Source organism: Sinorhizobium sp. B11 (assembly GCA_039725955.1).
GTDB lineage: Bacteria > Pseudomonadota > Alphaproteobacteria > Rhizobiales > Rhizobiaceae > Rhizobium.
This window is the reverse complement of sequence record CP091034.1, coordinates 624,557-682,227: the sequence shown is the minus strand read 5'-3', so window position 1 is coordinate 682,227 and position 57,671 is coordinate 624,557. Positions and strand designations below refer to the sequence as shown.

At 59.7% G+C, this 57,671-nt stretch carries 50 protein-coding genes and 1 pseudogene (2 of these 51 running past the window's edge); 12 read left to right on the top strand and 39 right to left on the bottom strand.

The features are described 5' to 3' along the window. On the top strand, positions 1–1,518 hold the end of the coding sequence (locus tag LVY75_13110; GenBank protein XAZ24156.1) for a PAS domain S-box protein. The gene continues 2,205 nt to the left of window position 1, outside the view; only the last 1,518 of its 3,723 coding nucleotides appear in the window; its start codon lies beyond the left edge, outside the window; it ends in the stop codon at positions 1,516–1,518. A 277-nt stretch (positions 1,519–1,795) separates the two neighbouring features. Here LVY75_13110 and LVY75_13105 read toward each other — a convergent pair whose 3' ends face one another. Continuing rightward, positions 1,796–3,748 (bottom strand): acetoacetate--CoA ligase, encoded by a 1,953-nt coding sequence (locus LVY75_13105; protein ID XAZ24155.1) that lies wholly within the window; start codon positions 3,746–3,748, stop codon positions 1,796–1,798. 162 nt (positions 3,749–3,910) lie between these two features. On the opposite strand from LVY75_13105, the gene LVY75_13100 reads away from it, so the two are divergent. Further along, positions 3,911–5,809 carry an AsmA family protein gene (locus tag LVY75_13100; GenBank protein ID XAZ24154.1) on the top strand — a complete coding sequence of 633 codons (1,899 nt, stop codon included), beginning with the start codon at positions 3,911–3,913 and terminating at the stop codon, positions 5,807–5,809. 12 nt (positions 5,810–5,821) lie between these two features. On the opposite strand, the gene LVY75_13095 is transcribed toward LVY75_13100, so the two are convergent. From LVY75_13095 to LVY75_13075, 5 genes are all read right to left on the bottom strand, one after another. Then, the gene (locus tag LVY75_13095; GenBank protein ID XAZ24153.1) at positions 5,822–6,640 is read right to left on the bottom strand and encodes an ABC transporter permease; all 819 of its coding nucleotides are present in this window, start codon (positions 6,638–6,640) and stop codon (positions 5,822–5,824) included. Between the two features lie 3 nt (positions 6,641–6,643). After that, the gene (locus LVY75_13090) at positions 6,644–7,555 is read right to left on the bottom strand and encodes an ABC transporter permease subunit (GenBank protein ID XAZ24152.1); all 912 of its coding nucleotides are present in this window, start codon (positions 7,553–7,555) and stop codon (positions 6,644–6,646) included. Between the two features lie 4 nt (positions 7,556–7,559). Then, a complete protein-coding gene (locus LVY75_13085; GenBank protein ID XAZ24151.1) occupies positions 7,560–8,702 on the bottom strand; it encodes an ABC transporter ATP-binding protein in 1,143 nt (380 codons plus the stop codon). A 91-nt stretch (positions 8,703–8,793) separates the two neighbouring features. Continuing rightward, positions 8,794–9,891 carry a polyamine ABC transporter substrate-binding protein gene (locus tag LVY75_13080; GenBank protein ID XAZ24150.1) on the bottom strand — a complete coding sequence of 366 codons (1,098 nt, stop codon included), beginning with the start codon at positions 9,889–9,891 and terminating at the stop codon, positions 8,794–8,796. A gap of 128 nt (positions 9,892–10,019) precedes the next feature. Then, positions 10,020–11,414, bottom strand: coding sequence for a short-chain fatty acyl-CoA regulator family protein (locus LVY75_13075; protein XAZ24149.1), 1,395 nt, complete (start codon positions 11,412–11,414; stop codon positions 10,020–10,022). 180 nt (positions 11,415–11,594) lie between these two features. On the opposite strand from LVY75_13075, the gene aceA reads away from it, so the two are divergent. The 3 genes from aceA (at position 11,595) to LVY75_13060 (ending at position 14,340) form a co-directional block, all read left to right on the top strand. Then, the gene (gene aceA, locus LVY75_13070) at positions 11,595–12,884 is read left to right on the top strand and encodes an isocitrate lyase (protein ID XAZ24148.1); all 1,290 of its coding nucleotides are present in this window, start codon (positions 11,595–11,597) and stop codon (positions 12,882–12,884) included. A gap of 13 nt (positions 12,885–12,897) precedes the next feature. Next, positions 12,898–13,134: a hypothetical protein gene (locus LVY75_13065; protein XAZ24147.1), complete on the top strand. Its 237-nt coding sequence runs from the start codon at positions 12,898–12,900 to the stop codon at positions 13,132–13,134. 105 nt (positions 13,135–13,239) lie between these two features. Beyond that, entirely contained in the window at positions 13,240–14,340 is a 1,101-nt protein-coding gene (locus LVY75_13060) for a helix-turn-helix transcriptional regulator (GenBank protein XAZ24146.1), read from the top strand. An 11-nt stretch (positions 14,341–14,351) separates the two neighbouring features. On the opposite strand, the gene LVY75_13055 is transcribed toward LVY75_13060, so the two are convergent. Beyond that, positions 14,352–15,221, bottom strand: coding sequence for a LysR family transcriptional regulator (locus LVY75_13055; GenBank protein ID XAZ24145.1), 870 nt, complete (start codon positions 15,219–15,221; stop codon positions 14,352–14,354). A gap of 14 nt (positions 15,222–15,235) precedes the next feature. Here LVY75_13055 and LVY75_13050 point away from each other — a divergent pair, with 14 nt between their 5' ends. Beyond that, positions 15,236–15,550: a hypothetical protein gene (locus LVY75_13050; GenBank protein XAZ24144.1), complete on the top strand. Its 315-nt coding sequence runs from the start codon at positions 15,236–15,238 to the stop codon at positions 15,548–15,550. Here the strand turns inward: LVY75_13050 and LVY75_13045 are convergent. The 4 genes from LVY75_13045 to LVY75_13030 all read right to left on the bottom strand — a co-directional run bounded on the left by LVY75_13045 (position 15,523) and on the right by LVY75_13030 (position 21,952). Next, on the bottom strand, positions 15,523–17,367 hold the full coding sequence (locus LVY75_13045; protein XAZ24143.1) for a methyl-accepting chemotaxis protein: 1,845 nt from the start codon (positions 17,365–17,367) through the stop codon (positions 15,523–15,525). The two genes, LVY75_13050 and LVY75_13045, sit on opposite strands and share 28 nt — an antisense overlap. Positions 17,368–17,623: 256 nt before the next feature. Next, a complete protein-coding gene (locus LVY75_13040) occupies positions 17,624–20,152 on the bottom strand; it encodes a methyl-accepting chemotaxis protein (GenBank protein XAZ24142.1) in 2,529 nt (842 codons plus the stop codon). A gap of 308 nt (positions 20,153–20,460) precedes the next feature. Then, positions 20,461–20,604 carry a hypothetical protein gene (locus LVY75_13035; GenBank protein ID XAZ24141.1) on the bottom strand — a complete coding sequence of 48 codons (144 nt, stop codon included), beginning with the start codon at positions 20,602–20,604 and terminating at the stop codon, positions 20,461–20,463. Between the two features lie 166 nt (positions 20,605–20,770). Further along, on the bottom strand, positions 20,771–21,952 hold the full coding sequence (locus tag LVY75_13030; protein ID XAZ24140.1) for an NAD(P)/FAD-dependent oxidoreductase: 1,182 nt from the start codon (positions 21,950–21,952) through the stop codon (positions 20,771–20,773). A 129-nt stretch (positions 21,953–22,081) separates the two neighbouring features. Between LVY75_13030 and LVY75_13025 the strand changes: the two genes are divergently transcribed. The 5 genes from LVY75_13025 to edd all read left to right on the top strand — a co-directional run bounded on the left by LVY75_13025 (position 22,082) and on the right by edd (position 29,046). Next, positions 22,082–23,518 carry a glutamine synthetase family protein gene (locus LVY75_13025; GenBank protein ID XAZ24139.1) on the top strand — a complete coding sequence of 479 codons (1,437 nt, stop codon included), beginning with the start codon at positions 22,082–22,084 and terminating at the stop codon, positions 23,516–23,518. Positions 23,519–23,527: 9 nt separating this feature from the next. Continuing rightward, positions 23,528–24,823, top strand: a complete 1,296-nt coding sequence (locus LVY75_13020) for an FAD-binding oxidoreductase (protein ID XAZ24138.1) — start codon at positions 23,528–23,530, stop codon at positions 24,821–24,823. 135 nt (positions 24,824–24,958) lie between these two features. Then, the gene (zwf, locus tag LVY75_13015; protein ID XAZ24137.1) at positions 24,959–26,434 is read left to right on the top strand and encodes a glucose-6-phosphate dehydrogenase; all 1,476 of its coding nucleotides are present in this window, start codon (positions 24,959–24,961) and stop codon (positions 26,432–26,434) included. A gap of 18 nt (positions 26,435–26,452) precedes the next feature. Next, complete coding sequence (gene pgl / locus LVY75_13010; protein XAZ24136.1) at positions 26,453–27,151, top strand: 6-phosphogluconolactonase; 699 nt, start codon at positions 26,453–26,455, stop codon at positions 27,149–27,151. A 68-nt stretch (positions 27,152–27,219) separates the two neighbouring features. Further along, positions 27,220–29,046, top strand: coding sequence for a phosphogluconate dehydratase (edd, locus tag LVY75_13005; protein ID XAZ24135.1), 1,827 nt, complete (start codon positions 27,220–27,222; stop codon positions 29,044–29,046). A gap of 76 nt (positions 29,047–29,122) precedes the next feature. Here the strand turns inward: edd and LVY75_13000 are convergent, their stop codons facing one another. The 6 genes from LVY75_13000 to LVY75_12975 form a co-directional block, all read right to left on the bottom strand. Then, positions 29,123–29,536, bottom strand: coding sequence for a hypothetical protein (locus LVY75_13000; GenBank protein XAZ24134.1), 414 nt, complete (start codon positions 29,534–29,536; stop codon positions 29,123–29,125). A 115-nt stretch (positions 29,537–29,651) separates the two neighbouring features. Next, positions 29,652–30,743, bottom strand: a complete 1,092-nt coding sequence (ugpC, locus tag LVY75_12995) for a sn-glycerol-3-phosphate ABC transporter ATP-binding protein UgpC (GenBank protein ID XAZ24133.1) — start codon at positions 30,741–30,743, stop codon at positions 29,652–29,654. Between the two features lie 21 nt (positions 30,744–30,764). Then, the gene (locus LVY75_12990; protein XAZ24132.1) at positions 30,765–32,417 is read right to left on the bottom strand and encodes an alpha-glucosidase family protein; all 1,653 of its coding nucleotides are present in this window, start codon (positions 32,415–32,417) and stop codon (positions 30,765–30,767) included. A 35-nt stretch (positions 32,418–32,452) separates the two neighbouring features. Beyond that, positions 32,453–33,616 (bottom strand): carbohydrate ABC transporter permease, encoded by a 1,164-nt coding sequence (locus LVY75_12985; protein ID XAZ24131.1) that lies wholly within the window; start codon positions 33,614–33,616, stop codon positions 32,453–32,455. A gap of 1 nt (position 33,617) precedes the next feature. Next, a complete protein-coding gene (locus LVY75_12980; protein XAZ24130.1) occupies positions 33,618–34,631 on the bottom strand; it encodes a sugar ABC transporter permease in 1,014 nt (337 codons plus the stop codon). A 171-nt stretch (positions 34,632–34,802) separates the two neighbouring features. Next, positions 34,803–36,164: an ABC transporter substrate-binding protein gene (locus tag LVY75_12975; protein XAZ24129.1), complete on the bottom strand. Its 1,362-nt coding sequence runs from the start codon at positions 36,162–36,164 to the stop codon at positions 34,803–34,805. A gap of 295 nt (positions 36,165–36,459) precedes the next feature. Here LVY75_12975 and LVY75_12970 point away from each other — a divergent pair, with 295 nt between their 5' ends. Then, positions 36,460–37,485: a substrate-binding domain-containing protein gene (locus LVY75_12970; GenBank protein XAZ24128.1), complete on the top strand. Its 1,026-nt coding sequence runs from the start codon at positions 36,460–36,462 to the stop codon at positions 37,483–37,485. Positions 37,486–37,499: 14 nt separating this feature from the next. Here LVY75_12970 and folD read toward each other — a convergent pair whose 3' ends face one another. The 22 genes and pseudogenes from folD to LVY75_12860 form a co-directional block, all read right to left on the bottom strand. Next, positions 37,500–38,399: a bifunctional methylenetetrahydrofolate dehydrogenase/methenyltetrahydrofolate cyclohydrolase FolD gene (gene folD, locus LVY75_12965; GenBank protein XAZ24127.1), complete on the bottom strand. Its 900-nt coding sequence runs from the start codon at positions 38,397–38,399 to the stop codon at positions 37,500–37,502. Between the two features lie 120 nt (positions 38,400–38,519). Then, positions 38,520–40,295 carry a succinoglycan biosynthesis protein exop gene (locus LVY75_12960; GenBank protein XAZ24126.1) on the bottom strand — a complete coding sequence of 592 codons (1,776 nt, stop codon included), beginning with the start codon at positions 40,293–40,295 and terminating at the stop codon, positions 38,520–38,522. Positions 40,296–40,416: 121 nt separating this feature from the next. After that, entirely contained in the window at positions 40,417–41,265 is an 849-nt protein-coding gene (locus LVY75_12955) for a WecB/TagA/CpsF family glycosyltransferase (GenBank protein XAZ24125.1), read from the bottom strand. Positions 41,266–41,554: 289 nt separating this feature from the next. Then, complete coding sequence (locus LVY75_12950) at positions 41,555–42,097, bottom strand: hypothetical protein (GenBank protein ID XAZ24124.1); 543 nt, start codon at positions 42,095–42,097, stop codon at positions 41,555–41,557. Beyond that, a complete protein-coding gene (locus LVY75_12945) occupies positions 42,097–42,462 on the bottom strand; it encodes a hypothetical protein (GenBank protein XAZ24123.1) in 366 nt (121 codons plus the stop codon). Before LVY75_12945 ends, LVY75_12950 begins: the two co-directional genes overlap by 1 nt. An 11-nt stretch (positions 42,463–42,473) precedes the next feature. Continuing rightward, positions 42,474–43,040 (bottom strand): rod-binding protein, encoded by a 567-nt coding sequence (locus LVY75_12940; GenBank protein ID XAZ24122.1) that lies wholly within the window; start codon positions 43,038–43,040, stop codon positions 42,474–42,476. A gap of 34 nt (positions 43,041–43,074) precedes the next feature. Next, the gene (locus LVY75_12935; GenBank protein XAZ24121.1) at positions 43,075–43,485 is read right to left on the bottom strand and encodes a hypothetical protein; all 411 of its coding nucleotides are present in this window, start codon (positions 43,483–43,485) and stop codon (positions 43,075–43,077) included. A 6-nt stretch (positions 43,486–43,491) separates the two neighbouring features. Further along, positions 43,492–44,244 carry a flagellar type III secretion system protein FliR gene (fliR, locus tag LVY75_12930; protein XAZ24120.1) on the bottom strand — a complete coding sequence of 251 codons (753 nt, stop codon included), beginning with the start codon at positions 44,242–44,244 and terminating at the stop codon, positions 43,492–43,494. After that, positions 44,241–46,328 carry a flagellar biosynthesis protein FlhA gene (gene flhA / locus LVY75_12925; protein XAZ24119.1) on the bottom strand — a complete coding sequence of 696 codons (2,088 nt, stop codon included), beginning with the start codon at positions 46,326–46,328 and terminating at the stop codon, positions 44,241–44,243. Before flhA ends, fliR begins: the two co-directional genes overlap by 4 nt. A 91-nt stretch (positions 46,329–46,419) precedes the next feature. After that, positions 46,420–46,686, bottom strand: coding sequence for a flagellar biosynthetic protein FliQ (gene fliQ, locus LVY75_12920; GenBank protein XAZ24118.1), 267 nt, complete (start codon positions 46,684–46,686; stop codon positions 46,420–46,422). A 116-nt stretch (positions 46,687–46,802) separates the two neighbouring features. Next, complete coding sequence (gene flgD, locus LVY75_12915) at positions 46,803–47,261, bottom strand: flagellar hook assembly protein FlgD (GenBank protein ID XAZ24117.1); 459 nt, start codon at positions 47,259–47,261, stop codon at positions 46,803–46,805. After that, positions 47,252–47,701: a flagellar biosynthesis repressor FlbT gene (gene flbT, locus LVY75_12910; protein ID XAZ24116.1), complete on the bottom strand. Its 450-nt coding sequence runs from the start codon at positions 47,699–47,701 to the stop codon at positions 47,252–47,254. Before flbT ends, flgD begins: the two co-directional genes overlap by 10 nt. Continuing rightward, positions 47,698–48,045, bottom strand: coding sequence for a flagellar biosynthesis regulator FlaF (gene flaF / locus LVY75_12905; protein ID XAZ24115.1), 348 nt, complete (start codon positions 48,043–48,045; stop codon positions 47,698–47,700). Before flaF ends, flbT begins: the two co-directional genes overlap by 4 nt. Before the next feature lie 36 nt (positions 48,046–48,081). Beyond that, positions 48,082–49,135: pseudogene (locus tag LVY75_12900) on the bottom strand (flagellar hook-associated family protein). A 3-nt stretch (positions 49,136–49,138) separates the two neighbouring features. Beyond that, complete coding sequence (gene flgK / locus LVY75_12895) at positions 49,139–50,593, bottom strand: flagellar hook-associated protein FlgK (GenBank protein ID XAZ24114.1); 1,455 nt, start codon at positions 50,591–50,593, stop codon at positions 49,139–49,141. 20 nt (positions 50,594–50,613) lie between these two features. After that, a complete protein-coding gene (locus tag LVY75_12890) occupies positions 50,614–51,915 on the bottom strand; it encodes a flagellar hook protein FlgE (protein XAZ24113.1) in 1,302 nt (433 codons plus the stop codon). Positions 51,916–52,042: 127 nt separating this feature from the next. Further along, on the bottom strand, positions 52,043–52,714 hold the full coding sequence (locus LVY75_12885) for a winged helix-turn-helix domain-containing protein (protein XAZ24112.1): 672 nt from the start codon (positions 52,712–52,714) through the stop codon (positions 52,043–52,045). A 280-nt stretch (positions 52,715–52,994) separates the two neighbouring features. Further along, positions 52,995–53,558: a lytic transglycosylase domain-containing protein gene (locus LVY75_12880; protein ID XAZ25711.1), complete on the bottom strand. Its 564-nt coding sequence runs from the start codon at positions 53,556–53,558 to the stop codon at positions 52,995–52,997. Beyond that, positions 53,500–54,942 (bottom strand): flagellar hook-length control protein FliK, encoded by a 1,443-nt coding sequence (locus tag LVY75_12875; GenBank protein ID XAZ25710.1) that lies wholly within the window; start codon positions 54,940–54,942, stop codon positions 53,500–53,502. Before LVY75_12875 ends, LVY75_12880 begins: the two co-directional genes overlap by 59 nt. Before the next feature lie 4 nt (positions 54,943–54,946). Continuing rightward, entirely contained in the window at positions 54,947–56,245 is a 1,299-nt protein-coding gene (locus tag LVY75_12870) for a chemotaxis protein (GenBank protein XAZ24111.1), read from the bottom strand. A 4-nt stretch (positions 56,246–56,249) separates the two neighbouring features. Beyond that, entirely contained in the window at positions 56,250–57,530 is a 1,281-nt protein-coding gene (locus LVY75_12865) for a MotB family protein (protein XAZ24110.1), read from the bottom strand. Then, positions 57,527–57,671: the 3' portion of a hypothetical protein gene (locus tag LVY75_12860; protein XAZ24109.1), read on the bottom strand. 494 nt of this gene lie beyond the right edge of the window; the window shows 145 of its 639 coding nt (coding positions 495–639); its start codon lies beyond the right edge, outside the window — the gene reads right to left on this strand; its stop codon occupies positions 57,527–57,529. Before LVY75_12860 ends, LVY75_12865 begins: the two co-directional genes overlap by 4 nt.

The following is a 57,671-nucleotide window of genomic DNA, read 5'->3' as shown; positions in this document are numbered from 1 at the left end:
ATTCCGCCGCGCGTGAAGATGACGGACGGGCTTTCGGCTGCGACCGTCGATCTGCTGCCTGTTGCGGTGCTGATCCATGCCGGCGACCAGCTGATCCATGGCAATCCGGAGTTCATGCGGCTGACGGGCTATAATTCCGTCGAAGCCCTCTCCGAAGTGGGTGGCATCGATGCCTTGCTGCAGCGCCACGACCTCGAAAACGGTGCGGGCACGATGATGCTCGTCAAAGCCGATGACAGGCTGGTACCGGTCACGGCCCGCCTGCAATCGGTTCGCTGGGAAGATTCCAACGCCCTGATGCTGGCGCTGATGCCGGTCGAAAGCCGCGAGGAAGGCAAAGGCGAGGTTATCCGCCTCGACCAGCGCACCGACCGGATGGTGGAGAAGGTCGCCAAACTGCAGGTCGAGGTGGAGGAATTGCGCTCGATCCTGGAGACGGCGACCGATGGCGTCGTGGTCATCGGCACGGAAGGCGATATCCGCTCGATGAACCGTTCGGCAAGCGCCCTCTTCAACTACGACGAACAGGAAACGCGCGGCAAACCCTTCGTCATGCTGTTTGCCCATGAGAGCCAGAAAGCGGTGCTCGACTATCTGCACGGGCTTTCCGGCCATGGTGTCGCAAGCGTGCTGAATGATGGGCGCGAGGTGATCGGTCGCGAGGCTGCAGGCGGCTTCGTGCCGCTGTTCATGACCATGGGGCAATTGACCTCTTCCAACGGTTATTGCGCCGTCATCCGCGATATCACCCAGTGGAAGCGCACCGAGGACGAGCTGCGCAATGCCAAGGGCGCAGCCGAAACCGCCAATGCCCACAAGACGGATTTCCTTGCCCGCGTCAGCCATGAGATCCGCACGCCGCTCAACGCCATCATCGGCTTTTCCGACATGATGGCGAGCGAGCGCTTCGGGCCGATCGGCCATCCGCGCTACATCGAATATGCAAACGACATCGGCCGTTCCGGCAGGCATGTTCTCGATATCGTCAACGACCTGCTCGATATTTCCAAGATCGAGGCGGGTGAGATGGATCTCGACTTCGCCTCCGTCGGCCTCAACGAAGCGATCTCGGAAGCAGTGGCACTGGTGCAGCCGCAGGCAAACAGCCAGCGGGTCATCATTCGCACAGCCCTGTCGCAGTCGGTTCCCGACGTCGTCGCCGACCTGCGCTCCATCAAGCAGATCGCACTGAACATCCTGTCGAACGCCATCCGCTTCACGCCATCAGGCGGGCAGATCGTCGTTTCCACATCCTATGAGACGAACGGCAGCGTGGCGGTGCGGGTGCGCGATACGGGCATCGGCATGACGCGCAGCGAACTCGACCAGGCAATGAAGCCATTCCGGCAGGTGTCCTCCACGCAGTCGCGTCATCGCGGCGACGGCACCGGTCTCGGCCTGCCGCTCACGAAGGCAATGGTCGATGCCAACAGGGCGATTTTCTCGATCAATTCTGCGCCGAATGAGGGTACGCTGGTGGAGATCACTTTTCCGTCACAACGTGTGCTGGCGGGTTAAAGCCTCGTTCTCCGCGCAATATCAAACGCAGACCCGCTTTGCGTTTCTTCTGGAAACGCTCGCCAAAGAAAAGGCAGCCGATGGCTGCCTTTTGGAGTTAGTGCTGGTAAAACAAGAGCTTAGTCTGAGAACGTCATGTTTCGGGAACCGCGGTTCCAGACCATCTCTTCATGTATGGTCTCCAAGTTGGCTTCACCTTTGACAAACCTTTCTTAATGAAAGGTTTCCAATAAGCGGAATTGATCAACGGCAAAAGCTTGTAGTTTAGCTGCCGCTATCAGACCTTCAGTTCGTCCAGTCCAGCAAAAAGCTTGAGTGCCTCGGGGTTGGCGAGTGCCTCCTGATTTTTCACCGGCCGGCCGTGGACAACCTCGCGCACCGCAAGTTCGACGATCTTGCCGGACTTGGTGCGCGGGATATCTGCGACCGCAATGATCTTGGCCGGCACATGGCGGGGAGAAGCGCCGACACGGATGCGGGTCTTGATCGCTTTGATCAGATCTTCGCCCAAGGCGACGCCGGAGGCGAGGCGGACGAAGAGGATGACGCGCACATCGTCATCCCAGTCCTGGCCGATGCAGAGTGCTTCGGCCACTTCTTCCATCTGCTCGACCTGATTGTAGATTTCCGCCGTGCCGATGCGCACGCCGCCGGGATTGAGCGTTGCATCCGAACGGCCATGGATGATGAGGCCGCCATGTTCGGTCCATTCGGCGAAATCGCCGTGGCACCAGACATTGTCGAAGCGCTCGAAGTAGGCGGCGCGGTACTTGGCGCCATCTGGGTCGTTCCAGAACATGACCGGCATTGACGGAAAGGCCTTGGTGCAGACCAGTTCGCCCTTCTCCCGGCGAACCGGCTTGCCTTCGTCATTCCAGACGTCGACGGCAAGGCCGAGGCCCGCCCCCTGGATCTCACCGCGCCAGACGGGCTGGAGCGGATTGCCGAGCACGAAGCAGGACACGATGTCCGTGCCACCGGAAATCGAGGCAAGCTGGACGTCTTCCTTGATCCCTTCATAGACAAAGGTGAAACCTTCAGGCGACAGTGGCGAACCTGTTGAAGTAATCAACCGCAGGCTCGACAGATCATGGCTCACACGCGGCGTCAGTCCGCTCTTGCGTACTGCGTCGATATATTTGGCCGAGGTCCCGAAGATCGCGAATTTCTCTTTGGCGGCATAGTCGAAGAGCACGTTGCCATCAGGCGCAAAAGGCGACCCGTCGAAGAGGCAGAGCGTGGCGCCGGAGGCTAGCCCGCTCGCCAGCCAGTTCCACATCATCCAGCCGCAGGTGGTGAAATAGAAAAGCTTGTCCCCGGGCTGCAATCCGCAATGCAGGCGATGCTCTTTCAGATGCTGGAGCAGTGTGCCGCCGGCCGAGTGCACGATGCATTTCGGTACGCCTGTCGTGCCCGAAGAGAACAGAATATAGGCCGGATGATCGAAGGGGAGTTGCACGAAGTCGATCGGCTTCGGTTCGTAGGGAGCGATGAACTCCGAAAGCGTCACGCCGCCGGCGGTTTCGCGCGCAACGTCCTGCGCGTTACCAGCATAGTGGACGACCAGCGTCGGCACGTCGAGGCTCTTTGCGACACTTGCCACCTTCGACTTCACGTCCTGCAGCTTGCCATTATACCAATAGGCGTCGCAGGCGATGAACAGCTTCGGCTCGATCTGACCGAAACGGTCCAGCACACCCTGCTCGCCGAAATCCGGAGAACAGGACGACCAGATGGCGCCGATCGAGGTTGCCGCCAGCATGGCAGCTATCGTTTCCGGCATATTCGGCATCATGGCGGCAACACGGTCGCCCTCGCCGATGCCGAGCACGCGAAAGCCCTGCTGGAGCTGTGATACAAGCGCGCGCAACCGATCCCATGACCAGCGGTCTTCGACCTTGTCCTCGCCGCGGAAAATGATGGCATTGCCCTGCCCGCTTCCGCTCAGCAGGTTTTCGGCGAAGTTCAGGCGCGCCCCAGGAAAGAAGCGCGCTTCCAGCATGCGGTCGCCGTGAACGAGAATATCCGCGCCGCGCTCTCCCTTCACGCCGCAGAAATCCCACAATGCCGACCAGAAATTTTCCCGATCGGCAATCGACCAGGCATGCAGATCCTCAAAGCCTTTCAGGCCGACACCGAAGTCTGCGTCACAGCGCTGCATGAAGGCATGGATCGGGCTATTTTCGATCCCATCTTCCGTGGGTTGCCAAAGTGGCTGATTCTCCTGCATTCAATCCTCCTCCCCAATGCAGAACTTATATCATGCTGCATTGCATTATAAAGTGTGCAACGGCGCGATCCGCTGCGCGTTGGATTTGCATATGCCCGGTATTTCATATATCCGGCAAAATCAGAAAATAACCGGTAACCGACTGAAATTCCGGCGGAGCTCATGGGTACGTCAAGAGAAGGCAGATGGCGAAAAAGGATTGGCCCCGCCTCGCGCTGGCTGCCGGCCTTTGCCCGTGTCTCCACGATCGTATTGCTAGCCGGCCTTGCCTTCTTCCTCGCGCTCAGGATCGCCGCGCCCTATCTTATTTCCACCGGCTTCGTGCGCTCCGGCATCGAGGACGCCCTGTCGAAATGGACGGGCTATCACGCCGAGATCAAGGGCAATCCGGTTCTCGAATTCTGGCCGACGCCGCGCATCACGCTAAATGACGTCACCATCCGGCAACCGCGTGAAAGCGGCGACAAGCTGCTCGGCCGCATCGAAAGCCTTTCGGCCGATTTCAGCCTTATCGATGCGCTGCGCGGCCGAACACGCTTCCACCAATTTCACCTGCTGCGGCCCAGCCTCGCGCTGACGCGTGATGAGAATGGTCTGATCGACTGGAGCTACGCCGGCCTTCTGGCGCGGGCCATCGGTGGAGTGCGGGACGACAGCGGCACCGAGGTTCTCGATCCGAAGCTCGACGCCGATATCGGCGCCGTGACGGTCGAGGACGGCATGCTGACATTGACCGACACACAGACGGGCAATGTCTACCGCTTCGACGACGTCGCAGCCGATATCGCCTGGCCGAAGCTGTCGAGAGCGATTTCGGCCGTCCTCATTGCACGGCTCAACGGTCAGGACCTGAAGGTCGATTTTTCCTCGGCTGCGCCACTGCTCGTCTTTGCCGGCAAGAATGCAGAGATGAAGGCCTCGATCGCTTCGAACCTGATGACCGCGCGCTTCCAGGGCGTCGGCAGCATGGTGAGCCTCTCGTCGGTCTCAGGCAATATCAACGCCAGCTTTCCGGACGTGCCGGCCCTCTTGCAATGGTCGGGCCGGTCGATCCCCGGCATCGAGTCGCTCAAGAGCGCATCGGTGACCTCGGACGTGGCGTCGGTATCCAACGGTTTCCGCTTCAACAATGTCAGCATGACGCTGAACGATGCGAGCGCCACCGGAGTGATGGATCTGACCGTTGCACCTGGTAAGCGGCCGAAGATTGGTGGGACGCTTGCCTTCGATCAGATGAACCTCAAGCCGTTCCTCGATGCCTTCGCACTCAGACTTGCGGCCGGCGGCCTGGGCGACATGCTGCTACCGAGCCCTCTCGGACCGCTGCAACTTCTCGATCTGGACGTCCGGCTTTCCGCGCGACAGGCGCAGATGGGGATCTTTTCGCTCGCGGATGTCGGGGCCAGCGTGATCGTCGCCGGCGAGGAAGCGAAATTCGATATCGGCGACAGCCAGTTCGAGGGCGGCGAAATGACTGCCCATCTGGAGGCGACCCGCCGCGATTTCGACGGTGGCGGCAAATTGCAGCTTTCGATCCGCAATGCGGATTTCAATGCTCTTGCCGAAAAATTGCAGCTCAAGGGGCCGCTACCGCATGCGACCGGCTCTCTCGACCTTTCACTGCAGACCCCGAAAGCGATCTGGACGACGGGACTTGCCGATGTCACCGGCAAGCTGAAATTCTCGGCGGGAGCAGGATCCATTCCCGGCGTGGACATTACCGCATTTCGTACTCAGGCTGCGCAGAAGCCTTTCTTCGCCCTGAGCTCTGCCGCAAACGGGTCTTTTGCCTTCAACAAGCTCGATCTCCAGGCCGACTTCACCAACGGCACAGCAGAAATCCACGACGCGCGTTTTGCCGGTTTGGATCAATCGCTGACGCTGTCGGGTCTCATCACTTATGAGTCCAACGGACTTGCGCTCTCCGGCTCACTGGAAGCGACCGACCCGGCCAAAGTGGCCGATCTGCCGCTGCTGCCCTTCTTCATCGGCGGCTCGTGGCCAAACCCGGTCATTTCGCCGGTGCCGCTGTTCAACACACCGACGAAAACCCAGCCCTAACGCCCTTCAGCTTTAAGCAGTCGCCGCCGCAGCCCTCTCATCGCGCTCGCGCTGAACCTCGCGACGCTTGGTAACGACGGATGCGCAGATGACGCCGACCGCCACGATGGCAATCAGGATGGTGCAGACCGCGTTGATCTCCGGCGTCACTCCGAGGCGTACCTGGCTGTAAATCTTCATCGGCAGCGTGGTCGCGCCCGGCCCGGACGTGAAGCTTGCAATCACGAGATCGTCCAGCGACAGGGTGAAAGCCAGGATCCAGCCTGAAAAAACTGCCGGCGATATGATCGGCAGCGTGATTTCGAAAAAGGTGCGCACCGGCGGTGCGCCGAGATCCTGGGCCGCTTCCTCGATCGACTGGTCGAAGCTCAGAAGCCGTGACTGCACGACGACGGCGACGAAGCACATGGTCAGTGTCGTATGCGCCAGCGTAATGGTCCAGAAGCCGCGGTCAAAGCCGATCGCCACGAAGAGCAGCAGCAGCGACAGGCCGGTGATGACTTCCGGCATGACGAGGGGCGCGTAGACCAGCCCTGAAAAAAGGATGCGGCCGCGGAAGCGCGTGAAACGAACCAGGGTGATCGCCGCCATCGTGCCGAGGATCGTCGCGAATGTGGCCGACAGCAGGCCGACACGGATCGTCACCCAGGCAGCATCGAGCAGGGCCTGGTTGGAGAGTAACGAGACATACCACTTGGTCGAGAAGCCGCCCCAGACGGTGACGAGCTTCGATTCATTGAAGGAGAAGATCACCAGAAGCGCGATCGGCAGGTAGAGAAAGGCAAAGCCGAGCACGACGGAGATGATGTTGAAACGGGTCCATCTGAGCACGGCTTATCTCCCTGCCTCATCGGCTTTCGCCTGCACATTCTGGAAGAAGACGATCGGGATCACGAGAATGAGAAGCAGGATCGTCGCCACGGCCGAGGAAACGGGCCAGTCGCGATTGGAATTGAACTCGTTCCAGATCGTCTTGCCGATCATCAGCGTCTGCGAGCCGCCAAGCAGATCCGGGATAACGAATTCGCCGACGGCCGGAATGAAGACCAGCATGCAGCCGGCAATGACGCCGGGGATCGACAGCGGAAAGGTGACGCGCCAGAAGGCCCGGATCGGCGTGCAGCCGAGATCCTGCGCCGCCTCGATCAGCGTGCCGTCCATCTTTTCCAGCGCCGAATAGAGCGGCAGCACCATGAAGGGCAGATAGGAATAGACGATGCCGATATAGACGGCGGTATTGGTGTTGAGGACGATCAGCGGGTTGTCGATGAGATGCAGCGACAACAGAAGCTGGTTCAGCAGCCCCTCCGGCTTCAGGATGGCAATCCAGGCATAGACGCGGATCAGGAAGCTCGTCCAGAAGGGAAGGATCACCAGCATCAAGAGCGTCGGGCGCACGTTGCGAGGCGCCTGCGCCATGCCATAGGCGATCGGATAGGCGATCAGAAGCGTCAGCAAGGTGGAGATGCCGGCGATGACGACGCTCGAGATATAGGCGTTGAAATAGAGCGGATCGTCCGTCAGGTAGCCGTAATTGTCGAGCGAGAAGGTCGAAATCTTGTCCCAGAAACCGGCCCAGCCATCAGCGAGCGTGAAGACCGGCTCATAGGGCGGCATCGCGATCGCCGTCGCCGACAGCGAAATGCGGAACACGATGAAGAACGGCGCCAGAAAGAAGAGCAGCAGCCAGGCATAGGGAATGATGATGACGAGGCGGTTGTAGAAGCGTGCGGCAAGCGTTCCCATGGTCTCAATCCTTCAGCAGGACGCCGCCGTCCTCATCGAAGGAGACCCAGACTTCCTGATCGTAGGTGAAGGGGTCATCGACAGAGCGCTGTGCGTTGAGAGAGGAGGCCTTGACGACATTGCCGTTCGACAATCTGACGTGGAAGACCGTCATGTCGCCGAGATAACCGATGTCCCAGAGTTCGCCCTTGGCGGCATTGATCGAGGCATTGGCGGGCGCCGTGCGCGTGACGCGGAGCTTTTCCGGGCGGATCGCGAAGCCGAGCGCGGCACCGATGGCAGGCGAATCGGTCGAGGCAGTGCGGACCGTGAAGCCGCTGTCGACGGCAATCTCGACAGCACCGTTTGCGGTCGTGGTCACCTTGCCGTCGAAAATGTTTACGTCGCCGATGAAATCCGCAACGAAGCGGCAGTTCGGCGCTTCGTAGATTTCCGCCGGCGTGGCAACCTGCACGACCTTGCCATGGCTCATGACGGCAATGCGGTCGGCCATTGTCATGGCTTCTTCCTGGTCGTGGGTGACGACGACGAAGGTCAGACCGAGGCTCTGCTGCAGGTCCATCAGTTCGAACTGGGTTTCCTCGCGCAGCTTCTTGTCGAGCGCGCCAAGCGGTTCATCGAGCAGCAACACCTTCGGGCGCTTGGCAAGAGAACGGGCAAGGGCGACGCGCTGGCGCTGGCCGCCGGAAAGCTGGTTGGGCTTGCGGGAAGCGAACTGCTCAAGCTTCACGAGCTTCAGCATCTGCGAGACACGCTCGGCCATTTCGTCCTTCGGCATGCCGTCCTGCTTGAGCCCGAAGGCGATGTTCTTCTCGACCGTCATGTGCGGGAAAAGAGCGTAGGACTGGAACATCATATTGACCGGCCGCTTGTAGGGCGGCGTACCTGAAAGATCGGTGCCATCGAGAATGATCTCGCCCGATGTCGGCTGTTCGAAACCGGCCAGCATGCGCAGAAGTGTAGACTTGCCGCAGCCGGAGGCGCCGAGCAGCGCGAAGAACTCGCGGTGATAGATATTCAGCGACAGATCGTTGACGGCGGTAAAATCGCCGAAGCGCTTGGTGACATTCTTGAAGGCAATGAACGGTTTTGCTGATGGATCGGACCAGGGTGCGAATGCGCGGCGAATATTGCCAAGAGACTTCATATTATTCCCCGAAAATACAAGGTTTCAGCCGGCCTCGACCCGGACCGTGAATGGAAAGGCCCGGACGTTTCCGTCCGGGCCGAAATCTCGATTACTGGCCGGTGACGACCTTGGTCCAGATTCGTGTCACCAGTCGCTGCGTTTTCGGATCGAGCGGCGGCACCGTGAAGAGCTTGGCCATGATCTCCGGCGTCGGATAGATCGCCGTATCGTCGATCACTTCCTTGTCGAGGAATTGCTGCGAGGCCTTGTTGCCGTTTGCGTAGAAGACGAAGTTGGATGCCTTGGCGGCGACTTCGGGCTTCATCATGTAGTTGATGAATTCATGCGCCTCTTCGACATGCGGCGCATCCTTCGGAATGCCGAAGACATCGAAGAAAATCTGCGCACCCTGGTTCGGAACCGAATAGTCGACATTCACGCCGGCCTTTGCCTCGGCTGCGCGATCCCGCGCCTGGAAGACGTCGCCCGAAAAGCCGAGCGCAATGCAAATATCGCCGTTAGCGAGCGCGCTGATATATTCAGAGGAGTGGAACTTACGAACGAAGGGACGAACGGCGAGCAGGGCCTCCTGCGCCTTGTTCAGGTCCTCCTGCTTCTTGCTGTTCGGATCGAGGCCGAGATAGGCCAGAACGGACGGAATGACGTCCGTCGGCGAGTCCAGCATGTAGATGCCGCAATCCTTGAGCTTGGCGGCCTTTGCCGGATCGAACAGCGCATCCCAGTTCGGCTTTTCGTCCGTGCCGAGTGCGGCCTTCACCTTGTCGACGTTATAGCCGATGCCGGTCGTGCCCCACATATAGTCGACGGAATATTCGTTGCCCGGATCGAAGGTGGCGACGCCCTTCGTCACGACGTCCCACATGTTCGACAGGTTCGGCAGTTTCGACTTGTCGAGTTTCTGGTAAACGCCGGCAGCGATCTGGCGCTGCATGAAGGAAACTGTGGGAACGACGACATCATAACCGGTGCCGCCGGCCAGGAGCTTGGTTTCCAGCGTCTCGTTGGAATCGAAGGTGTCGTAGACGACCTTGATACCGGTTTCCTTGGTGAAGTCTTCGAGGATCGAGCTGTCGATATAATCGGACCAGTTGTAGACGTTGACGACACGCTCCTGGGCGAAGGCCGGCGCAGCGGCAAGAAGAGCGACAACGGCAACTGCCGTCAGGTTGGTTATTCTTGACCTCATGATATCTCCTGTTTTTTTAAAGGTATCGCGCCCCCGGACACCTCTTATTCCCTCTGGTTTGGCTGCAGACTAGAAAGGAATTTCTACGCCTACAAGCTCAAAATCCTGCGGCGTCAATGATTTCACAATCACTGGAAATCGAAGCTTCCGAGACCGGCAGAGGTCTCGTCCAGAGCGAGTGGACGTGTCAGTGGCGGCTCGGCCCGGAAAAGGCATCCGCGCCTTTCACAAAGACGGCAGGCGGGCCCGACCGCAATTGGTAGAGCATCGCTTCTGCCATAGACCAGACTGTCGCGCAGGGCGGCATCGCAGCCGATCAGCAGAGCCGTGCGCCGCGCCCGTTCGCCGTACTCCACAACCGGCCCTTCGAGCGTGCGCGCGATCGTCAGGAAAGCCGACCCGTCAGGCATGGTGACCGTCTCGGACAACACCCTGCCCGGCTCAAGAAAGGCGGTGTGGACATTGAGCTTCGGACAGTTGCCGCCAAAGCGGGCCTGCGGAAAACCCTGGGCGCCCGTTCTGCGAATGACATGGCCCGCAGCATCGGTTTCCATCAGGAAGAAGGGAATGCCGGCAGATCCGGGACGCTGCAGCATGGCGAGGCGCGAGGCGGCCTGGCCGAAGGAGACAGCGAAACGGGCGCGGATGAGATCGATGTCGTATCGGGTATTCTGGGCGGCAAGAAGAAAGGCCCCGTAGGGCATCAGTAGCGCGAGCGCCGCAGTCCGCGTCAGCTCGAAACGGGCAATGCGCCGCGCCTCGTCGGATGACAACGGCAATTCGTCAAGCGCGGCTTCGATTTGAGATCTTAGCGCGAGCCTTGCGACTTCGATGGCTATTTCCTGCGCCTGGTCCGCCCCCGATAGACGCTCGGACAGAAAAAGACGCATTGAGTGACGATCGAAACGCCGGCGCAGGTCCGGCATGACATGGACAGGCAGAATCCGGACGCTGATCCCCCGATCGCTCTTCAGCCAATCCTTCAGACCGGGGCCACCGGCGAGGCCGTTGGCAAAGCCTTCCGCCGCCGCGTCTATCTCGCCGAAATAGGCGGGGCGGCGCTCCAGCACTTCCCTGACCTCATCCAGAGGCAGGCGGCCGGAGGCGACGGGCGCAGGGCCTTCGCCCGCCATCAAGGCCGTCAAATCGGAAAGCCGGGCAGTCTGCTCGCGATAGGCCCGGTAGAGCTTGATCATACCGCCAGCCGCATTGGGCGCGGCATCAGCCACTTCGACAAGCTCCTGATCACCCGGCAGTTCACCCGACAGCAACGGATCGGCGAACACTTCCTTCAACTGGCCAAGACCGCCGGCGGTTTCGCCCTGTAATTCCTCAAGATCGATGCGGTAGACGGAAGAGAGCTTGAGCAGCAGTTGCACCGTCAATGGGCGTTGATTGCGTTCGATCAGATTCAGGTAGGAGGGGGAGATTTCCAGCGCCTCGGCCATGGCCGTCTGCGTCAGTGCCAGCGCATTGCGGATGCGCCTGACTTTCGGTCCCGCAAATATCTTCCGCTCCGCCATGTCACATCCTTTACATGCCGCAATTTACAATCTTTTACAAAGTTACAAATTCATTCTGTAAATCCTTCTCATCCTAACCTCTTTCCTCGTCTGAAATCAAAGGTTTTTCTGGCCATTTTGTTCGTTTCTGTAAAATCTGTCATCAGCGCTCAAGCGTTGAAAGCCAAAGAGGAGATTGGCATGACAGATTTTTACAAACTCATCCGTAATGCCCCCGAGGGACGTTTTGCCGGTATCGAGCGGCCCTATTCCGTTTCCGATGTCGAATGCCTGCGCGGCTCGGTGGCACTCCGCTACACGCTGGCCGAAATGGGAGCTCAGCGCCTGTGGCAACTTCTGCATGAGGAGGACTTCGTCAACGCGCTTGGCGCGCTTTCCGGCAACCAGGCCATGCAGATGGTGCGCGCCGGGCTGAAAGCGATCTATCTTTCCGGCTGGCAGGTCGCCGCTGACGCCAATACCGCGTCGTCGATGTATCCGGATCAATCGCTCTATCCCGCCAATGCCGGGCCGGAGCTTGCCAAACGCATCAACCGCACGCTCCAGCGCGCCGACCAGATCGAGACATCCGAAGGCGACGGGCTTTCGGTCGAAACGTGGTTTGCACCGATCGTCGCCGATGCCGAAGCCGGTTTCGGCGGGCCGCTCAACGCTTTCGAGATCATGAAAGCCTATATCGAGGCGGGCGCAGCCGGTGTTCATTTCGAGGATCAGCTTGCCTCGGAAAAGAAATGCGGCCATCTCGGCGGGAAGGTGCTGATCCCGACCGCCGCCCATATCCGCAATCTCGATGCGGCTCGGCTTGCGGCCGATGTCATGGGTGTGCCGACGCTCGTCGTCGCCCGCACCGACGCAGAAGCCGCCAAGCTTCTGACTTCAGATATCGACGAGCGCGACCAGCCTTTCGTCGATTATGATGCCGGGCGAACGGTCGAGGGTTTCTATCAGGTGCGCAATGGGCTGGAACCCTGCATTGCGCGTGCCGTCGCCTATGCACCGCATTGCGACCTCATCTGGTGTGAAACGTCGAAGCCGGATCTGGAGCAGGCGCGCCGCTTTGCCGAAGGCGTACACAAGGTGCATCCCGGCAAGCTGCTTGCCTACAATTGCTCGCCGTCCTTCAACTGGAAGAAAAATCTCGACGATGCGACGATCGCCAGGTTCCAGCGTGAACTCGGGGCTATGGGCTACAAGTTCCAGTTCATCACGCTCGCCGGGTTCCACCAGCTGAACTACGGCATGTATGAGCTCGCCAGCGGCTACCGCGAGCGGCAGATGGAGGCCTATTGCGAGCTGCAGCAGGCGGAATTCGCAGCTGAGCCACGCGGCTATACCGCCACCAAACATCAGCGCGAAGTCGGCACCGGCTATTTCGACGCCGTATCGCTGGCGATATCCGGTGGCCGCGCCACGACCACGGCCATGGGAGAATCAACCGAACACGCCCAGTTCAAACCGGCTGCCGAGTAGAGGAGGAAACGACATGGCATCCATTGCGCGCGTCCGCGAACGGACGGAAGAGCAGGCAAGCAGCATGACGGACGATCAGCAAACGCTGATCCGTATGCTCGCCAACGATCTGCACAGGCTGAATCTATCGGTGATGAAGGCGGTCGAGGCCGGTGTTTCGGTGGAGCTTGTGCGCTCCGCCCGTCATCATGGCGGTGACGGAAACTGGGGAGATCTGCTGATCCCAGTCATCGTCGCCAACAGAAATTAGGCTTAAGGTCCGGTGACAAAGACCACCGGACCTACGCTATTTGACGCAATTGTCAGCAGAACGGAGTCGCGGCATAATTGAGCATATCTTCGAACGGAACTGCATATGCCCGGTTCGCCGCACGCAAAACTCGAAGTTCTGACCGATCTGATCTATGGCGCGCTCTTCGGCGAGACGTCGTGGCAAGCCTTTCTCGATGCCTTGGCCGCGACGATGCCGGATGCCAAGTCGACGTTGTTTTTCCACGATGCCATCGCGCGCACCGGCGGCCTCTCGCTTTCCTCCGGTCTCGCGGAAAAGGAAAGCGAGGCCTATAACCGCTATTACGCAGCCATCAATCCCTGGATGCCGCGCGCCGCCACCCGGCCGATCGGCCTTGGCGTGATCGCCGACCAGATGCTGCCGCGCGAGCAGCTCCTCAAGACGGAATTCTACAGCGATTACCTTCGCTGGATCGGCTGCGAAAGCAGTGTCGGCGTGACGATCATGCGTGAACGCGGACGCTCCTTCAATCTTTCGACGCTGACCTCGTCTTCCGATCCGGATTTCAATCGCAGCAATGCCGAACTGCTCAGCGACCTGGCGCCGCATCTGCGCCGAACCTTCGATTTCATTCGCCGTGAGCACCGCGACCCTCATAATAATGAAAACGGATTGGCGCTCTTCGATGCGATCGGCGTCGGCATCGTCTATATCGGCGAGGATCAGAATATCCGCTCCATCAACAGTGCGGCTGAGAGGATGATCGCCGAGGGCGAGGCGATAGGCGTCACCTCGACCGGGCGGATCATGATCAATGACGGCGAGCTCGCTTCCCGTCTGTCGGTGCTGCTGCGCCACCGCTTGCAGGCAGCTTCGCCGGCGAGCACGCTGATCAGGATGAAGAATTCCAGCTTCAAATGCACGCTGGTGAAGATGCAATCGGATTTCATCACCCAATTTCTCGAGGGACCGACGGTGGCGATGATCATCGAGCGGATGAGCGTGCCACTGCGGCCCGATCTCAATGACGCCCTGCCGCGCATCGATCAGCTGACGGCAGCCGAAATGCGGATCGCTGCCGGCATCGCGGCGGGCCTGTCGCTGCGCGAGGTCGCACGGACGAACGATGTCAGCTACGAGACGGCGCGCTCGCATCTCAAGAACATCTATTCGAAGCTCGGGGTGAACAGCCAGGTGGGGCTTGTGCGGCGGCTGATGCCGTAACCCAATTCCGGCTAGCCGCGGCTGGCGCGCTTGCCTGCGAACAGGTCGGTGTAGCTTTTCAAAAGCTTCGTCATACGGTCGGCGACCGTGCGGATTTCCGGGCGGTGACGATCCTCGGCATTCATGACGATCCATTGGCGATGACGCAGTTCCGGCAGTTCACCGCCGCATCGTTCCAGTTCGGGATCGAGATCACCGACGAAACAGGGCAATACCGCCTTTCCCGCCCCCGCACGCACCAGATCCGGCAGGGAACGCGGACGGTTGACGGTCGCGACGATGGCCGATCCTGCATTCTGATAGGGCCAGCGCAGGTAAGAGGAGATTGCATCCTCCGCGCCGACGGCGATCCATCTGGCATCGTCCCGGCTGGCATTGCGCCTGACATAGACCGCATAGGCGACTTCGCCGAGCAGGCGGGCGGCGAGATTGCTTTCGTCCGGCTCGAAGGCACGGATGCCGATATCGCTTTCCCGGTAATTCAGGTTCGCCCTCGCTTCGCCGATGGTCAGCGCGATGCCGAACGCGTCCGCCGGCATGCGGATTGCCGAAAAATTCTCCGTCAGCAGCCAGGAGATCCATGTACCGGCCGTGATCCTGACGGTGCCCCCGCCCTCGGACGATTGCCGCCATGCGTCGACCTTGCGAGCGGCGGCCTCCATCTCCTGCAGGTGATCGACGAGGATCTGGCCATCTGATGTCAGGCGGTAGCCTGTCTGGCTGCGGTGAAAGAGTGCGCGCCCGAGCTCCTGCTCAAGATCGAGCATACGCCGGCCGATCGTTGCCGGGCTCAAAGCAGTGGCGACGCTTGCGCCCGTCAGGCCGCCAGTGCGGGCGACGTGCAGGAAGAGCTGATAGGAATCCCAGTTACTGTTTTTCATGAGTGAAAAACATAATGGGATTTCGCCTGTTTAAGAAGCGAATTTTGATGTGTAGATCAGTTGATGTCCACAAACGAAAGGACATCACGATGATTGAATGTTTCCTGATCGCCGATATTGCCGGCCGGATGCAGCGGGCAAGATTGCCGCAGCGAACGAGACGCGACCGGATAAAGGAAGAAGACGCATTTTACGACAACGCGGGAAGCAGCCCCGTGGTGCGATTTGCAGCCTGGCTGATGCTGCCGGCGGAGGCCGCCGGTCGCACGAAGGTGCGGCCCGGCAAAGCCGAATCTGGCTGTCAGGCCGCCTGTCTCACGCGGCCATGAGCGGCAGCGCCTTCGGCCAGCCGGAACTGCTCGATCAGCGCCATCAGCATGTCGGCCTCTTCCGCCAGCTGGCGGCTCGCCTGCGTGGCTTCGGCAACCATCGAGGCATTCTTCTGCGTCATCTGGTCCATCGCATTGACGGAACTGTTGACGTCCTGAAGGGCGGCGGACTGGTCACGGCTTGCCGTAGCGATGGTCTCGACATGACCGCTGATTGCGATGATCTCGTGGCTGATCGAGGCGAGCACGCTGCCGGTCTTCTGCACCAGTTCCGAACCTGCATTCACCTCGCGGGTCGACTGGTCGATCAGCGTCTTGATCTCCTTGGCGGCATTGGCCGAGCGCTGGGCAAGCTCACGCACCTCCTGCGCGACGACGGCAAAGCCCTTGCCGGCCTCACCGGCACGCGCTGCCTCGACACCGGCGTTCAAGGCCAGAAGGTTGGTCTGGAAGGCGATGTCGTCGATAACGACGATGATCTGTTCGATGCGCTGCGAGGCATCTTCGATGCGGCCCATGGCAGCGACCGCGTCGCTCACGACAGCACCGGAACTGTCGGCCGTCCGTTTGGTCGCGGCAACCACATTGTTTGCCTCATGGGCGCGTTCGGCCGATGAGCGGACCGTGACGGTGATCTCTTCGACGGCAGCGGCCGTTTCTTCAAGGCTTGCGGCCTGCGATTCCGTGCGTTTGGAGAGTTCGTCCGCCGAGGCCGAAACCGAACCGCTGTTGCGCTGGATGGAAGCGGCACTGGCGCGAATGCGTGTCAGCGTATCCTGAAGGCGCTCGAGCGACGTGTTGAAGTCCATGCGAAGCTGTTCAAGCCGGCCGACGAAAGGGGTTTCGATCATCTGCGAGACATCGCCCTGTGACAGGCGTCCCAGACCCGCGGCAAGCTGATTGACGGCAAAATCGATCTGGCCGTCGAGCGTGCGCTTCTCTGCATCGTTGCGGCTGCGTTCGGCATCGTTCAGGGCTCGCTGTTCGGCTGCCTGCGTTTCCAGTTGCTGGCGAGCGACTGCGCTGTCGCGGAAGAGAGCAAGCGCGCGGCCGATCGCACCGAATTCGTTCTTCTTTTCGACACAGGGAATAGCACTGGCAAGATCGCCCGAGGAAATGGCATGCACGCTCGATGTCAGCGCCTGCATCGGCTTTACGGAGCGACTGATCGCATAGAAGGCGAGCACACCAACGAGCAGCATCACCACCGCACCGACACTGAGAACCAGCATCTGCAATTGGTTCATCCGCTCATAGTAGACTTCCATGGGTATGCCGATGAAGAGGATGCCGATCGTGGAACCGGAGGGATTCTTGACCGGGAAATAACCGGTCATGAACTTGCGGCCGAAGAGGTCCGCCGGCCCGTAATAGGCATTGCCCTGAGCAAGCACGGGCTGGGCCGGATGATCGGCTGCGAGCTTCGTGCCGACAGCACGGTCGCCATTTTCCTTCTTCACATTGGTGGAGACGCGAACGTAGTCGCCTCCCTGTTTTTCGAAAATGGTGGCGACACCGGCAATCGACTGCGCCGTGCGGTCAACCAGTGAATAGTCGCCGAAGGCCGGGATCTTGTCTTCGGTTACGCCTGCCAGTGCGTTGTTCATCACATCGACGCGGACATCAGCGTCGCTTGCGCCATAAAGAACCGCCATCGAACGGCTCGCATCCTTCGCATCGGAGACCGCACTCTCCATGACATAAGTGCCGAGATTGTAATAGGTCACGCCGACAATGGCCGCAGTACTGACCGCAAGCAGGAACAGCGTGATCGCAACGATCTGACGCACAATGGACGTTGAGAAGAAGAGCGGCATCTGGAACCCCTGGCAAACACAACCGGTATCGGGTTCATAAGAATGCGTTAGGGAAAATTTTCCCTTAACGCAGGGGCGCCGGAGGCTCTTTACTTAGCTTTTTTCAAATTTAGTATGACTTGATGGGCACACAAGTCGCCCGCAGGGAAGAAAAGTTTCAATCTTCCGATTTTTTGCGCAATCTATGCGCGATTTAATCGAGAAGCAAAAACGGCCCCGAAACTGGGGCCGTTGGTCTTGCAGGCTGAATGTCGGATCAGGCGGCGCGATACATATGCATGTCGCTGTCGCCGTCGATCTTGAACTGCTGCACGAGGTGCAGCAACGCGTCTGCCTCGTTTGCGAGCTCGCGGCTTGCTGCAGTGGTTTCTTCCACCATTGCAGCGTTCTGCTGGGTCATCTGATCCATCTGGTTGACAGTGGAGTTGACTTCCTGCAGCGCGCTCGACTGGTCGTGGCTTGCGCGGGCGATCATTTCGACGTGCTGGCTGATCGTGACGATCTGGGCACTGATCTTCGCAAGAACCGTGCCCGTTTCCTGTACGAACTGCGAACCGGAATTGACCTCGTTCGTCGATTTGTTGATGAGACCCTTGATCTCCTGCGCGGCAGCGGCAGAGCGCTGGGCGAGTTCGCGCACTTCCATGGCAACGACGGCAAAACCCTTGCCGGCTTCACCGGCGCGAGCCGCCTCGATACCGGCATTGAGTGCGAGCAGGTTGGTCTGGAAGGCGATCTCGTCGATGACGCCGATGATCTGCTCGATCTGGCGCGATGCGTCTTCGATGCGGCCCATCGCATCGATCGCATTGTTGACGACGACGGCGGAGTCGTCGGCGCTGCGCTTGGCCTGACGGACGATCTGATCGGCATCCTTGGCGCGTTCGGCGGAGGAGCGGACCGTGACGGTGATCTGGTCGACGGCGGCGGCGGTTTCTTCCAGTGATGCAGCCTGCTGCTCGGTACGCTTGGCGAGATCCTCAGAGGACTGGGCCATCTGGTTGCCGTTGCCCTGGATCATCTGCACGTTGTCGCGGATCTGGCTCATCGTGGCCTGCAGGCGCATCATCGAGCCGTTGAAATCCTGACGGAGCTGTTCGAGACGGCCGATGAAGGGCGTGTCGATCGTCGTCGAGATATCGCCCTGCGACATGCGCTCGAGACCGGCGGCAAGCGCGTTGACGGCATACTCGATCTGACGGTCCATCTCGCGCTTTTCGGCATCGTTGCGCTGACGCTCGTGCTCGGCGGCCTGACGCTCTTCGTCGCTCTGCTCCTCGATGCGGATCTTGGAGATGGCATTTTCCTTGAAGATGCCGAGTGCGCGGGCCATGTCGCCGATTTCGTCGTAACGCTTCTCACCTGAGATGCTGGTGTCGAGCGCTCCTTCGGCGATGCGGCGCATGGCGGCGGTGATCTGGGCGATCGGCCGCTGCAGCGTCAGCACCAGCGCAATGCCGCCGACGATGGAAACCAGGATGCCGAGTGCGGTCGTGCCGACGGAGATGCTGTTGGCCTGATCACGCTCGGTACCGGCCGACTGTTTCTGCTCTTCCGCGAAGCTCGTCAGCTGACCCCAGACACCATCGAGTTGCTGGCGTGCGGCGACGTAATCGCTCGTACGCTGATTGATCACGTCGACAAGGCTCTGTGCGCCCTTGTCCATCGAGGCGAGAGCGGGTGTGATCGCGTCGACAATATCACCGGCGAAATTCATGCCCTTGGCGCTGGCCTGAAGGGTATTGAGCATGGTGTTGAGCGTGGCGATTTCCTGGTTCAGACGAACGCGATTTTCCTTGCTCGGCTTGGCATTGAAATCGGCAAGCACGAGCTGCAGCGAATAGATGGAGCTTTCAAGGCGCCGTGTATCTTCCAAAACCGAGTTGGTCTGGGCGATGCGGCTGTCGAGCTCCACGAACGTTGTCGTCGCTTCACGCATCATCTGCGTGGCGGTGAGCTGAGTGTAAGTCGACATCTGGCGGAAGCGGGAAACAAGACGGCCGAGATTTGCAACGCCGTCGTCCGTGCCAGCCTCGGGCGCCGCCGCCTGAGCCTTCAGGTCGCTAACGGTCTGCGCCATGGACTGCGTCATGCTCTTCTGGTTCTGCGGGACGGAGATTTCGATCATGCGCTGCGCCTTGATGATCTGAGGCAGCGCATCGGTTACGACCTTCAGCTTGTCAGGCGAAGTCTGGGCCTTGTTGAAATCATTCATGGCGGCTGCGAGCGCATCGCCGCCCTTTAGCAGACGATCGGCAGCGCGCAGCGTTGCCGTCGCGTTGCCTTCGTCGGTACGGATGTTTTCTTCCAGCTGCTTGGCATCGTAGCTGACGTTGAAGCGGTTGGTGATCATCACCTTCTGGGCGTCATCGATCTGCTTGCGAAGAGCCATTTCCTGTTCGTGCAGGGTCCAGAGCTTGCCGACGGTATCAGAAATGCCGTTGGTTCCCTCGATCGCCGCCTGCAGGTTATCATGGCCGGAATTATCGCCGATCTGCGCCATGGTGGCGTCCAGCGTCTGTCCCTGCGCCTTGATGTCGGCATAGAGCTTGTCGCGCGCTTGTTCGTTGGTGGTCTGCAGGAAGTCGTCCATCGAGGCGTAGAGATCCTTGAACCCACTCAGCGACTGGAGAACGCTGTTGGAAATCTCCATCCGGCCCTGCAGCAGACCGGATGCATAAAGGCCGGTCAGACCGACGGCGGATATGGTGACGACGAAAGGCAGAACAAAAATCAGAACCTTTGTCTGAATCTTGAAACGAGAAAGAATCTTGTCAATGAACATGGCGCGCCGTGCCTTTCATACACCACTCCTCCCGCCGGCAGCCTTCTGGCGCCAGCCGGGTGCATATCGAGCTGATCTACTAACAGTTGGGAAGACCCTGGAACGGGCGGCAATCATTGCCGGTTCATTTCCGGCGGGGCCGGAAATACCCAAATATTCGTCTACAATGTGTCAGATTAGATATTAATTTTCGGATAAGCGGTGAGAGCGCGTTAGCCGTGATCGCACAATAGTTGCAAATTGCACGCTGCGGGATCGCGATATATCAGTCGCGACACCGAACATTTCCATTTCAAGCTGCGGAAAGATCAGATGAAGTGGGAAAGAAGAACTGCAACGCTGGCGGCGGTTGCGCCGGCGGCGAGCATCAGATAGCGCAGAGTTACGAGCTTCGTATCAGGCTTTGCCTGGGCAATTGCAATGGCGCGGGCGCGTCGAGTGTTTCTGTTCATTGCGAAACCTCACTTCTGTCTAAACACAACAATCCAACAAAACGGCTTGTCGGTAAAGCTTAATTTAGGAACGACTTTGCCAACCTACCATTGAGACAGGATGGCGCAGGCAATCTTAAGAAGTCTTGAATCGGCAAAAAGGTTTCACGCCTACAAATATTGGCATTTACAATGTCTCACCGGCGGCAAATCCGGAGGCCCAGGCCCACTGGAAATTATAGCCGCCGAGCCAGCCGGTCACATCGACACATTCGCCAATGAAATAAAGGCCGGGAACATCTTTCACCTGCAGGCTGCGTGAATCCAGGGCGGCCGTATCGATGCCGCCGAGCGTGACTTCCGCGGTGCGGTAGCCTTCGGAGCCGGAAGGCTTCAAGGACCAGTTCTGTGCCGCATCTGCCAGCCTGGTCAGCAGCTTGTCGGAGAGGTCGGCCATGTTGCCGGTGACGCCCTCGCGCTCGACGATATGTTGCGCGAGGCGCTTCGGCAGGATCTCGCCGAGCGCGGTCTGCGCGGACTGACGTCCGTTTACCTGTTTCGCCTTTTTCAGGTGCGCGGCGATATCGATATCCGGTTCGATATCGACAGTGATCGCATCGCCCTCCCGCCAGTAGGAAGAAATCTGCAGGATGGCTGGACCACTGAGGCCGCGGTGAGTGAAGAGCAGGGCTTCGCGAAAGGCGGTCTTGCCATGACGGATTTCGGCTGGCGCGGAAATACCTGAAAGCGGCGCGATGCTCTCGAGCAGGATTGAATCCAGCGTGAGAGGCACAAGGGCGGGGCGGGTCTCGGTAATAGCCAGGCCGAACTGCTCGGCAATGCGATAGGCAAAACCGGTCGCTCCCATCTTCGGAATGGATTTTCCGCCGGTCGCGATGACGAGCGAGGAAGCTTCGAACAGGCCTTCCGATGTCGCAATGCGGAAGCCGCCGTCAGTCTTTTCAACGCCCGATATTTCGACACCGAGATGCCAGGCAGCGCCCGCTGCGCGCATCTCGTCGAGAAGCATGAAGATGATGTCCTTGGCGCTGTTGTCGCAGAAAAGCTGGCCAAGCGTCTTTTCATGCCAGGCAATGCCGTGACGATCCACCATGGCAACGAAATCGGCCGGGGTGAAACGGGCAAGCGCCGACTTGCAGAAATGCGGATTGGCGGAGAGGAAGTTCTTCGGGCCGGCATTGATATTGGTGAAGTTGCAGCGGCCGCCGCCGGAAATGCGGATCTTCTCGCCCGGCGCGCGGGCGTGGTCCAGCACGGTGACGGAGCGACCACGCTGTCCGGCGCGGATGGCGCACATCATGCCCGCGGCACCCGCCCCGATGACGATCACATCGCTCCTGTGCCGCACAATCCGTTTTCCCTGCTGAAATCGCGTCTTCTTTTTCCATCAGAGGGCGAAAGTCAACGCCTTTGCCCCCCTCGCCAATTGCCAAACTCCGGTTATGATGGCGTTACGATCAACGCAAACCGGTGTGTCATGTCCCCAAAAAAGACGACGCTGAAGCCTGCCAGAAACGTACCCGCCTCGAAGAAATCCCCTCCCGATCCCGGATCTCTGCGCGGCGTTGCGAACTGGAAGGAAGCGGCGCAGTGGCTGAGGGCACGCGGCATCGAAGACATTGAATGCATCACGCCGGACCTTGCCGGCGTGCCGCGCGGCAAGATGATGCCGTCCTCCAAGTTCACCTCCAACACATCACTCGCACTGCCTTCGGCGATCTACCGCCACACGATATCGGGCGAATATCCCGAGGAGACCGAAAGCTTCCGCTATGAGCCGCGCGACAGCGACCTGAAGCTCGTCCCCGACCTTTCCACCCTGTCCGTGGTTCCCTGGGAAACCGACCCGACCGCGCAGGTCATCTGCGACATCGTCAATTCCGACGGCCAGGAAGTTCCCTACACGCCGCGCAACGTATTGAAGCGCATTCTCAGCCTCTATGCCGAGCGCGGCTGGAAGCCGATCGTAGCGCCGGAAATCGAATTCTACCTGGTCGCCACGAATGACGACCCGGACTATCCGCTGCATCCACCCAAGGGACGTTCAGGTCGTTCAATTCTCGGCGGCCAGGGCTATTCGATCGCCGGCATCAACGAGTTCGACGAACTGATCGACGACATCTACCACTTCTCGGAGAAGCAGGGCCTGGAGATCGATACGCTGATCCACGAGGAGGGACCGGCGCAGCTCGAAATCAACCTCCGTCACGGCAATCCGATCGAACTTGCCGACCAGGTGTTTCTCTTCAAGCGCACGATCCGCGAGGCAGCGCTGAAGCACAATATCTACGCCACCTTCATGGCAAAGCCGATGCAGGGCCAGCCGGGTTCGGCGATGCATATCCACCAGTCTGTCGTCGACATCGCGAGCGGCAAGAACGTCTTCTCGAACAATGATGGTTCAGCCTCGAAGGAATTCTTCCACTTCATCGGCGGCATGCAGAAATACGTGCCGAGCGCGCTTGCCATGCTGGCGCCTTACGTGAATTCCTACCGGCGCCTGCAGCCGGATATGTCCTGCCCGGTCAATAATGCCTGGGGTTACGACAACCGCACGACGGCCTTCCGTGTGCCGGTCTCCGATCCGCAGGCGCGGCGCGTGGAGAACCGCCTGCCGAGCTCGGATGCCAATCCGTATCTGGCGCTCGCTGCCTCGCTTGCCTCCGGTCTGCTCGGCATCATGAAGGAAATCGAGCCCACGGCTCCGACCGAGGATGCCGCCAACGAAGGCTCGATCGACCTGCCGCGCGGCCTTCTGGAAGCCGTGGCACTGCTGGAAGACGAGCCGGCTTTCGAAGAGGTCTTCGGCGCAGAGTTCATCGGGCTTTATGCCGGCGTGAAGCGGGGCGAGTTCGAAACCTTCATGCAGGTGATCAGCCCCTGGGAGCGGGAATTCCTCCTCCTGAACGTGTGAGGTTTTGCCATGACGCAAGAGACATGGCAAAGCCCCATTGCCCCAGGCGTCTCCTGGTATCAGGCAACAGTCGGCGAGCGGCCGGATTATCCGGCACTCGACGGCTCCAGGCAGTGTGACGTCGCCATTATCGGCGGCGGCTATACGGGCCTTCAGGCCGCCTATAATCTCGCCAGGGCTGGCGTTTCGGTGACGCTCATCGAGGGCAGCAGGCTCGGCGACGGCGCCTCCGGGCGCAATGGCGGCCAGCTCGGCACCGGCCAGCGCTGGTGGCCGGAAGAGATGGAGGAGAAGATCGGCTACGAGCGCTCCAAGGCGCTCTTCGATCTTGCCGAAGATGCCAAGCGGCACCTCATGGATTTTGCGACCGAGCACCAGATCGATATGGACTATGTGTCCGGTCAGCTCAGCGTCGCCCACAAGGAAAGCTACAAGCGGTACTATTACGAGAATGCGGAAATCGCGGCCTTCCGCTACGACTATCCGCATCTGCGTTTCATGGACCGCGAAGAGACACAGGAGCGGCTTGGCTCCAAACGCTTCTATTGCGGGGTACGCGATACCGGCACCGGCCATATCCATCCGCTGAAGTTGCTGATCGGCCTTGGCAAGGTGGCGGCCAATGCCGGGGCGGATATCTTCGAAATGACCAAGGCAAAGTCGATCGGTCAGGCCAGCGGCAAGGTCGTTATCGAAACTGAACGCGGTACAATCACCGCCAACCGGACGCTGATTGCCTGCAACGGACATATCGGCAATCTGGAGCCGATCACGGCCAGCCATGTCATGCCGATCCGCTCCTTCATCGGCGCGACTGTGCCGCTTGACCGGTTCCCTGATGTGATACCGGGCGGCGAAGCGGTGGCGGATTCGCGGTTCGTCGTGCGCTATTTCCGCAAATTGAAGGACGGACGGCTGCTGTTTGGCGGGCGGGAGGCCTACACGGCCGACAATCCGCGCGACATTTCGCAGCATATCCGCCGGCAGATCGCCGAAATCTACCCCGCGCTCAAGGATATCGAGATCACCCATGCCTGGGGCGGCTCGGTCGGCATCACCATGCCGCGCCAGCCCTTCGTGCGCGAAGTCATGCCGGGCGTCACCTCGATCGGCGGTTATTCCGGCCACGGCGTCATGCTGTCAAATTACTGTGGCAAGCTTTACGCAGAAATGGTGCTGGGGAAATCGGCCGATCTCGATCTGTTCAAGGCGCTCGATATCCCTGCCTTTCCGGGCGGCGCGCGCATGCGGGCGCCGCTGCTTTTCCTTGCCTTGTCGTGGTTTGCCCTCCGCGACAAGTTTTAGTTCGATTGCGGATTTCCTCACCGGACAATTCGCTCTAAAACCGATGTCCGACAGATTCATTGCACCGCACACTGGCTTTTTTAAATCGATTAGATTAAAACGGCCACCAACCAAGCCTGATTGAGAGACAAGCTCATGAGCAGCCAGATCATTCCCGTTGAGCCTTTTGATTACGTCGTCTTTGGCGGCAGCGGCGACCTTGCCGAACGCAAGCTTCTGCCGGCGCTTTATCATCGCCAGATCGAGGGCCAGTTCTCGGAGCCGACCCGTGTCATCGGCGCTTCGCGTAGCCCGCTTTCGCATGAGGAATACCGCAAGTTCGCCAAGGATGCGCTCAAGGAGCACCTGAAGAAGGGCGAATATGACGAGGCCGAAGTCGAGAAGTTCTGCTCCCGTCTCTTCTATGTTTCCGTCGATGCCCGTACCGATACCGGCTGGGACGTGTTGAAGAAGCTGCTCGACGAGGGCAAGGACCGCGTGCGCGCCTTCTACCTCGCTGTTGCTCCGGGCATTTTCGGCGACATTTCGCAGAAGATCCACGACCACAAGCTGATTACCAAGTCGACCCGTATCGTCGTCGAAAAGCCGATCGGCCGCGATCTGGCTTCGGCCCTGCAGCTCAACGACAATATCGGCCGCGTCTTCAAGGAAGAGCAGATCTTCCGCATCGACCACTATCTCGGCAAGGAGACGGTGCAGAACCTGATGGCGCTGCGCTTCGCCAACGCGCTCTATGAGCCGCTCTGGAACGCCAATTATATCGACCATGTGCAGATCACCGTTGCTGAAGCCGTCGGCCTCGAGGGCCGTGCCGGTTATTACGACACGGCCGGCGCGCTGCGCGACATGGTACAGAACCACATCCTGCAGCTTCTCTGCCTGACCGCGATGGAAGTCCCCTCCTCGATGGATTCGGAAGCCGTTCGCGATGAGAAGCTCAAGGTTCTGCGCGCGCTGAAGCCGATCAACGCGTCCAATGTCGAGCAGGCGACGGTTCGCGGCCAGTACCGCGCCGGCGCTTCGGGCAGCGGTCCGGTCAAGGGCTATCTGGAAGAGCTGGAAGGCGGCGTTTCCAACACGGAAACCTTCGTCGCCATCAAGGCCGAGATCAACAACTGGCGCTGGGCGGGCGTTCCCTTTTACATCCGCACCGGAAAGCGCCTCGCCGGCCGCGTTTCGGAAATCGTCATCACCTTCAAGTCCATCCCGCACTCGGTCTTCGACCAAGCCGCCGGCCGCATCAGCCAGAACCAGCTGATCATCCGCCTGCAGCCGGATGAAGGCGTCAAGCAGTCGCTGATGATCAAGGATCCGGGCCCGGGCGGCATGCGCCTGCGGAATGTCTCGCTCGACATGAGCTTCGCCCAGGCCTTCAACGTGCGCAATCCAGACGCCTACGAGCGTCTGCTGATGGACGTCATCCGCTCCAACCAGACGCTGTTCATGCGCCGTGACGAAGTCGAAGCGGCATGGCAGTGGGTCGATCCGATCCTCAAGGGTTGGGAATCCACCGGCCAGCAGGTGCAGGGCTATACGGCCGGCACCTGGGGTCCAAGCCAGGCCATCGCGCTGATCGAGCGTGACGGCCGCACCTGGCACGACGACATCTAAGTCCAAGGGTCCGAAGATATGGCATCGACACTGCATTCCTTCGCTAACGCCGCCGAACTTGCCGCCAGCCTTGCAGACAAGGTCTCCAGCGTCCTTTCGGCAGCCATCGCAGCGCGCGGAGCGGCAAGCATCGCCGTTTCCGGCGGCTCCACGCCGAAAGCCTTCTTCCAGGCGCTTTCGACGCGCGATATCGACTGGGCCAAGGTGACGATCACGCTTGTCGACGAACGTTTCGTTCCCGCCGACAATCCGCGTTCGAACCACCTGCTGGTCGATGCCAATCTTCTTCAAAACAAGGCGAAAGCGGCACGTTTCGTGCCGCTTTACCAGCCCGCCGCCTCCGTCGAGGAGGCTGCGAAGCTTGCAACGGTAAAGAGTGCGGAGATCGGCATCCCCTTCGATGTCGTCATTCTCGGCATGGGCGGCGATGGCCACACGGCCTCGTTCTTCCCCGGTGGCAACAATCTGAGCGTTGCGCTCGATGCCAGGACACCGCGCGGCATCATCACCATGGATGCGGAAGGGGCTGGCGAACCGCGCCTGACCTTCACGTTCTCCGCACTGCAAGATGCCAAACTGCTCATTCTCCACATTGAGGGCGAAGGCAAAAAAGACGTTCTCGCCAAGGCAGAAGGCACAGGCGAAGAGGCAGACATGCCGATCCGCGCCATTCTGCGCCGGGCCACTTCCCCGGTCGAGATCTACTGGGCTCCCTGATAGGGCCTTACAGCCGCCGAAGCCGGCGAACAGAACATTGACGAACCAAAACAAGGCAGGGATTTTCCATGTCCGCTCACGCACGCATTGCTGCGATCACGAATCGCATTGTCGAACGCTCGAAGCCGACCCGCGAGCGCTACCTGGAACGCCTGCGCGCTGCCGCCTCAAAGGGCGTCAACCGTTCGGTTCTCGGCTGCGCCAACCTCGCCCATGGCTTTGCCATCTGTTCCCCCGCCGAGAAGGATGCGCTTGCGGGCGACCGTGTGCCCAATCTCGGTATCATCACCGCCTATAATGACATGCTCTCGGCCCACCAGCCGTTCGAGACCTATCCGGCGATCATCCGCGAAGCCGCTGCCCAGGCCGGCGGCATCGCTCAGGTCGCAGGCGGCGTGCCGGCAATGTGTGACGGCGTCACCCAGGGCCAGCCGGGCATGGAGCTCTCGCTCTTCTCGCGTGACCTTATCGCCATGGCAGCGGGTGTCGGCCTGTCGCACAACATGTTCGATGCCGCCCTCTTTCTCGGCGTCTGCGACAAGATCGTCCCCGGTCTGATGATCGCCGCCCTCTCCTTTGGCCACCTGCCGTCGATCTTCATTCCAGCCGGCCCGATGACGACGGGCCTGGCGAACGACGAGAAGTCGCGCGTGCGCCAGCTCTTCGCCGAGGGCAAGGTCGGCCGTGCCGAACTGCTGGAAGCCGAATCCAAGTCCTATCACGGCCCGGGCACCTGCACCTTCTACGGTACGGCCAATTCCAACCAGATGCTTATGGAGATCATGGGCTTCCATATGCCCGGCTCCTCCTTCATCAACCCAGGCACTCCTTTGCGCGAAGCGCTGACCCGAGAGGCCACCAAGCGGGCGCTCGCCATTACCGCTCTCGGCAACGAATTCACGCCGGCCGGCGAGATGATCGACGAACGCTCGATCGTCAACGGCGTGGTCGGCCTGCATGCGACGGGCGGCTCAACGAACCACACGATGCACCTCGTCGCCATGGCCCGCGCCGGCGGTATCGTGCTGACCTGGCAGGACATTGCCGAGCTTTCGGAACTGGTGCCGCTGCTTGCCCGCGTCTATCCGAACGGGCTTGCAGACGTGAACCATTTCCAGGCAGCCGGCGGCATGGGCTTCCTCATCAAGGAACTGTTGAAGCAGGGTCTCGTGCACGACGATGTACGCACCGTCTTCGGTCACGGGCTGCAGGCTTATACGGTCGATGCGCAGCTCGGCGAAAACGGCGCCGTCGTGCGCCAGCCTTCGCCGGAAAAGAGCCACGATCCGAAGGTGCTCGCCAGCATCGAAACGCCTTTCCAGGCGAATGGCGGGTTGAAGATGCTGCGCGGCAATCTCGGCAAGGCGGTCATCAAGATCTCCGCCGTCAAGGCGGAGCGCCATATCATCGAGGCGCCGGCAATCGTGTTCCATAGCCAGCAGGAACTGCAGGACGCCTTCAAGGAGGGCAAGCTCAACCGCGATTTCGTCGCTGTCGTGCGCTTCCAGGGACCGAAGGCCAACGGCATGCCGGAACTGCACAAGCTGACCCCACCACTCGGCGTGCTGCAGGATCGCGGTTTCCGCGTGGCGTTGCTGACCGACGGGCGCATGTCCGGTGCTTCCGGCAAGGTTCCAGCGGCAATCCATGTCACGCCCGAAGCTGTCGATGGTGGCCCGATCGCCCGCATCAAGGACGGCGACATCATCCGTCTCGATGCGATCAGGGGCACGCTCGAAGTTCTCGTCGATGCTGCTGACATGGCCGAGCGCGAACCTGTGACGATCGATCTTTCAGACAATGAATTTGGCATGGGCCGCGAGCTTTTCGCGCCGTTCCGTCACGCGGTCGGACCGTCCGACCAGGGTGCCAGCGTGCTCTTCCACGCGCACTGACATCCCCTCATCGATGCAAAAGAAAAACCCGCGGCCGAAACCGCGGGTTTTTCATATCCAGCGAGACGCGAGACTGTTACGCGCGGATATCGAGGACGTAGTCCTTGTGAGCCGGGTGCGTGCTGTAGACGAAGATCTTGTTCAGTTCTTTCTGCGTCAGCAGGCGCAGGAAGCGAACCTCGATCGTGTTGTTCGGGAAAGTCTTCATCAAGAGGCAGCCCACCTTGGTGATGCGGGCATCCGGAATATCCAGGTAGAACTGCTTCGGCAGCGTATACTGTGTGAGGATCGCCAGGATCGCGCTGCTCATGGATATACGGACGATATCGCAGCGGCGCGAGGCGGCATGCATGACGCCCTTTTCCGTATATTCGATACGCGCGGCGTTCATCGTGTCTTCCATCTTGAACCGCGATTCGCGGTCGTACATGAAAGATTCTTCCTTCGCCAGGAAGTGCGATTTCGCAGGTGTTGGATTCGATGCGGCCATGGCCTTAGTCCCCTCAGTCTTGATGAGAAAAAGGCTAGCACTGCATGTTTAACAGAAAGTGAGAATCCTTCCCCTTGGCAGTCTCAGGAGGAAGGATTCCACCAAAAATGGATGATCATTTCCTATAGGTGTGACCGGCCGCATCGAAGAGGTGCAGTTTCTGCCGGTCGGCCACGAAATGCATCTTCTGGCCGCGCTTTACATCGAAGATTCCGGGCAGCTTGACGATGATCGGCTCACCCTGGACCAAGCCTTCAATGTAGAGAAGCGTCACTTCGCCGAGCTGCTCGACGATCGAGACTTCGCCCTCGAACAGATAGTCTTCACTGGGATCGGCGATGCGCAGGTCTTCCGGGCGAACGCCGAAGCTTGCCTGCTTGCCCTTTTCCGATGCCGCAGTGGCGATATCGAGCGTCACGGACTTGCCGCCGGTCAGCGTCACCGTCGTCGTGGCACCGGCATCGGTGATCGTTGCCGGGATGATATTCATGGCCGGCGAGCCGATGAACTTTGCGACGAACAGGTTTGCCGGTCGCTCGTAAAGCTCCAGCGGTGCGCCCACCTGCTCGATATTGCCGGCCGAGAGGACGACGATTCGGTCCGCCAGCGTCATCGCCTCGACCTGGTCGTGCGTGACATAGATCATCGTCGTATCGGCCATCTGCTCGTTGAGCCGCGCGATCTCGATACGGGTCGCGACGCGCAGTGCCGCATCGAGGTTCGAGAGCGGCTCGTCGAAGAGGAAGACCTTCGGATTGCGGCAGATGGCGCGGCCGATCGCCACGCGCTGGCGCTGGCCGCCCGAGAGCGCCTTCGGCAGGCGGTCGAGATATTTGGTCAACTGCAGGCTTTCGGCGGCAGCCCGCACGCGGCGGTCGATCTCCTGCTTGCTCTCGCCTGCGATCTTCATGCCAAAAGCCATGTTGTCGAAAACAGTCATATGCGGGTAGAGCGCGTAGGACTGGAACACCATGGCAATGCCGCGCTTGGAGGGCGGCACGTCATTGACCAGCATGCCGTCGATATACATCTCCCCGCCGGTGATGTTTTCCAGGCCGGCGATCATGCGCAGCAAGGTGGACTTGCCGCAGCCGGAGGGGCCGACGAAAACGATGAATTCGCCCTGGTTGATTTCCAGATCGATGCCGTGGAGCACGTCCACGGAGCCGTAGGATTTGCGGATATCCTTAAGCGTCAGTCCAGTCATTTTCCTCTCCCCTCCTGATCCTTAAGCGAGGCGGGCGAAATACGCCCCCCAGGCCGGAATATCGATCTTGTCGCCGTAGTTGTTGCTGTTAAAGCCGTGCCCCGTCAAAGCTTGCCACTCGCCCGCCGGCAGGGTGACATTGCTTTCTGCCGGCCCCATGTTGAAGATGCAGAGCAGCGTCTCATTGCCGTATTCGCGTGTGAAGACCAGGGCATCGCCCTGCGGATCCTCGAACTCGATTTCGCCCTTGGCGAAAGCCGGATGCTGCTTGCGAAAGGCGAGGAAGCGGCGGTAGTGCTCGAGCACGGAATTCTCGTCACCCTGCTGCACGCTGACGGCGCGCAGGATGTGCTCGACCGGGACCGGCAGCCAGGGTTTCACCGTCGAGAAGCCGCCCTGTGCGACCTGGCTGTCCCAGACCATGGGCGTGCGGCAACCGTCACGCCCCTTGAACTCCGGCCAGAACTGGATGCCGTAGGGATCCTGCAGATCCTGATAGGCGAGATCAGCTTCGGTGAGAGCGAGTTCCTCACCCTGATAGAGGCAGACCGAACCACGCAGTGTCATCAACAGCGAAGCGTAGAGCTTGGCAAAGGCATCGTGGTCGGCAACCAGCGCGCCCCAGCGGCTGACATGGCGCATGACGTCATGGTTCGAGAAAGCCCAGCAAGCCCAGCCATCGGGAGCGGCGGCGTCGAAATCCTTCATGACTTCCTCGACGCGCTCCGGCGTCAGCGGATCGGGCGCCAGGAATTCGAAGGCGTAGCACATGTGCATCTTGTCATTGCCGGAGGTGTATTCGCCGACGATTTCGAGGCCACGCTGGCTGTCGCCCACTTCGCCGACGGCGGCAATCGCGGGAAACTCTTCCAGCACGGCGCGGAAGCGCTTCAGGAATTCGAGGTTCTCAGGGCGATTCTTGTCGTAGAGATGCTCCTGGAAATTATAGGGGTTCACGGCAGGTGCGGTGGACGCATTGCGGCGTTCCGGGGCAAGCGCCGGATTGTCGCGCAGAAGCTTGTCGTGGAAATAGAAGTTAATCGTGTCGAGGCGGAAGCCGTCGACGCCGCGCTTCAGCCAGAAACGGACGACATCAAGCAGGCGGTCCTGAACTTCCTGATTGTGCAGGTTCATATCCGGCTGCGAGGTCAGGAAGTTGTGCATGTAATATTGCATGCGCGTCGGATCCCACGCCCATGCGGAACCGCCGAAGATCGACAGCCAGTTGTTCGGCGGCGTACCGTCCGGCTTTGCATCGGCCCAGACATACCAGTCGGCCTTGGCATTGGTCTTGCTCGTGCGGCTTTCGACGAACCAGGGATGCTGGTCGGAAGAATGCGAGATGACGAGGTCGATCATCACCTTGATGCCGAGACGGTGGGCTTCCGCTATCAGCGTGTCGAAATCGATCAGCGTACCGAAGATGGCGTCGACGTTTTCGTAGTCCGAGACGTCGTAACCGAAGTCGCGCATCGGCGAGGTAAAGAAGGGCGAAATCCAGATGGCGTCGGCACCGAGGCTTGCCACATGCGGCAAGCGGGCGGTGATGCCCTTCAGGTCGCCGATGCCGTCGCCGTTCGAATCCTGGTAGGAGCGCGGATAGATCTGATAGATCACCGCGCCGCGCCACCAGTCCTTGTCGGCGGTCAGATTGGATTGGGAAGCCACACTCATGGAATATCCTGTCTAAGCTTAAGTCTTGGGATGGATCAGCCTCCCTTGACCGACCCCGCCAGCAGGCCGCGCACCAGATAACGCTGCAGCGAGAAGAAGACGAGCAGCGGTATGATGATGGTGACGAAGGCGGACGCCGTCAGGATTTCCCAATTGCCGCCGCGCGAGCCAAGCAGCGCATTCAGCGCTCCTGTCAGCACGAGGTGGTCCTTGTCGGTGCCGAGGAAGACCATGGCCACAAGCAGGTCGTTCCACACCCACAGGAACTGGAAGATCGCGAAGGATGCAAGCGCGGGGAAGGACAGAGGCAAAACGATGCGGGTGAAGATCTCGAAGTCGCTGGCGCCATCGACGCGGGCGGATTCGATGATCTCCTTGGGCAGGCCGGCAATATAGGCCCGCAAGAGATAGATGGCGAGCGGCATGCCGAAGGCGGTGTGCGCCAGCCAGATGCCGGGATAGGTCTTCGACGGCTGGCCGATCGCGGTGCCGATCTCGTTATAGAGACGCAAGAGCGGGATGAGCGACATCTGCAGCGGCACGACGATGAGGCCGACGACGAGTGCAATGAGAAGCGCGCGGCCGGGGAATTCCATCCAGCTCAGCGCGTAGGCGGCAAAAGCGGCGATCAGGATAGGGATGATGGTCGCCGGAATGGTCACTGTCAGAGAGTTGATGAAGGACTGGCCGATACCCTCGCTCGTTAGAACGGTCTTATAGTTCGCGAGCGTGAATTCCGGCGGAGCCGATGCCGCGACATAGATGCGGCGCGGACGTTCATCAGGCGCAAAGGCGACATTCTTCATGTAGCGGTAGCTGCCATCGCTGTTGATGACCAAGCTTTCGCCCTCGCCGAGATCAGCGGTCTGACCAGCCTCGAAAGCCGAAGGCTGCTGCACACGTACGCCGAAGGCCTTGACCGAGCGGCCAGGCTGATCGGCCAGCACGTTGCCCGTGATCACATAGATATCGCCTTCCTGCTTTGCCTGATCGGGGGTGCCGAGGCGCGCGGCCACAGTCTGCGTGGAACCGGCAAAGGCGGTCCACCAGCCGGAAACGGTGATCTGGTCCTTGTCGCGCAGCGCACTGACGAAGATGCCGAGGGTCGGCACCAGCCAGATGATGACGATGACGAGAACGCAGAAGTGGACGAAAAGACGGGCCGGGCCGATCTTGAAGTAGCTTGCAGCTCTCGTCATCTCAGCGTCCCTTCAGTTCGGCATTGGCGCGGCGCACGTTCCACACCATGATCGGCGTGACGGCGAGCATGATGATGATGGCGATGACAGCGCTTCGGCCGGAATCGCCGCCGCCGCGGAACAGCCAGTTGAACATCAGGTTCGCCAGTACCATGGTCTGCCACTGGCCGTTGGTCATGGTGAGCACGATGTCGAAAACCTTGAGGACGAGGATGGTGATCGTCGTCCAGACGACGGCGATCGTGCCCCAGATCTGCGGCACCATGATGCGCCAGAAGATCTGCCAGCCATTGGCGCCATCGATGACAGCTGCCTCGATCGTCTCCTCCGGGATACCGCGCAATGCGGCCGAGAGGATCACCATGGCAAAACCGGTCTGGATCCAGACCAGGATCACCATCAGGAAGAAATTGTTCCAGAAGGGAACGGAAATCCAGACCTCAGGCGTGCCGCCGAATGTCTGCACGATGGCGTTCAAAAGGCCGATCTGCACATCGTTGCCGCCGCGGTATTCATAGATGAACTTCCAGATGACGGAAGCGCCGACGAAGGAGATCGCCATCGGCATGAAAACGATGCTCTTGGCGATATTGCCCCACCAGATGCGGTCGGTCATGACGGCGATGACGAGGCCGAAGAAAGTGCAGCAGGCGGGCACGACGGCCAGCCAGAGAATGTTGTTGAAGATCGACTGGCGGAATTCGCGGTCGTTCACGGCCCACAGGTAGTTCTGCGCACCGACGAACTCGTTGCCCGACCGGTCGTAGAAGGACAGGATGAAGGTCGCGACGACGGGATAGACGAGGTAGACGATCAGCAGAAAAAGCGCCGGAAAGAGAAACAGCCAGGGCCGGATCATCGCGCGCCGGTTCAGATTGCGTGAAGCCTGACGGATATCACCGTCCTTCACCGGCAAGGCGAGATCGAGGATCTTGTTCGAGAAAAAGAAATAGGCCGAACATGCGAAAACGGCGACTACCACGACGCCCAAAGCGGACACTATCTGCGACAGCATTTCGTCCCTCCCCTGCTTCCCTGTCTTATTTTGAAGGGTTAATGCCGGACACCGTCAATATTGCTTGTGGGTTTGACCACAGGATCCGGCACAACCGGGCTCCCCCTCTGGAGCCCGGCCGTTCATTCCGGTGATGCCGCCGGTCGCCCGGCGGCACGAAATGGCAGGAAATTACTTGATGCCGTCCCAGGCGCTCTGGATTTCGGCTGCAGAGTCCTGAGCGGACTTGCCGCCGACGAAATCAACCATGCCGGTCCAGAAGGCGCCAGCGCCGATCTTGCCAGGCATCAGATCGGAACCGTCGAAGCGGAAGGTCGTGGCCGAGGTCAGGATCTCGCCTTCCTTCTTCATCTGCGGGTTGGCGTAAGCATCGACATTGACGCCCTTGTATGGGGTCAGGAAGCTCGACTGCGCCATCCAGAGTTCATGAGCGACCGGCGTCTTCAGGAAGTCGACGAAGGCGCGGGCGGTCGGGGAGTCCTTGGCGATGGAGACGAGCGTACCGGCACCCAAAACCGGCTTGCCGAGATCGGCATGCGCGGCATAGGTCGGCATGTAGAAGAAGTCGGCATCGGTACCGAGCTTCGTTCCCTCGGGGAAGAAGGACGGGATGAACGAAGCCTGGTGGTGCAGGTAGCACTTCGGCGGAACGGCGAAGAGGCCCTTCGGGCTGTCGCGGAAGTCCGTCGAAGCAACGGCTGCAACGCCGCCATCTACATATTTTTCGTTCTTGGCGAACTTGCCGAATTCGTCGATGGCAGCAACGACGGCCGGATCGGTGAACTTCACTTCATTGGTAGTCCACTTGTCGTAGACCTCCGGCTTCTGGGTGCGCAGCATGATGTCTTCGACCCAGTCGGTTGCCGGCCAGCCGGTTGCGCCGCCGGAACCGAGACCGATGCACCACGGAACGCCGCCGTCCTTGACGATCTGGTCAGTCAGGGCGTGCAGCTCTTCCATGGTCGTCGGGACCTTGTAGCCTGCCTCTTCGAAGTTCTCAGGAACATACCAGACGAGCGACTTCACGTCGGCCTTGTAAGGGAAGGCAAAGTAGGCGTCCTTGCCGTCCTTACCCTTGTAGGTGCCGTAACCGACCCAGCTGTCGCCGGCGCCGTAGTTGTCCTTGACCCACTTGGAAGTATCGTCGCCGAGCGGCGTCAGGTAACCCTTGCTCGCGAGATCGGCCAGCAGGCCCGGCTGCGGCAGAATGGCGATATTCGGCGGGGAGCCTGCCTGCGTATCGATAACGATCTGCTGCTCGTAGTTTTCAGAGGAGGAATACTTGGCGTCGATGCCGGTCGCTTCGACGAAATAAGCGAGGATGCTCTGGAAAAAGGCTTCATCTTCGCCGCGCCAGGGACCGAAGATCGTCAGCTGCTGACCCTTCAGGTCGGCATGGGCAGCCTTGAAGTCGTCATAGCTCTTCCAGTTGAACTTGGAGTCCTGACCCGGTGCGAATTTCAGATCCGCTGCCGATGCAGCGCCCGCAAAAAGCGCCGCAAGTGCAACGCCCATCAAGAATGACTTTTTCATGTGATCAACCTCCCATCACAATCGGATAGCGCAGAATTTCTTCCAAAGGAAATCTCAAAGCGCTTTGACAACGCAACTCATTCCCTTTTGGCCGAATGAAGTCAAGCCATTTTGCGAAAACGGCAGGAATACCGCCACTGTATCGCGTCGCAGCAAGGCTTAATGGGGAATATGGAGCGATTTTTCTTGAGTCAAGCGCAGCAGATGCTACATATTTGAAAGCGCTTTGGAAGCCATTGGGAGGCGGCGGCCACTATTTTACGGCCACAGGGCAGGCCGGGAGGAAGCATAGCAGGTGAATCTCAAACAGCTATCGGAATTGCTGGGGCTTTCGCAGACAACTGTGAGCCGCGCACTCAACGGCTATCCGGAGGTCAACGAGGCAACCCGGGAACGCGTGCTCCGGGCGGTCAAGGAAACCGGATACCGGCCCAACAAGGCCGCCCAGCGGCTTGCCACCGGCAAGGCCGGCTCGATCGGCCTCGTCATGCCGACAGCGCCCGGCCATCAATCGGACGTGCATTTCGGCGAGTTCCTGACCGGTCTCGGCGAAGAAGCGGTGCGTCATGACTTTCACTTCGTCATCATGCCGGCCGACCCGGACGACGAGGTCGCAGCGCTGCGGCGTCTCGCGATCAGCGGCAATGTGGACGCGCTCTTCGTAGCCTATATGCGCGGGCACGACCCGCGGCTTGCCATGTTGAAGTCGCTTTCCATGCCCTTCGTGGTGCATGGCCGCTCCTTCGGCTCGGAACCGGACTATCCCTATCTCGACATCGACAATGAGGCGGCTTTCTACGATGCAGCGAGGCTTCTCCTGCAGCTCGGCCACACGCGCTTTGCGCTGATGAACGGGCCGCTGCATCTCGATTTCGCCATTCGCCGCAGGAACGGGCTCATTGCCGCGCTGGCCGAACGCGGGTTGGAGCTAGAGGAAGACTGCACGAGCCATACGGTCATGACGGACGAGGAAGGACTGATCGCCATGGAGCGCTTCCTGCAGCTTCCGGATCGGCCAACCGCCATTTTATGCTCCAGTACGGTGCTTGCGCTCGGTGCAATCCGCGCCGTCAATCAAGCCGGATTGAAACTCGGCGAGGACATTTCGCTGATCGCCCATGACGATGTTCTGCCGCTCCTGAAGCCGGAGAATTTCTCCGTGCCGCTGACGACGACACGCTCGTCGCTGCGGGCGGCCGGCGTGCGCATCGCGCAGCGGCTCATCGGTACGGTCAAGCAGGCGGGCCCCTTCCCCGAACAGGAACTCTGGAAGACCGAGTTGATCGTCAGGGCCTCGACAGGCGCCGCGCCCCAGAGTTGATTAAAGGGGGATGATCAGAATACCGGCGGCGTCAGTCCTGCCGAACGATGGGCGGCAATCACCGTATTGGCCATCAGCATGGCGATCGTCATCGGGCCGACGCCACCCGGAACCGGGGTGATGACGGCAGCAACCGGAGAAACCTCGGCAAAAGCGACATCGCCGACGAGGCGGGTCTTCCCCTCGCCGCGTTCGGGGGCGGCAATGCGGTTGATGCCGACATCGATGACGGTGGCACCGGGCTTGACCCAATCGGCTTTGACCATTTCCGGACGACCGACGGCGGCCACCAGAATATCGGCATTGCGGCAGATGCCGGCGAGATCCTTGGTGCGCGAATGGGCAATGGTGACCGTCGCGTTGGCATTCAGCAGAAGCTGCGCCATCGGCTTGCCGAACAGGTTGGAGCGGCCGATGACGGTGGCATTGAGGCCGGAAAGATCCTCACCATGGGTGCGACGGACGAAAACCATGGCGCCGGCCGGCGTGCAGGAGACGAGGCCGGTCTTCAGGTCACCGGTCGCAAGCTTGCCGGCATTGACGACACTCAGGCCATCGACATCCTTCTCCGGCAGGATCGACTGGATGATCGCCTCGCTGTCGAGATGTTTGGGCAGCGGCAGCTGCACGAGAATGCCGTGGATCGACGGATCGGCATTGAGCGTGGCGACGAGGGCGGCAAGCTCCTCCTGGCTCGTCTCGACCGGCAGCGTGTGCTGGACGGATTTGAAGCCGCATTCCTTGGCCATTCGGCTCTTGGAGCTGACATAGGTGTGGCTCGCCGGATCGTCGCCGACGATGATGACCGCAAGGCCCGTCCGTACGCCCTTGGCAGCCTCAAGCGCAGCATTTGCCGATTTCACGGTTTCGATTACGGATGCGGCAACCTGCTTGCCGTCGATTACTGTCGTCACGCGTCTTCTCCGCCCAGTTTCGCGCCAGTCTATTCGCCCGCGACGGGAATGATTTCCCGATAACGCCCTATCCCGTTTAAAAACGGCAATTGCAAGAGCAATCTGCCGTCGGGCGTTCGCCTATCGGGAAGCCTGGTGGGCGTGTAGGCGATCGCGCAGGCTGGCGATCTGCGAGCGCAATGCATCGACCTCGTCCGCCGTCTGCGGGACCAACTCCGGTTCGGGGACCTGCACAAGTTCGGCCACAGGGGCGAGAATTTGAGCCTGGACGGGAATTTCAACCGGCAGGACCGGCACCTGTTCAGACTGCCAGCGGAAGCGACGCGGCAGAAAAACGAAGCCGAGGCCTACGACCAGACCTGCAAGGCCGCCCAGCAAGGCATTGAAAGCGAAACTGCTGCCACCGGGAACCGGCAGCACAAGAGCGGGTTTGCGAACCGTAACCCTGCCGTCGCCGATGGCACCTGTCGTGGAAACCTCTTCTTCCAGGCGCGAGCGGGCCGCAGAGGCCTTTTCCCGCAACTCGGTCAGCTTGGCGAGATCGACGCCGGTATCGCGGCTCTGGGCAATGAGCGCGTTGCGACGGTCGCTCAGTTGCCTGCGCGCATCGACGGCAGCCTTGGCTGTCCCACTTGCGTTCTGGGCGAGGCGCACAAGTTCCTTGCCGATGCTGTCCTTCAGACCGTCGACCTCGGACTGCTGCTGGAGCAGGCGCGGATGGCGCGGCCCAAGGTCTGCCGAAAGCTGCGCGAGCGCCGTCTTGGCAATCGCGTATCTGTCGCGCAGATCCTGCAGGGCGGGTGAGATCATATCCGAAGTGAGCGAGCCTTCCAGCACGTCCGCGAGCTTGGCGGCCCTCAGCTTGTCGGCCTGTTCCTTGGCGGTCAGGATATTGTCGTCGGCATTCTTGAGATCGGCATCGAGGCCGGCGATCTGACGCTGCAATTGCGTCGCAACCTTGACATTGCCCTCGCCGTTCTTCTGGCCAAAAGCCATGAGCTCTGCCTGAGCCTGATCATTTTCTTTTTTCAAGGCAGTGGCCGTCTCGGCCGCCTTGCTCGCGGCACTGCCGCCGGTCACCGCATCGGACAACCGCATGGCGATTCGTGTCGATTTGTCGCCATCGGCCGTCGTTACCATCAGGCGGATCGTGCCAGTGCGGTCATCGGGAATAATCGCGAGGGCAGATTTCAGCGCGGCCTCGGCGCGCGATGCCGGATCAGCCGCCGCGCCGCTGCCGGAGAGAAGCTCGAGGGCAACACCAAGTGCATTGGCATTGCTGCCGGCAAATTCCGGATCGCGGTCCAGCTTCAGTGCTGCAACAGCTGAGGTGATGACAGGTACCGAGAACAGCCTTCTGACGGTTTCCCCGACAAGCGCAGCCCGGTCGCCTGCGCCCGCATCCACGGCAAGCGTCGTTTCTGCTGTGTAACGCACGGGTGCGGATGGCATCAGGACGGGGGTGGCAGCACCAACGAACGAGAGGGCAACAATGACGAGGGCGCTCCTGCCCCATTTCGTGCGCCCTATTTTGCGTGAGACCGGCAAAACGGGTGCTTTTTCGACGGGAGCGACGTGATGAACCTGGAGGTATTGCGTCGCTGGCTCCGCTGCGGGAGAAGAGGGCTCAAAAGCGGGAGCGGAAACGGAAGAGATATCGTTAGCAGCCTGAAGGCGCGAACCGAGGATCGTTTCGATCCGATCGACCAGCGGTTCAGTCTGCCGCGCTTTCGCGCGCTGCTCATCGAGCAGCCGGCTTATGGCGTGCAGCAGTTCGGCTTCCGAAGGGCGGATCTCCGGTGCACCGGTACTCTCTTCCGCGTGACTTTGCCGCTGGCCGCGCGAGAAGCTGGTTGCGCGATCATGGAAACTGCTTTTCGCCCTGGAATCGTGCATTGGCGTCACATCTCATGCGCATGATAGCCGAGTTCGCTCAACCGCGCCGACGCGGATGATTAAGCTACTCTAAATATATATGGCAAAGAAATGGTTAACCGCAGCCTGCAGAAATCTGTAATCAGCCGGCTTTCTTCATCTGCTCGATTCTCTTCTGTTCGCCCGCAGCGTGCGTCGGTTCAACCGGCTGGCTGAGAATACGCGCGCGCCGGCTGAAGCGATACTGGAAGACCCGGAAGAGGAAAATCGGGATACCGATAATATAACGGCGCCAGAGGCGCGCCGGCTCCTGCACCAGGCGATAGGCCCATTCGAGACGCATCATGCGCACGGTCTTCGGCGCGCGGGGGACGGTGCCGGAAACGAAATCGAAAAGTGCACCGACCGTCAGGACGAGACGCGCGTGATCGGCGCGGATATTCTGGTGAACCCATTTTTCCTGCAGCGGCGTGCCCATGCCGACAATCAGGATATCGAGCTTCTGACGCTCCACTTCGGCGGTAACAGCTTCCGGATTTGCCTTGTCGAAAAAGCCGTCGGAGATGACGAAGAATTCGTGCCAGGGCGTATGCCGGGAAAAGTTCTCGGCCGCCTTCTCGACAACCGCACGCGCGCCGCCGATCAGACCGATACGGCGCGGCGTTTCCATGAAGGTCAGGAATGCCGGCACGAAATCGGTACCGTTCAGATTGGCGGGAAATGGCGAACCATGCGTGACCTGGGATGCGATGTTGAGGCCGATGCCATCGGGCAGGACCAGATTATGCGACATGATCTGATAGTATTCGTCGTCGCCCAGGGCGGTCAGCATGTTGTGAGCGTTGACGAAGCAAACCACGGTCTGCCCGACAGGGATGGAAGCCAGTTCGTTGATGAAAACCAGCGCGTCGTCCCAGCCGAGATCGCAGACCGGCAGATCGAAAATCGTCCGCCGCGATGCAAGCACCGCGAAGTTTGCAATCAAATTCATTCCAACCTCCTGCCGAGGGTGCGTCATGCGCCCGACATCCTGGAAAACAAGCCCACATTTCCGCAGCGGAGGTCTTGTGAGGACCAGCGGCGTCCCGCCTGAAGCGATTTCCCCCAACCCGTGGCGGCATCATCCCAAGCTTGTGCCGCGTTTATATCAACTCCGCTTCAAACAACCCTTAGGAAAAACCTTTGGATTTTCATGCGCGCATAAGTAGTTCATTAACCAAGACGAGAACGCAAAAAACGGCGCCTTTCGGCGCCGTTTTGAATTGACCGATCAATGGTGATCAGTGACTGGCCGAGGGAGCCGGCGTTTCGGACGCGGGCGCGGTCTCGACGATCTTGACCGGCGCTCCAACCTTCTGCGGCTTGCCGCCGGAGGTTTCCTTCACGTCTTCCTTCGACAGATAGTCGAGCTGCTCCAGCATGACATCGGCCACATATTCGCCGCCGAGACGCTCGTTCATGCCCTTCTTGATCTGTTCGCGGAAAGCCCCGGGATCGAAGGCCTTGATATTGGAGACGTCGATCATCTTGTTACCGACGAGCAGGCTGAAGAGTTCGTCGGTCGTCATTTCCGTGATCGGCAGGTTGAGGCCTGCGATCATATCCTTGTGCATCATGAAGGAGATGCGGCCGAGGAAATAACCGTTGACCGCACCGTTGCCGATAACGGGCACGGTGATCGTCTCGCCCTTCACCAGCTCGAGCGCGCTTTGCTTGGTATCCGCTTCAACCGGCGCCGGCGCAGTCGCCATGTTCACCGAGAAATAGACCGATGCCAACGTGACGGCGCAGACCCAGACGCCTGTGAGGACGAGCTTGATCATCAGGCATCCCGCGCGGCGAACTGTTCCTGGGAATAGGTGCCGTCAGCATCGGCATCCTGCACGGCGTTCTTCAAGAGATCGGCAACGGCGCGAACCGCCTCCAGATGCGCTTCGACGCGGCGGGCGTTTAGCGTAAGCTTCTTCTTGAGGCCATGAAGCTGGTCCAGATGCGAAGCGGCAAGCTCGGCCGGATCGGTGTCGCGGAAGAGCATCGAGAGCTCGTACAGGCACCGGCTCTTGTGCGCATTGGAGACCTTCAGATCGAACTGCGGATCGCTGCCGATCCGAGTGTTCTCATTGTCGATTATCATTTCGAGGCGCCCGAGAACGGATTTGATCCTGTATTCGTTCGAAACTATTTCCATTTTATCCTCGATTATGCGTCGCTTGTTGCGGACTTATTGTCGGCAGTCGGAGTGCCGAAGGTCTTGCGTTGAAAGTCGTCGATCATGCTCATTGCAGTCTTGCGGTCGTCTTCATCCGTGGAGGCGTTGACGATCTTGCCTTCCTGGCGGCGCAACTGCTCGGAATACATCTGCTTGGCAATTCCGATGCCGTCGCCCTGAGCCATGACGTTGCCGAGCTGCTCGGCCATCATGCCTTTCCAGATATCGCCCGTTGCGCCCTTGCCGAAGACATTCTCGGCATCGCTCGGCAGCATGGACTTCACGAAATTCTGCAGAACCATAGCCTCGAACTTCCGGTAGGTTTCCGGCACGTCCTCGGTCTTTTCGCGGTTCTGGATATTGTGCAGGCCGGTCTTCTGCTTGACGTTGTCGAGAATGTCGACTGCGGAAGAAAAACCGTTACCGCTGTCGGCCAGGCTTGTCGCAGCAAAAGCGGCGCGGCTGGCTTTCAGCTTTTCCTGGGCAGCCTGAACCTCCATGGGGTCGGCCGCCTTGACGACGTCCATCACCAGATCGCTGGGGGGTGAAATAGCCACGTTACAATCCTCTAATGTAAGATCGTGGCGATTATTATTTTTGAAGCTTGCTGGAGGCTGGCGTTGCGAACTGCTGATCGATTACATCGTAGACGGCATTGTCATCCGCCTCACGACGCTCGGCCTGAAGGGCATCGAGCATGCTTTCCTCCAGCCGGTCGCCCTTGGCGCGCTCACGCGTCAGGCGCATTTCATGGACCTGCTGCATGCCGGTCAATTGTTGATCCTTGATGCTCAGCCTGCCGAAACGATCGGCATAACTCTGCGAGAAAGCACGATGGACAGGGTCCAGCGAGCCGAGCGCTAGAATGGCGACATCCATGGCTGCATTGACTTCGGCGCGCTGGCGGCTGGTTTCCGCCAGATCGTACTCCGCCATTTTTTCGAGATGCCGCTGAACCGTGACCAGACGCTTGAGCTTGTCGGAGCGCTTCTTCTCCATCATCGCCCCTCACTTTCCCACGAATATGCTGCCGAAGGATTGGGCGAACTGGCTGATCAATGCAGCGATCGAGAAATAGAGCAGGAAGAGGCCGCCCATGAGCAGATAGGGCGTGGAGATGAAGTAGACCGGGATCTGCGGCGCGAGCTTGTTGATGAAGCCGATCGAGATGTTGAAGATCAGTCCGTAAATCAAATAGGGGCTCGAAAGCCGCAGCATGATGTAGGTGGTCTGCTCCAGCGTATCCGTGAAGGTGATGAGCGTAGAGCGCAACTGCATCAACCCGCCGAAAGGCATGGTCGTGTAGGAATCGATCAGCGCGCGGAAAACGATGTGATGGAAATCCATGATGAAGAGAACCATCAGGCCGGTCATCGTGATAAAGGCCGTCAGACTGATTTCGGGCGAATCTTCGACGATGTCAGACGTGCTCGGCTGCGTGTAGCCGACCATCATCGAGACGATCGTGGCCGCGAACTGCAGACCGAGCGTATAGAGCCTGGCGAGCATGCCATACATCACACCGATCAGTGATTCGCTGAAAATCAGGCCGATATAGGTGCCGGAACTGGTGTGGACCGACGGATAGACCGTGTCCCAGAGCACCGGCAGAACGGCAAGCGAAAGCGCGCCTGCAATGAAGACGCGCAATTGCTCCGGCACGCGGCCCGACGAAAAACCCGGAAGGGTCAGCACGCAGCCACCGATCCGGCAGAAAACCAGAAACAGCGCCAGAACTGTCCCTTGCGGGTCTGAAATCATGAAATCGAGCCCAGAATCTTGATTTCGATGCCCTTGGCCAGTTCCACATGCGAGAGAACGGGAAGTGTTGCGAAGAGTCGCTCGATGATCATGCGGACATAGGAGCGCGTTTCCGGTGAGGTGACAAGGGCGAAAGGCAGGCCTCTGTCCATGAATTCACGGATAACTTTCGTCGCCTGTTCGCTGAACTCTTCGAGCGTGCGCGGATCAATGTCGAATTCGACGACTTCGCCCTTGGCATCGCGCTTGAGCGCCTGGTGGAAGGCGAGGTCCCATTTGCTGCCGAGCCGCAGCACGCGCAGCACGCCGTTGTCGGCAAGGTCGCCGCAAAGCTGCTGGGCCATACGGATGCGGACGTGCTCGACGATCTGCTCCGTCTTCCTGACATGCGGGGCAAGTTCTGCGACCGCTTCCAGAATGAGGTGCAGGTTACGGATCGAGACGCGTTCGGCAAGAAGCAGCTTCAGCACCGCCTGCAGGCCCGAATAGGACATGTGGGACGAGCAGATCTCATCCGCGAGCTTCTTGTATTCAGGGTCGAGACGATCGATCAGGATCTTCACGTCCTTATAGGACAGAAGCTGCGGCAGGTTGTTTCTGATAACCTCGCTCATATGCGTCAGCACGACCGAGACGTTGTCGATCGGCTGGAAACCTTCACGCTTCAAATCTTCGGCGAAGTTTTCGAGGATCGAAACCGCCGGCATGCCGAAAGCGGGTTCGCGGATTTCGTCGCCGGGAATGCTCGGCTTGCGACCGGCGCCGGTGACGACGAGAACTTCGCCGACACGCAGCAGATTCGAGGCGACAGTCGTGCCGTGGATGCGGATCTGATACGACTTCTCGGGGATGCCGATATCGTCGGTGACCTTGATTTCCGGCACGACGAAACCGTATTGGGTGGCGAACTTCTTGCGCATCTTGCCGACGCGGAAGGCGAGTTCCTGATGGGCGCCGAGCAGGCGGGTCGAAACCATCTTGCCGAGAGCAAGCTCGATTTCGGACGTGCGCAGAACCGCTTTGACCGAGTCCTTTTCGAGCTCCTTGGTCTGGACGACCTTCTTTTCCTCGGCTTCACGGCGAAGCAGATTTTCGGCTTCGGCCTGACGCGGAATGAACCAGGCGCCGAAGGCGAGAAGACTACCGAGGATCACGAAGGGCACAAACGGCAGGCCCGGCATCAGAGCGAGGACGAACATCAGCACGGCCGAGACGGAGAGTGCGCGGGGATAGCCGCTCAGCTGATTGACGACCGCCTGGTCGGTGGAGCCTGTGGTGCCGCCGCGCGAGACGAGCAGGCCGGCGGCGAGCGAGACGATGAGGGCCGGCATCTGCGAGACGAGGCCGTCACCGACCGACAACTTGACGAAAACGTCAGCTGCTTCGCCGATCGGCATGCCATGGCGGAAATAGCCGATGATGATGCCGCCGAAGACGTTGATGGCGGTAATCAGAAGACCGGCGACAGCGTCACCGCGAACGAATTTCGAGGCACCGTCCATCGCACCGAAGAAAGAGCTTTCCTCTTCCAGTTCCTTGCGGCGGCGCTGGGCTTCCTTCTCGTCGATGATGCCGGCCGAAAGGTCGGCGTCGATCGACATCTGCTTGCCGGGGATGGCGTCCAGGGTAAAACGCGCGCCCACTTCCGCGATACGCGTCGCACCCTTGGTGATGACGATGAAGTTGATGGTGATGAGGATCAGGAAGACGATCAGACCGATGACGAAGTCGCCGGACATGACCAGGCTTGCAAAGCCGGCGATGACGCCGCCCGCCGCGTCATGTCCCTCGTTGCCGTGCGAAAGGATGACGCGTGTCGTGGCGATGTTCAACGCCAGTCGCGTCATTGTCGCGATCAGAAGGATGGTCGGGAAGGACGAGAATTCGAGAGGTTTCTGGATCCACAGCGCGACCATGAGGATCAGCACCGAGAAGGCGATCGAGAAGGCCAAGCCCATGTCGATCAAAAACGGCGGGATCGGCAGGAAGAGGATGCAGATAATACCGATGATGCCCAAGGCAAAACCGATATCACGCAGACTTGGGGCGGCTTTCGGAAGGGGTAGTGCAGGTGGTTGCGCCATGGCGATTCCGTCTCTTCATGAGAGGAGGCGAACCTCAGAGTCCGCCCAATTCGGATCGACAGTTAAATGGCGAAGCTTGCGCGAAGTTGGCTCAGAAGCCTGACTGGATGCGCGAGAAGACCAGATTGGTGAAGATGGAAATCTGCGAGCCCACGAAGGGGGCCGAAATGCCGACCGTGACCAGAACGGCTACGATCTTCGGAACGAAGGTGAGTGTCGCTTCCTGCACCTGCGTGAGCGCCTGGATCAGCGCGATGACGAGACCGACGACCATTGCCGCAATGACCGCAGGACCCGCGGCAATGAGGACGGTCCAGATAGCAGCCTGGAACAGGTCGAGTGCATCAGCTTCATTCATCGTCAGGCAACCTCATATCGCCTTGAAAGCAGCCAGCCCGGCTTTAACCGGACCGGTATTTTTGGCGTCATCCAAACGAACGAGCGTCAGGCCCTTTCGGCGCCGCCGTCGTCACTTCAGGTATTATCCGAACCGCTATCGTCGCCCGAGGGGTTGGTCGGCGCCGAATCAGAAATGGAGATGCCAGCCTGGATTAGGATTTTACCGCCATTGTCCAGCGTTGCAATGAGGCCGTCGGAATAAACCTTGACGGATTCGACCGTACCCTTGGTCTTGCCGTCGGCGCTTTCCATGTACTTGCCGACATAGCTGCTTGCCTGGGTCAGGCTGGAGCTCGTCAGAAGCGTATCGAGCTTCGTGTTCGTCTGGATCGTCTGCTCGACCTGCGAGAAGCTTGCAAGCTGAGACATCTGCTCGCTGGCATCCATCGGATCGGTCGGATCCTGGTTCTTCATCTGCGCGACCAGAAGCTGAAGGAAGTTATCGTAGTTCAGCGTGGCCTTCTGCTGCGCAGCATTGGACGAGCCATATGTGCTGCTGCCGCCGCCTACGCTCTGGGTTCCGTCTACCGCCATGGTGCGATCTCCCTGCGAATCTGCTCGACCATTGTCGGGGGCAGCTCGTGATTGTTGAGAATGCCGTCTTCGATCGCGTAGAGACCGCGGATCGCCTTCAGCGCGTCAAAGGCGCGGCCGGTCGAAACGAGTGCGTCGATCCGCTTCAGTTCGGCGAGGATTTCCTCGTTCTTGAAGCATGTGAGAAGCATCGTGATCGATTTGCGGAACATCGCCGTCGAATGTTCCTTGCCCTCGGGATTGATGAGGATCATCTGGGCAATGAAGTAGAGCTGGCGAAGCGGCGTGGTCGCGCCTTCCGGCTGTAGCACGTGGTTTTCGAGAAGGAACGTCACATCGTTCAGGAATTCCAGTGCCACCTTACGGTCGACACGCAGGACAGCGCCGTTGATGAAGATTCTTTCTCCGGCTTTCAGAGAAATGCGAAGTGTACTTTTCATTTAAGTCCATCCCTGATGATGGTGGTAACGTCGATAATGCCCTGGTAGTTATTCGACTGACGTTTTCTAATTCTGTCGCATTCCTTCAATATCCAGATCGCAATCGAAATAAGGTTCGCCCTGAGCTCGATCTCCAGCTGGTTGTCTGGATGCTTCAAATCCTCAACGAAGCTGATCCAGACCCTGCGGGTATAGAAGAGAGCTTCAATAGCCTCCCGGCTGTACTTCTCTTTATCGCGCGCCGCCGAAAGCAGTTCGATCGAACGTTCGAGAACCTGCCATTCCCGCTCCTTCGCGTCGGCAACCGAGTCTTGCATGACCTCGGCATAAGAGAACTGATACATTCATGCATCCTTCTTTATATTGCGCGCCTTTGATCATCAAAGGTAGTTCACGAGACTCAACTGCTGAATCTTCGATACGATCGTGTAAGCGGTTTCGAGCTGTGTTTCCAAAGTCTTGACAAGGGTCGAGGCCTCGTAGGGATCAACACCCTGGATATCGACGAGCTTGGTCTGCATGATGTTCGCCTGGGCATCGAGGGCGTCATTCGCCTTTTCGACGCGCTCCTGCGAGAGGCCGAGCTGACTGGCCTGGGTAACGAGACCCGTGGTCGCCCTCGTCGTGTATGTGATCGCCTTGGAGGAGACTGCGCTCATCGCATCGGTGCTGAGATTCTGGCCGAATAGCGCGGCCGTCGTCACAGTTGCCAGAGCGAAGTAACGCATGCCCTCGGAATTGGCGCTGGTCGAGGATTTCAACGACTTCCGAATTGCTGATGCGGCTCGTCATGTTCTGACTGGACGCCTTGGACCAGCCGGTTGTCGGATCCGTCCAGGCGGCTTCGCTGAACATTGGCTCGACCTGGGTCTCGATGAATGTCTTCATCTCGTCGCCGGTGAGTTCGTTGACCGGCTTCGGCGTCGGCAGGCCTGCCGCGTAAGCATTCAAGGCTGTAACGATCGCCGCCGAAGTCGCCGCCGTCTTGTCCGTCAGCGGCTGAATGTCGGTATTGATGCCGGCGAAGAGGTATTCGCCGTTCACCATCGAGTTGGATGTGTCCATCATCGTCGAAAGCGCGCTCGTGGCCGACTGGATAGCGACCGTGACGCTGCCCGGATCGTGGCTGCTCTGCAGCGCGGTCAGCTTGGACAGGAAGCCGTCGCCGGCCGTCTTCATTTTGGTGAGCCCGGTCTGGGCCGATTCCATGCGGGCATCTACAAGCGCATTGCTGAGCTTGATCGATTTGATGCGGTCGACTTCGCGGGTGAAGTCGATGCTCTTGGCTGCGTAACCGCCCAGCGACACACCAATATCGGCGTAGGTGCCGGTGGTCGCTTCCATCGTCGCCTTCGTCATCTGGTTCTGCGCCTGGCGGATCGTCAACCGCATGGCGTTCTGAATGGCCGAACTTGAAATAAATGAGCTCTTCATGGCTTAACTCGCAATATCCAGCAATGCTTTCAACATTTCATCAACGGCGTTCAAAATCTTGGTCGCCGCCTTGTAGGACTGCTCTATGTCGAGAAGGAGCGTCAGTTCCTCGTCGAGGTTGACGCCGGTTTCATTGGAATAAGCTTCATCGGTTCGTGCTGCGGCAGCTTGAGTATTTTCCGCCGCCGTCGTCGCGTTGCTGCGGTTCTGCTCGAGCCAGCCGATCGAATTGGTGGCAAAGGTCAGGATGCTGACATTGGTGTCCAGACCGGTACTCGGATCGAATGCAATCCCCGAATCCATCGACGTATAGAGACGGTCGAGTTCCGCGGTATAACCGCTCGAACCCGTCGGGTTCGCAGCCGTGCTGCTTGCATTGATGTTGCCGTCACGCAACCGCATCGGATCGCCGCCCTTGGAGGTGACGACACGGTCATTGATCGCGATCGTTCCGGCGATGCCCTTGATGACGGTGCCAGCCGGCGGAACCCCGCCTGCGGTGCCGGTCGTCGGGTTTGTCCAGACAAAGAGGCCAGGATTGCCGTCTTCCTGGTAAAGGTTCACGAGGCCGCGAGCGACTTCGTCGAGCTGGCTCTGGAACGTCGGTGCGATATCGTCGCGGATCTGCAGAAGCGAGGCGAGGCTACCCTTGGCATTCGTCGTCGAGCCCGCGCCCATGTTGACGGCCACGCCGTCGACATAGACCTTGTTGCCGACTGTGTCGGCGGCATAGGACTGCGTCGGCTCGAAGCTGACTGCGCGCGGGATCGTCTCGAACAGCGTCGTGCCGTCGGCTGTGTAGAGCACCATGTCGTTGTTGGCGCGTGTCGCCGTAGACACGCCAACGATCTGGTTGATCTGCTTGAGGACCTTTTCGCGCTCATCGAGCGCGCTCGACGGATCTTCGTTCGATGATGTCGCCTTCTTGACGGCATTGTTGGCCGTTTCGAACTGCTTCAGCAGGCTGTTCAGCGAGTCGACCTGATTCTTGATCTGCTTGTCGGCATCGGAACGCTGCTGCTGCACTGCCTTGGAGGCATTGTTCAGCGAGGTTACGACGTCCTGCGCCGCCGTAATCGCACCCTGGGCAGCAATAAGGTCACCGGGGGTGGCGCGGAACGTGCCGAGCTTGTCGCGGAAGGTGCGCAGGGCCGTTTCGGGCGACGTTTCGTTGTCGTTGCCACCCATGATCGATTTCAGATCTTCAAGGCCGCTCAACAGGGTCTGTTGAGCGCTGTCCTGCGAGGACGCCTTGAGATACTGTTTCAGCAGCGCATCTTCCTGTGCGCGGCTGATCTTGACCACCTGGGCGCCGTTCAGCGAGGTGGTGAGCATCGCCTGCCGGCGCACATAGTCCTTGTTGCCGGCGTTCGAGATATTGTTCGATACGATGCTGCTCTGCGCGCCCGTATTGTTGAATATGCTCTGCGCGGTGTTAAGTGCTGAAGTGAGCGACATGGCTTACCCGTTACCCTGAATTAACGCTTGAGGTTGACGAGGACGTCCATAAGATCGGAACCCGTCTGGAACACCTTTGAGTTGGCGGTGTAGCTGCGCTGGGATTCGATCATTTCGGTCAGTTCGCCGGCGAGGTCGACGTTCGAGCCTTCGAGGGCGCCCGACTGGATCTTGCCGAAACCGCTGGTCTGCGGGAAACCGGTGACGGTCACGCCCGACTTGCCGTTGGCCGAATAGACGTTGCCGGACATCAGCGTCAGCAGGTCCGGGCTCGGCACGTTGGCGAGCGGGATCTGGAAGACGGGCTTGGTGCTGCCGTCATCGTACTTCGAGTAGACGATACCGTCGGAGTCAATGGTGATATCGACCGGCGAATTCGCGCCCTGACCGTCGACGTTACCTGTACCCGAGAAATTGTCGCCGACCTGGGAAAGATCGAGCTTCATATTAATGGTGAGGCCGGTTACCGGATCGACGATATTGGTCGTCGACGGGGCCGCCGGGACAGTCATCTGACCCTTGTCATCGAACTGGATGGAGGTGACATTCACCGCCGCCGAGGAATAGGGGAACGAGCTGGTGCCTGTCGTTGCCTTGTCGGCATTGCGGTAGACCGCCATTTCCCACTGGGTCGTACCAGCCGCGGCCGGCGGCGATGCGGGATTGGGAACCTTCGTGTAGTAGATGTCGTACATCACCTTACTACCGAGCTTGTCGTAGGTGACCATCGAGTATTTCTGTGTGTCGGACGTCACCGTAGCGGAGTTTGCGCTTGGCAGGTTGGCCGGGACCGAAACAATCTTTGCGCCGGGCTTGAGGTTGCCGGTCCATGAGCCGTTTGAGGTCGGAACGGCCGCCAACTTCTGGTCGCCGAGGACGTTGATCGGAACGAGGCCGTCAAAGCCGTTGACGACGACTGCCGGAGCAGAGGAACCCCACGGATAGCCCATGAGCGTGAAGCCGGCCGAGTTGACGAGGTTGCCGCTGTCGTCCTTCGTAAAGTCGCCAGCACGCGTCAGGACGGGAACACCATCGCCGCCCTGGACGATGAAGAAGCCGTCGCCGGAAATTGCGAGGTCGTAACCGGAGGTCGTGTAGGAAATGTCGCCCTGGTCGGAGACAGCCTGGCGAACCGTCGTCGTCACGCCGCCCGAGTTGTAGTTACCGGAGCCCGACGGCAGGACCAGCGACGAAAACGCGGTCGAAACTGCCTTGTAGCCGCTGGTGTTCACGTTCGCGATGTTATCGGAGACGGTGCTGAGGCGGTTTGCCTGAGCGTTCATCCCCGATACTGCCGTCTTCATGCTGCCGAAAATGCTCATCTGAAAACCTCGTTTTACCTGTTAAGTGCAACAGTATTTGGCGGGCCTTGCGTGAAGCTGTCTGTTGTGCCGGGTCGCCGACCGAAATATTCCGGCTTTCCCGCGCGGCACGACCCGCGCCGAAAAATCAATTCCAATCAATGCAGTAGCCAAGGAAGCGCTTGGAATCGACCGGGTCGACGCCGAGCTTCTTGCGCAGCTTCTTGCGTAGCTTGGAGATGTGGCTTTCGACGACGTTTTCTTCGACTTCCTCATCGAAAATGCCGTAGATCGCATTGAAGATCTGGGTCTTGGTGACGCGACGGCCGCGATTGGCAATCAAGTATTCGAGGATGCGGCGCTCGCGGCGCGGCAAGGCGAAGGTTTCGCCGTTGATTTCCGGATCGCGCCCGTCGGAGAAGACGCGGATGGCGCCGATGTCGGTGTGGTTTGCGATCGCCTTCAGGCGACGACGGATTGCAGCGGCACGCGCGAGAATCTCACGCGGATGCACCGGCTTGCGTACAACGTCGTCCACGCCGCAGTCAAAAAGGGCCAGCGTGTTTTCGAGTGACGGTTGATCGCTGACCGCAATCACCGGCGCCATCGAGCGATCCCTGATCGCACGCGGCAATTCCATGGCCCGCTGCCCCTGGCCGATCAGAAATGCCTCGACCGCGGCGATGTCAGAATCAGCCGCCGTTTGCACCCATTCGCCGAATTCACCGGGATCAAAGCCGGTTGAGGGAATGCCCTCACGACCAAAGAGAGAAGTGTAACCATCCTTCACGAGCTCACGCTCATCAACCACTACGATCATTCGTCCGCCTCCGAATCAGTGTGGCACATCGATGATCTATGGGTACGAATCGCGCGAATCTGCAGCAACTCGTGAAAGTTAATGGCGGAAATTAATAATTGATTAAGATTTGGGTACCGATTTGATCTACATATAGTAGGTCGACGAGGTTATGCATACAAAAATTTCGTGGAAAAGTTAACGTCCGCTTAATTACGCCTTGCAAGCGGGTTTTGTGCCGAATTCTTGCCACACTGTGACACAGTTCGGTCATAATTGGTGAATTCAATTATTAATTGAATTAATTTCCGCAGAAATTGCTCGCATTGGGAGTCCACTTGCCATAGCCGGTGGCAACCAGATTTGCGATGACGCGGCAGACATATTGCTTCTGCGCCGGATTGTTGTTCGGCCCCGCGTGGTATCTGGCTACCGCCATCGTCCAGGTCTCATGACGATCGTGAAGATTGCGCAGGAACTTCGCTGCATACTCCACGTTGCGGTGGGGATCGAACATATCCTCCACGGAGCTGAAGTTTTCACCGTGGAAATAGTGATTGATTTGCATACATCCGATATCGATTAGCTTCGCGCCGTCCCTGCTGGCAGTGTCGAATTGACGCAACGCGGCTTGCTCGGAGGCAGGAAACAGCGCCTTGCCTTCGACGTTCATCGCATAGGGATAGAGCGAACCCTTGCGCCCGGTTTCCGTCAAGCCGACCGAATAGAGAATCCCCTCGGGGATCCCGTATTTGGCTGCCGCAGACTGGATCTCGCGCTCGCAGGCGCCTGTGGAGGCGGATGCGCTAGAGGTAAACGCTACCAGGGCGGCTGCCGCCAGCGTCGATAGCAGAAGCGTTCTCAACACCGTTGCCGCCCGCACCATTGAAGCCTCCATCCGTCTGCCGCGCTGTCTGGTTCTGGCGCTCGCGCGCCTCGCCGCCCTGGCCTTGCTGGGCGAGCGACTGTTGCTGCTGCTGGGAAGTCTGTCCCTGGCTGTTTGCCTGGTTGCCGGCATCGGACCGATCCACTGGCGCCATGCTGATGGTCACGTTATCGACCGCATAGCCCTGGCTGCGTAGCGCCTCGAGAATCTTGCCGTGGTCTTCCTTGAGCTGGCGATAGGCCGCGCCGGTCTCGACCTTGAGGTCGACATTCAGCGTATCGCCTGACAGCCGCATCGTCGCCGTGACGAGGCCAAGATCGATCGGGCTCATCTGGATCTTGAGGGTGTTCACCACCTTGCCGGTGCTTGTCCATTCAGCGGCGTTCGACAGAGCAGAGCTCGGCTGCATAGCCTGTGCCCATTCCTTGTCACCTGAAAGTGCCGCTGTCACGTTTGCGGAATTCGGGTTCTGAACCAGGCCGAGATAGCGACGCGATTCCAGGACGGAAACATTTTCGACGCTCGACTTTCCCGACTTCTCGCCGGGTTGCTCGGTACCGATATGCATGTCCATCGACTGGCCACGGCCATCGGCACGGCTGATCCTGAACGTCTTGCCTTCGGTGCCTTCGGCATTCTCCGTTCCCGGCACACGCGCGTCATTGCCATGCGGGGCGACGGCTGCCAATGCATCCGACACGTGCGCACCAGCCTTCGCACCGTTTACGCCTTCGGCGTTGGCGTCCTTCTTGCCGGCCGTTGCGTCGTCCGCCTTCGCGGCCGCATGATGAGCCGAAGCCTGCAGGACAGCCGCGGCGTCCCCGGGCTCCTTCTTCAGCAGGCCGAGAACGTCGGTGATATCGCCATCGCCGGGCTCTACGTCAGCGCCTGTATCGACAGCGGTATCGCCGCCGAGCGCACCGATCTTGACCTGTTTGGCAGGCTTGCCCCCCGCCTGAGCAACGGTCTCGGCTGCCTCATCCTTGGCGCCCGGCTTGCCCAGTCCAAAGACAGCTGCGTCCTTCTCTCTTACAGACTTCGCAGGCATCTTGCCGGCGTTTGCGATGGTTTCGGACTGCACGTCCACCTGTCCCTGGAGCGAGGCGTCATTCAGATCGATCAGCGGCTTCGGATTGCGTCCGCGCAAGTTCCGCGCCGCGGCCTCGGCGCTATCGCTGGCGTCCTGCTGGCCGGACTTATCGACGCCATCCGCATCCTGATCGCTGTTGCCGGCCTTGGAGAGGACATCGGAGAAGCCGCCGTTCTGATCCGCGGCGTCGCCTCTGCCGGCCCCCCGACCGGATCTTACGGACGCAGACGCATCCGTGCCGGGCGCTCCGCCCGAGACGCTGAAATCCATCATCATCTTACTTGCCTTCTTGGGCCAGGAGACCGTCGATTTCGTCGAGCTTGGATCGATTGGTCGTCACGAAAGAGGTAAATGAAGGGTCGACATCCTGGCCCCCCGTGCCAGCAGAAGCCTCGCCTTCGACAACAGGTTCCGGGGAGACGCTATGCGCTCCTTCCGGTTGCGCAGCCGTGGCGGCTGCAGCCTGTTCAGAAGTAATTTCTTGATTAGTATTATTAGGGGTGGAGCCTTGCGTCAGGCTTGCCGGATCCGGAGCCCTCAATATCTGCTCGGCAACGGAGCGAGCAGCTGCCTGCAGTGCCTGATCCTGCGGCGAGAGAGATGCGCCGGAGATATTGGCGATATATTTGGCCGCCTGGTCAATATCGTCGGTCGGGACGTTTGCCATGCCGTTGTAGAAATCGGCGAGCGGTCCGAATGGATTGTCGGTCCCCTCGCCCAGCGACTGAACGCGCTGAGCGGCCATACGGGCGAGATCAGGCTTTCCAGCAATCGCGGCAGCGCGCGCGACACGCAGATAGACCTCGCGCTGGCGTGGGGCATCCATGAAGGAGAGGATATCGACAACCGTCTGTGGCTTGACATCGTGATCGTGGCTGACAATCAGCTTCACGAAGAGATCGGCGAACTGGCTGGCATAGGGCGAATGGAGGAAGCGGCGGATATAGCGCTGCGAATAGGCAAGCCCCCTGTCGACCTGCCCGGTTTCGACGCAGATGGCGACCGAGCGGCGCAGCGCCGCCTCTTCCACGATCGTGCCGGGTGCGTTGAGGCGCGCCTTGTCATATAATGCAAGGGCATCCGTCGGCTTCGTGGCGATCATCACATTGCCGCCGATCAACGCCAGATAGGGGCCAATCTTCTTGCCCTCATATTCCTTGGCTGTTTCTTCCAGCGTCTTGGAGACAAGAAGGCCCTTGCCGCTCAGATATTTCCGCAACACATCGGTAACGCGATTGTCGAAGTAACCGTTGACGTCATGGGCAACGAGATATTCCAGCGTCTGAGGATTGCCGCCGCTCATTACATAGATCAGCGCGGCATCGACGTTGCGATCGTCATCATAGACGGACGGATCGACATTGCGCAGGCGCTGATCGATCTTGCCAAGCATGAAGCGCTGCATTTCGCCGGCGGAATGATCGCCCGTTACAACCGAGTCCTGAACGAACTGCAGCGAGCGCAGCATCTTGTACGGCGCGAGATCGTCCGCATCTGCGGCATGGCCGATGGCTGGCGACATCATCGCCAGGCCGAAGACCGCATATCTGAAATAGCGATGCTGCCTGCGCGTCATGCGACTATCCTTGATCTGCCTGCACGAGAATCTCGATCCGGCGGTTTGACGCGTTGTAGGGGTCATCAGGCAGTTTCAGGCGGCGGTCGGCGAAGCCGGAAACCTGGGAAATACGCTTCTCGTCGAGGCCGCCGCGAACGAGCATGTAATAAGCGCTCTGGGCACGGTCCATCGAAAGGCGCCAGTTCTCGTTGAGATCGCCCTTGAACGGCCGCCCGTCCGTATGGCCGCGGATGGCAACGGCTCCGCCCCTCTGCTTCAGGATCGCACCGATCTTCTGCATGGCGAGGACCATCTCCTGGCGCGGCACAGCAGAGCCGATATTGAACATGGAATCGTCGTTCTGGTCGGAAATGCTCACCAGCAGGCCGCCCTCGGACGCCGTCACCGTCAGGCCCTCGGCGAGCTTGCCGGCAACACCGGAGATCTGCTGGGCAATCTCCTGCTGCAGTTCCTCGGCCTGCTGCTTTTCTTCGGCTTGCTTCGCCTCTTCCTTCTTGTCGGCGTCCTTGGTCTTGTCCGCCTGCTTGTCCTTGGTCTTATCCGCCTTCTTGTCGGCCTGCTTCTCTGTCGAAGCGGCGACGGCAGCGCTGTTGGGGTCCTTGCTCAGCAGGGTGGAAGGCTGGGCATTTTCGGCCTTGGCGAACTCATTCGGTTCGGCCTTAGAATCGAGCGGCGAAGGCTGCTGTGGTTTGCCGGCGGTCGTAACTTCGACCTGCTTGGTCCAGAAATCCGGATCGAAGGGGTCGCGGTAAGCCTCGCCGCCATCGGCGCCGGTCGCCGGACCCGAATCCGCCGCACCGCCATCGCCCTTGGCGCTGACGTTTGCCTGCTGGCCAACTTCCTGGGCAATCTCGGCAAGAACCGAATAGGGGTTCTCGAAGAAATCGGCTTCCGAGTAATTGGTCTTGTCGCCGGAGGTCGAGGTCTGATCGTCGCCGTCGGCGGCAGACTTGCCCTGGTTCGGATTCTCTTCCTTTTCCTTCGACTTTTCCTGGTTCTGCTCGCCTTCAGCCTGGTCGACCGGCTTCTTCAGACCCTTTTCCGTCGGCTTTTCATCCGACAGTTTGATCGGATTGAAATAGGTCGCGATCGAGGCCTTGGTTTCCTCGTTGGCGGCGTTGACGAGCCACATCACCAGGAAGAAGGCCATCATTGCCGTCATGAAGTCGGCATAGGCGATTTTCCACGCACCGCCGTGAGCGCCGTCATGATCTCCACCGCCATGTTTCTTGACGATGATGATCTCGTTCTTTCCGTGGTGATGGTTTTCGCCGTCGCTCATTCGGAAACTTTCTTCAAGCTAGCCGCCCAGGCGGAAATACGGGTCACGAGTACGGTCTCGCCGATCTCGGCAGCAAGGTCGATGTCATCAGCCTCATGATGGCGGACCAAGGCGGCATGTTCTCCGAGTTCATCCTTGAGG

Excerpts from the sequence above, each read along its gene's own strand:
- LVY75_13105 (XAZ24155.1), bottom strand. The coding sequence starts at position 3,748 with ATGCAGGAGAATCAGCCACTTTGGCAACCCACGGAAGATGGGATCGAA.
- LVY75_13100 (XAZ24154.1), top strand. The coding sequence starts at position 3,911 with ATGGGTACGTCAAGAGAAGGCAGATGGCGAAAAAGGATTGGCCCCGCC.
- LVY75_13090 (XAZ24152.1), bottom strand. The coding sequence starts at position 7,555 with ATGGGAACGCTTGCCGCACGCTTCTACAACCGCCTCGTCATCATCATT.
- LVY75_13085 (XAZ24151.1), bottom strand. The coding sequence starts at position 8,702 with ATGAAGTCTCTTGGCAATATTCGCCGCGCATTCGCACCCTGGTCCGAT.
- LVY75_13080 (XAZ24150.1), bottom strand. The coding sequence starts at position 9,891 with ATGAGGTCAAGAATAACCAACCTGACGGCAGTTGCCGTTGTCGCTCTT.
- LVY75_13075 (XAZ24149.1), bottom strand. The coding sequence starts at position 11,414 with ATGGCGGAGCGGAAGATATTTGCGGGACCGAAAGTCAGGCGCATCCGC.
- aceA (XAZ24148.1), top strand. The coding sequence starts at position 11,595 with ATGACAGATTTTTACAAACTCATCCGTAATGCCCCCGAGGGACGTTTT.
- LVY75_13065 (XAZ24147.1), top strand. The coding sequence starts at position 12,898 with ATGGCATCCATTGCGCGCGTCCGCGAACGGACGGAAGAGCAGGCAAGC.
- LVY75_13060 (XAZ24146.1), top strand. The coding sequence starts at position 13,240 with ATGCCCGGTTCGCCGCACGCAAAACTCGAAGTTCTGACCGATCTGATC.
- LVY75_13055 (XAZ24145.1), bottom strand. The coding sequence starts at position 15,221 with ATGAAAAACAGTAACTGGGATTCCTATCAGCTCTTCCTGCACGTCGCC.
- LVY75_13050 (XAZ24144.1), top strand. The coding sequence starts at position 15,236 with ATGGGATTTCGCCTGTTTAAGAAGCGAATTTTGATGTGTAGATCAGTT.
- LVY75_13045 (XAZ24143.1), bottom strand. The coding sequence starts at position 17,367 with ATGCCGCTCTTCTTCTCAACGTCCATTGTGCGTCAGATCGTTGCGATC.
- LVY75_13040 (XAZ24142.1), bottom strand. The coding sequence starts at position 20,152 with ATGTTCATTGACAAGATTCTTTCTCGTTTCAAGATTCAGACAAAGGTT.
- LVY75_13035 (XAZ24141.1), bottom strand. The coding sequence starts at position 20,604 with ATGAACAGAAACACTCGACGCGCCCGCGCCATTGCAATTGCCCAGGCA.
- LVY75_13025 (XAZ24139.1), top strand. The coding sequence starts at position 22,082 with ATGTCCCCAAAAAAGACGACGCTGAAGCCTGCCAGAAACGTACCCGCC.
- LVY75_13020 (XAZ24138.1), top strand. The coding sequence starts at position 23,528 with ATGACGCAAGAGACATGGCAAAGCCCCATTGCCCCAGGCGTCTCCTGG.
- zwf (XAZ24137.1), top strand. The coding sequence starts at position 24,959 with ATGAGCAGCCAGATCATTCCCGTTGAGCCTTTTGATTACGTCGTCTTT.
- pgl (XAZ24136.1), top strand. The coding sequence starts at position 26,453 with ATGGCATCGACACTGCATTCCTTCGCTAACGCCGCCGAACTTGCCGCC.
- edd (XAZ24135.1), top strand. The coding sequence starts at position 27,220 with ATGTCCGCTCACGCACGCATTGCTGCGATCACGAATCGCATTGTCGAA.
- LVY75_13000 (XAZ24134.1), bottom strand. The coding sequence starts at position 29,536 with ATGGCCGCATCGAATCCAACACCTGCGAAATCGCACTTCCTGGCGAAG.
- ugpC (XAZ24133.1), bottom strand. The coding sequence starts at position 30,743 with ATGACTGGACTGACGCTTAAGGATATCCGCAAATCCTACGGCTCCGTG.
- LVY75_12990 (XAZ24132.1), bottom strand. The coding sequence starts at position 32,417 with ATGAGTGTGGCTTCCCAATCCAATCTGACCGCCGACAAGGACTGGTGG.
- LVY75_12985 (XAZ24131.1), bottom strand. The coding sequence starts at position 33,616 with ATGACGAGAGCTGCAAGCTACTTCAAGATCGGCCCGGCCCGTCTTTTC.
- LVY75_12980 (XAZ24130.1), bottom strand. The coding sequence starts at position 34,631 with ATGCTGTCGCAGATAGTGTCCGCTTTGGGCGTCGTGGTAGTCGCCGTT.
- LVY75_12975 (XAZ24129.1), bottom strand. The coding sequence starts at position 36,164 with ATGAAAAAGTCATTCTTGATGGGCGTTGCACTTGCGGCGCTTTTTGCG.
- LVY75_12960 (XAZ24126.1), bottom strand. The coding sequence starts at position 40,295 with ATGCACGATTCCAGGGCGAAAAGCAGTTTCCATGATCGCGCAACCAGC.
- LVY75_12955 (XAZ24125.1), bottom strand. The coding sequence starts at position 41,265 with ATGAATTTGATTGCAAACTTCGCGGTGCTTGCATCGCGGCGGACGATT.
- LVY75_12950 (XAZ24124.1), bottom strand. The coding sequence starts at position 42,097 with ATGATCAAGCTCGTCCTCACAGGCGTCTGGGTCTGCGCCGTCACGTTG.
- LVY75_12945 (XAZ24123.1), bottom strand. The coding sequence starts at position 42,462 with ATGGAAATAGTTTCGAACGAATACAGGATCAAATCCGTTCTCGGGCGC.
- LVY75_12935 (XAZ24121.1), bottom strand. The coding sequence starts at position 43,485 with ATGATGGAGAAGAAGCGCTCCGACAAGCTCAAGCGTCTGGTCACGGTT.
- fliR (XAZ24120.1), bottom strand. The coding sequence starts at position 44,244 with ATGATTTCAGACCCGCAAGGGACAGTTCTGGCGCTGTTTCTGGTTTTC.
- flhA (XAZ24119.1), bottom strand. The coding sequence starts at position 46,328 with ATGGCGCAACCACCTGCACTACCCCTTCCGAAAGCCGCCCCAAGTCTG.
- fliQ (XAZ24118.1), bottom strand. The coding sequence starts at position 46,686 with ATGAATGAAGCTGATGCACTCGACCTGTTCCAGGCTGCTATCTGGACC.
- flgD (XAZ24117.1), bottom strand. The coding sequence starts at position 47,261 with ATGGCGGTAGACGGAACCCAGAGCGTAGGCGGCGGCAGCAGCACATAT.
- flbT (XAZ24116.1), bottom strand. The coding sequence starts at position 47,701 with ATGAAAAGTACACTTCGCATTTCTCTGAAAGCCGGAGAAAGAATCTTC.
- flaF (XAZ24115.1), bottom strand. The coding sequence starts at position 48,045 with ATGTATCAGTTCTCTTATGCCGAGGTCATGCAAGACTCGGTTGCCGAC.
- flgK (XAZ24114.1), bottom strand. The coding sequence starts at position 50,593 with ATGTCGCTCACTTCAGCACTTAACACCGCGCAGAGCATATTCAACAAT.
- LVY75_12890 (XAZ24113.1), bottom strand. The coding sequence starts at position 51,915 with ATGAGCATTTTCGGCAGCATGAAGACGGCAGTATCGGGGATGAACGCT.
- LVY75_12885 (XAZ24112.1), bottom strand. The coding sequence starts at position 52,714 with ATGATCGTAGTGGTTGATGAGCGTGAGCTCGTGAAGGATGGTTACACT.
- LVY75_12875 (XAZ25710.1), bottom strand. The coding sequence starts at position 54,942 with ATGATGGATTTCAGCGTCTCGGGCGGAGCGCCCGGCACGGATGCGTCT.
- LVY75_12870 (XAZ24111.1), bottom strand. The coding sequence starts at position 56,245 with ATGACGCGCAGGCAGCATCGCTATTTCAGATATGCGGTCTTCGGCCTG.
- LVY75_12865 (XAZ24110.1), bottom strand. The coding sequence starts at position 57,530 with ATGAGCGACGGCGAAAACCATCACCACGGAAAGAACGAGATCATCATC.